We start from the raw sequence: 57,671 nt of genomic DNA on the forward strand, positions 1-57,671 counted from the left end.
CACCTATGACTCCGTGGTGTGCCTGCCATTGTTCAGTGACCAACAGTTAACAGCCATTCTTACCCTGTGTGCATTTGATTCAAACCGCTTTTTTGATCGCCAGGATCAAAGCACTCTGCAAATGCTGAGTCGACAGCTCAGCAGCCAGCTTCAGCAGCTCGCTCACAGCGAACGACTGGTTAAGATGTCGACCACGGATGTGTTGACCGGCTTGTATAACCGCCAGGCGCTGCAGGCCAGACTGGAGCAGGAGCTTGAGTCAATGCGAATGAAGCCCGATGGTCAGGTTTGCTCTGTTGCTTACATGGATTTGGATAACTTCAAAACCGTCAACGACAACCTTGGTCATGGCGTCGGTGATGAAGTGTTGAAGGCGTTTGCAGATCTTCTGCAAAGTTGTCTTCGCCATGAAGATGTTGCGGCCAGATGGGGAGGCGATGAGTTTGTGGTCTTGTTCCCTAACACTGATCGTATGCAGGCTCAGGTCGTCGCCGAAAGGTTGCTCAGCACGCTCGAAGAGCGTCAGTACTTTATACCGGAGTTGACCAAGTGGGCTGGTCTCGAGCAACTGACTATCCCAATACAATTGAATTGCTCTATCGGCATATCTGAATGCACTGCCAAGGATATAGGAGGAATAGACGAAGATTGGCTGTTGTTGCAGGCAGATAAAGCGCTGTATTGCGCTAAAGATGAGGGTAAAGGCCGGGTAAAGCTCAGTGAGCCGCCGGCCGTTTATTACTCAAACGTCTGATCCCGGCTGAGCAGATCTGCTGCTGCCAGCTTTGGAGACTTACTTTCGTAAAGCACCTGATAAATCTGCTCTACAATCGGCATTTCAACACCCAAACGTTTAGCTAACAGGAATACTTCTTTGGTATTGCGATAGCCTTCGACTACCTGACCAATGCCATCTTCCGCTTCCTGCAAGGACTTGCCTGCGCCCAGAGCCAGGCCGAAACGGCGATTTCGGGACTGGTTGTCGGTACAAGTGAGTACCAGGTCACCCAAGCCACCCATGCCATTAAACGAACTTGCCTGTGCGCCGAGTGCTTCGCCTAAACGGATCATTTCTGCCAGGCCTCGGGTGATCAACGCCGTGCGAGCATTGGCACCAAAACCCAAACCATCAGCCAGACCGGCACCAATCGCGATAACGTTTTTGACCGCACCACCCAGTTGCAAACCGATAAAATCCTGATTTCGATAGACTCGGAAGCGGGACTCATTGTGCATCAGGGAGGCTAATTCGGCTGCAAAGTCGTCATCGGTAGAGGCGACCGCAATAGCTGTCGGCAATCCTTTGGCAACTTCCATCGCAAATGTTGGGCCGGATACCACAGCGAGAGAAAAACCGTCGCCCAGAATCTCTTTGGCCACGTCCTGTAACAATCTTCCGGTGTCAGCCTCCAAGCCTTTGGTCGCCCAGGCAACACGGGCATGTGGTTGCAGATGTGGCTTCATGCGCGTCAACACATCGCCAAAAGCAAAGCTGGGAACCACGATCAGAATATTGTTTGACGCGGCGACCGCTTTGGCTAAATCCGCTTCCAGGTCAAGCGAGTCAGGAAAAGGTACGCCAGGAAGAAAGGCGTCGTTGATCCGATCTTGCTCAAGCTGAGCTACATGATCGGCTTCGTGCCCCCAGAGTAGGGTTTTGTTGCCATTTCTAGCGATAGAAATAGCAAGGGCGGAGCCATAAGACCCCGCCCCCAGCACGGTAATATCGTACGCTTTAGCGTCCATTAGTTACGCGTCTGCGCTAGCCTGTGCTTCTGCTTGCTTCTGCTGAACATAAGAAGCGAACAGAGCATCAAAGTTAACAGGAGCCAGGTTCAGTGGAGGGAAAGTACCACGGCTTACCAGGCTTGCAATTGCTTCGCGAGCATATGGGAACAGGATGTTAGGGCAGAAAGAACCCAGAGTGTGAGCCAATTGAGGCTCTGGCATATTGCCGATAGAGAAGATACCCGCCTGCTGCACTTCACACAGGAATGCAGTGTCTTCACCTACTTTGGCTGTCACAGTCAGAGACAGAACTACTTCAAACGCGCTGTCGTCCAGTTTGTTGCTCTTAGTATCTAGATCCAGCTTAACTTCGGGCTTCCACTCGGCCTTAAAGATAGTAGGAGAGTTAGGCGTCTCGAAAGAGATGTCTTTTGTGTAGATACGCTGGATGTTGAATTGAGCAGTTGGTTGTTCTGCACTGCCGTTTGTCTTTTGTTCTTCAGCCATTTTCTTAACCTTAAATGTATAAATCTGTGTTCGTTATGGTTGGTTAACCAACCTTGTTTCGTTAGCGGCCCAGTAAACTGGTTAATTCGCCATTACTGTGCAGTGCCATCAAGTCGTCACATCCGCCGATACTTTTCCCATCGATAAAAATCTGCGGGACAGTGTGACGGCCGCTTAACTCCATCATTTTGCTACGCAATGTTGCGTTACCATCGACGGCTATCTCTTCATAGCTAACGTCAAGCTGGTCCAACAGTGCTTTGGCTCTGATGCAGTAAGGACACCACTGCGTGGTGTAGATAACTACTTCTGCCATGCGCACTCTCCGCTATTTACTGACTGGCAGTTTGGCATTCTGCCACTCTAACATGCCGCCTTTAAGGCGATAGAGAGTGCTGAAACCTTGCTTTTTGAGCAGTGAGCTGGCGCGAGACGCGCTGCTTCCGGTTGCGCACACCACTATAATGGGATTCTCTTTTTGCTTTTCAAGCTCACCCACCCCTTTCTGTTGCAGATCATTGAACGAGATGTGACTTGCGCCAAGAATATGCCCCTTGTTGAACTCTTCCGCTGTTCGAATATCGAGCACTTTGGCATTGTCTTTGTTCATTAACAGCGTCGCTTCTTGCGGATTAACCGCAGGCGCGCCTTTCGGGCCCAGGAAAGAGTAAAGCAGTGCACCGAGCAAACCTATCCAGGCCAGGCTTAAGATAGGGGCGGCTGTTGTCACAAATTCAACCAATTGCTGCATGAAACGTCCTCAGTTCAAATCAACGGCGTGCGGCTGGCGCACTCAAAGCGCCTGAATTATACCTGTATCGAACAATATGCACAGCCAAGTGTACTTTGCGGGGTTAAAAAATGGTTGGAAAAGTTGTCTAATATGACGCCAGAGAAGGTACACAGAATTTTTATTTCTATTTTCAGTTAGCACACAGTAGGAACTATTCATGAGTACAGCTAAGAAACCAATGGTGCTGGTCATCATGGACGGCTGGGGTTACAGCGATAACCCTGAAAACAACGCCATTCTGAATGCAAAGACCCCAGTACTGGATAAGCTATGGGCAGAATCGCCCAGCGCACTGATTTCCGGTTCAGGTAATGACGTGGGTCTGCCTGACGGCCAGATGGGTAACTCAGAAGTGGGTCACGTAAACCTTGGCGCAGGCCGTATCGTTTACCAGGACCTGACTCGTATCGATAAAGCGATTAAAGAAGGCACATTCGGCGAAAACGAAGCGCTGGTTGCAGCCGTCGATAAAGCAGCAAGCAACGGCAAAGCCGTACACATTATGGGTCTGCTGTCTCCGGGCGGTGTTCACAGCCATGAAGACCATATGATGGCAATGGTCGAAATGGCCGCAGCCCGTGGTGCTGAGAAGATTTACCTGCACGCATTCCTGGATGGTCGTGATACGCCACCACGTAGCGCTGAAGGTTCACTGCAGGCATTCCAGGACAAGTTCGCTGAACTGGGCAAAGGCCGTGTTGCCAGCCTGGTTGGTCGTTACTATGCCATGGACCGTGATAACCGTTGGGAGCGTGTAGAAGAAGCCTACAACCTGCTGACTCAAGCCAATGGTGCATTTACTGCGACGACTGCGGTTGAAGGTCTGCAAGCGGCTTACGCGCGCGACGAAAACGACGAATTCGTTAAAGCGACTGTTATCCAGGCTGATGGCGAACCAAGTGCAGCGATGGAAGATGGCGACAGCCTGATCTTTATGAACTTCCGTGCTGACCGTGCCCGTGAAATAACCCGTGCTTTTGTAGACGCAGACTTCGCTGGTTTCGAGCGCAAGGCGACTCCAGCATTGGCAGACTTCGTCATGCTGACTGAATACGCGGCGGATATTAAAACCAGCTGTGCATTCCCACCAGAAGCCTTGGTTAACACCATGGGTGAGTGGTTGGAAAAGCACAATAAGACGCAACTGCGTATCTCTGAGACTGAGAAGTACGCACACGTGACCTTCTTCTTCAGCGGTGGTCGCGAAGCGGAATACGTGGGCGAAAAGCGTGAGTTGATCGCTTCACCTAAAGTTGCAACTTACGATCTGCAGCCAGAGATGAGCTCAGAGGAGTTGACCGATAAGTTGGTTGCGGCGATTAAGGGCGGTGAATACGACTTTATCGTTTGTAACTATCCAAACGGTGACATGGTAGGCCACACCGGCGTCTATGAAGCAGCTGTCAAAGCGTGTGAAGCGGTTGATGCCTGTATTGGTCGTGTTGTAGAAGCGCTGCGTGAAGTGGGCGGCGAGTGTTTGATCACTGCCGACCATGGTAATGCTGAAAAGATGGTTGATAACACCACAGGCCAGGCACACACAGCACACACCAGTGAGCCAGTGCCGCTGATCTATGTGGGCCGTGAAGGCAAACTCGCAGAAGGTGGTAAGCTGAGCGACTTGGCGCCTACCATGCTGAAGCTTATGGGGATGGAGATCCCGGCTGAGATGAGCGGTAAAGCGCTGATCGAGGTAGCCTAAGCCTCTATGGAGCTGAAATTTCTAAGCTCCAGGCTAAACCAGCCTGCTCGTAGTTTGAGCAGGCTGTGTTTTATCTTTTTTTCCCTCTTTGTTTTTGTATTTTCTTCTCAACTTTCTGCCAGTGGCGATGATCGCCTGCATAAACTGCAGGGCCAGATAAAACGTCAATCACAACAACTCGAAAAACAAAAAGAGAAACGAGAAGCCCTGTTTGGTGAACTTCGCTCAGCGGAGCAGGAGATCGCCAAGGTAGCAAAAGTCCTGCGCATGACTCGGCAGGAACTTAATCGCACTCGCGAAGAGCTGGCCGACGCCAAGCAGCAGCAAGCAGAGCTAACCGAGCTATACGGCCACCAACAGAGTGCACTTCAGGCGCAACTCACCAGTGCTTATATGTCCGGTAACCACGATTACATCAAACTGCTGATGAACCAGCAGGAGCCGGGCAAGATCGAACGCACATTGAGTTATTACCAATACCTTAACCAGGCTCGCATGGATAACCTGGAGGCGTTGAAGAAAACTCGCCGCCAGTTGGCCCGTGTTGAGCGCAAACTGGCGGAACAGGCCAGTCGATTGCAGTCGTTAGAGCGCCGTCAGGCCGATGAAAAATCCAAGATGGAAGAGCGTCAGCTGGCCCGTGAGCGTACATTAGGCAAGCTGAAAGGTAGTCTTTCCGGTGGTCGTCAGCAATTGATAACCTTGCAGGAAAATGAACGTACCGTTCGCAGTATGATTGAGCGTCGCCGTCAGCGAGAAGCGCTCGAGATGGATGGCTTAAAAGCGCTGAAAGGGAAATTGTCCTGGCCGGTCAACGGTCGTATCAGTAGGAACTTTGGGTCCAAACGGCAGGGCAATATCGTCTGGAAAGGCGTGATGCTGCGTGCCAAAGAGGGGCAAGACGTTCTCACCGTTCATCAAGGCGTTGTTGTTTATGCCGATTGGCTGAAGGGTTTTGGTTTGCTGATGGTGGTCGATCACGGTGACGGGTATATGAGCCTGTATGGCCATAACCAAGCGTTGCTAAAACGTGTGGGAGACAGGGTCGAAAGTGGCGAACCCATCGCGTTAGCTGGAAAAAGCGGGGGCAGAACAAGCGCTGGTCTATACTTTGAAATACGCCATCAGGGGCGCGCGCTAGATCCATCCGCTTGGTGCCGTCGTAGTTAACCTAGCGTCAAAGATACGCAGGTAAGGTGTCACGACACACCCGGATGTAAACCGGCCACTGCGGAAGCGAAGGATCCCTCCTACAGTGCCAGAGACGAAAATGGGGTAGCGTATGCAGCGCTTATTTCCTCGGTTCTGGACGTTTTTTATCGGTGTTATCGCAGGCTCTGCGTTAACCCTTACAAGCAGCGTATTGGCTTATCGTCATCAAGACAGCCCTGCGTTCCAAGATGCCGCTCGTATTTATTCAATTCTCCAACAGATACAACAATTTTATGTCGATGAAGTCGCGTACGATCAGCTTATCGACGATGTGATATCAGCAATTGTCTCTCATCTTGATCGACATTCAGATTACCTGGACGGAAATGAATTTGCTCATCTCACCGATGTCACGTCCGGTGAATATGCGGGGGTTGGCGTAGAGCTCGCCGTCAGCGAAACCCAGGTGGTTGTGGTCAACATGTTTCCCGATTCGCCAGCCTCTGAATCCGGGCTCGCCATAGGCGACCGCGTGGTCAGTGTTGATGGGTTCCACATCGCCGATGAAGATCCCGAGAAACTGCTCATGGGCATGCGCGGTCAGGCTGGCACGAGCATGCGCCTTGTCGTTGAACGAGACGGCTTTCCCGAGCCCTTGGCATTTACGCTTGAACGTCGCCGCATCGAGATGAGCAGTGTTAGCCAACGCATGCTCAATGAAACTACCGGCTATCTCAAGATAAAAAGTTTTACCCAGGACACGCCTGATGAGGTCGCTGGTGCGCTTATCAGCCTGAAACAGAATGCGGGTCTGGAAGGTGTGATATTGGATTTGAGAGATAATCCAGGCGGGCTGCTCGATAGCGCACTTGCCGTGGCTGATCTGTTTTTAGACGAAGGTGTTATCGTCAAAACTCAGGGGCGTTACTATGAGGCCAACGTGGTGTATTACGCCAACAATGGTGACCGCGTCAGTGGTACATCTCTGGTGGTGTTGATTAACGGGCGTTCAGCTTCTGCTGCTGAGATCGTCGCTGGGGCGCTTCAGGGCAACGGTAGGGCGCTGGTGTTAGGAGAGCAATCGTTTGGCAAAGGCTCTATTCAGTCGCTGTTTCCGGTTGAGCCTGGAAATGGTGTATTAAAACTCACCACTGCACATTACTTCACGCCCAGTGGTTTAGCGATTGATGGGAAGGGGATCACACCTGACAGATTTGTCCCGTCAGAGGTAGTTCTCGACAGCCAGCTAACCCCTATAATAAACCCGCTGCCACTTAAGTCGGTGGTGGCCCATCAGGGGGATCGCAAGGTGCAGATCGCCAAACAGGATTTTCAGCTCAGATCCGCGCTACAGCAGCTTAATGGTGTCGACTAAACCCGATTAGGCAAAGCCGGCTGAGTTCAGGAGACACTGACTCAGCCGATGTCGTTTATCAGCAAGTTTCATTGCAGCCTATTTGTTGCCCTGCTTAGCTGGGCGGGCCTAACTATGCCGCTTAAGGCAGAGGAAAAGCCCAAAATAGTTATCGTCATTGATGACGTGGGTAACAGCGCGGACGATCAAGTAGCTGTAGAGCTGCCGGGCGACGTGACTCTCGCTTTTCTACCTTTTACACCCCACAGTCGTCGCTTGGCTGAGCTGGCCCATCAGCAAGGTAAAGAGGTGATGCTGCATATGCCGATGGCTGCCAGGGCTGGCAACAAGCTGGGTGAGGGGGCGTTAACCAATGAGATGGGCGTGGCCGCACTGCAGCAGACCCTGGTCAAAGCGCTTGCTTCTATCCCTCATGTAGCGGGTGTGAATAATCATATGGGTAGTGAGCTTACCGAATCTCTGCCACACATGGCCTGGACCATGCGTGTCCTCCGCTACTATCCGTTATATTTCATCGACAGCCGTACCACCGTTTATACCTGTGCCCAAACCGTCGCCGAAGCTACCGGCGTACCCTCACTGCGACGCCATGTGTTCCTGGACAATGAAGAGGATGAGGTTGCTATTGAACGTCAGTTCGACAAACTGCTGGCATTGGCCAAGCGGCGGGGCGAGGCGATAGGAATAGCACATCCTTACCCGGAAACTATCGCCGTACTGCAACGGCGTCTGGCAGACCTGGATGCTCAGGGGGTCGAACTGGTTCCCGCGTCAGCTTTAGTCAGTGAAGAAGCATGGGCCAAGCGAGCCGCATCTCCTTTGGCGCCTGTCGCAGTCGAGTTACCACAGCATCTGCTGGCCCTTCTGCGACAGCCGGAACGAGCCGCAGTCCTGTCGCTTTGAGGGGGCTCTGAGTGGCCTAGTCGGTTAACTGCTCAAGCTCAGTTAAGTTGATTAGTGCTATCTCGTCATTGTCGCCACAGACATCAGGGCAGGGCATGAACTTCAGGCACACCTGAGGTCGACGGGGATCGCCAAACAGTTGGCAAAGGTTATTGTCATCCAGCTGCACGCAGCGTTCTCCTGCAGGCTTACCTTCTGGCATCCCTGGGATTGGACTCGATATTGATGGCGCAATACAGCAGCAACCGCACCCTTGCCTGCTCTTGTTAGAATTAAACCTATTCTCATGAATTTTAGGGCTTTTATGTTTTTCTAAAAAACTAATAGACTAGATGGAATACTTAAAAAAAAAGTGCTCTAAAGGCAAAAAAAATTCTAAATTCATAATGATTCCAATCGGGCATGTCAGTGAACAGCATTCTGGTGTCCGAGAGATAAGCGTTTCTAATTAGCACTTGGTACTAAAAATGTTTAAAAAAATATACTACATTGCGTTTCTTTCAGTTTCAATATTCTGTTATATGCTTTGGGGGCCGTTCCTTATCGTTCAAACTATTAATGAAAGAATAAACCAAACCATCTTAGGGTTATTTTCTTGGGCGTTTTTTATTATTCTTTGTGCGTGGATGTTTAAATGTATATTCGAACGTTTATTAAGAATAAAAAAAGATGGACAGCTTATGTGTACATTTCTTGGACATAAATATACTGAAACTGATATGACTTTTATTGGTTCAGATAGAATATCGGATGTATGCGAGCGGTGTGGGCATAAGAGAAGCAACTGGGGTTGACTGTAAATATTTGGTACTTATATGTTTAAAATTTATGGTTTGGTTGACCCAAGAAATAATAAATTGTTCTATGTGGGAAGGACTTCTAAGCCTGTAGGTGTGAGATTAATTGAACATCTTAATGAAACTTACAAACACACTTTAAAACAAAAAAGAATCTCTGATATTAAGCGAGAATCTGAAATGCCGATTCGCTATGTTATTTTAGAGAGCGACATAACGACAGAGAAACAGGCGTTCTGTAAAGAGGTTTTTTGGATGGAGGTTTTCATTAAAGCTGGTGCCGAACTAACCAATGCCTCAATCGATTTTAAGGGAGTCTACTTCTTCAGAGAAGATACACTTGAAAGAAAAATCAATAGGTTAGATGAAAATCCTTCAATGCCTATTAGCTCAAAAAGTCATGAAGGCAGGGGGAAATGCATAGAGTCTGAAGAAGAAAGGTTTCTTGATAATATGGAAGGAAAATATTTTCAAATTGAATATTATATCCACTCAATCACAATGCTAGAAAAATGCAATATGTCTCTGGAAAAAATCAAGCAAAAAAGGTTGGGAAATATATTAAATAAAAAGCTAATCAATCATGGTATGCCTATATTTGATGAAGAAATAACCGAATTGTTAAATAGATATGAAAATAATCAGAACACATCAAGTTTAGAAGTTTATTTCCAAAGAAGCAGAAAGTCTCTTGAAAGTCTAATAGAAGAACACTATCTCGATTAGAGGTGGTTAAATTTACCTTATTGACTAAAATTTTATTTTCTTACAACGAATTAACGAAAGCAGAGCATTACTTCAACTTCACTACATTCAACAGATTTTTATATTTTTGAAAATGAGTTTTTTCTATTTTTACTCTATGGTTTATTTCTCTGTCTGCTCTTTGAAAAATCTCTTTGTGTTGTTTTCAGTTTGATTGCGGACGCTTTTATTTTATTTTCCATATTTAAATCTTTTATTCGACGATTGATTTTGCTTAATGCGCATTTCGCTAAACTCTCTATCGATCTTTTGCCGGAATTCCAACATTCTTCAAGTATTTTATTTAGCTCAGAGTCTGATATTGAACTAGGTAGTGATATTATTTCCATTAATTTAGATTTGGCGCACTCAAACTTAAAAGTTGTTGGTTTTATCAATTTTTTATTGTCATGGTTGAAATGTGTATGTTCTTCTAGTTTTTTTATTGCTTCTTTAAAGTATGTAATAAGGTCTAAGTGAGTTGTATCCTCTTTTCCTTTTTTTAATGCTTTCTCTATGTGATTGTAATTATTTAGGTCTACCGGGTCTTCATTGCTTGACATAAAAATCCTTACTATAGAGCAACTAATCAACTGATTGATTTCAAACTCTATCATAATATAAGGTTTATTAATAATGTTTGGCTTCCCTTTATTATCGATATGAACTCGAAATTCTTGGTGCTGTGGTAAGGCTATATACTTAATTTTTTTGAGTATTTAGATTGAAAAAATTGAACGACGTATCCGCCCTGTCGTATCAATCCTTCACTGTAAGAGTACTAACGAATTGCAATTTTGAGCTATGGTCAATCCAGTATCTCATTAGTAGAGCTAGTGTATGTTAGTCTTTATAGTAGCGGTCAGCATCGCTTGTCTTTTGACTCTCGTGGTTTTTCTCGGAACTCATTTGGGAGCTAAATGGGGAGAAACAATGTATCAGAGAAAGGTTGATGTCAGGCAGGAGAGAATGGTGAATGCCTGGAAGAATTGCTGAGTTTCGTATAAGAAGACTACTGTTCACAGCTGTGAACACCTCCGATTTTGTACATTTTTAGCATATGCGAGGGGGATGTTAGAACTCATCCCCATGACTCTAACATTTTAGACTCCCATATTTCGCCCATGTTTTAGAGAGATCTACCACCTCATGTCAGCTCGGGGTGGTGCGACCGCCTTGTGTACCTGCAGCTTTTGTAGACAATCAAGGAAGGTCAAATCGTTTGAAATGCGTTTGCCGGAGTTTTGAATGCAAGAGTTTAGTGTTAGCGTTTCTTTGCTATGCCCGATCTGTGGTAGTGATCAGTTTAAATGCGATGAAGAGGCGGAGGGGTCTATAATCTGTGCCGATTGCGGTTACGAGAGTTTTCGAGACGAACTGGTTTCTGACAATTCTGAGCAGATTGATGCTGAAGAACTATGTGGCGAAGTTAAAGAGCAACTTGAGGAGAAGATGCTTAAGTCGCTGCAACAATTGTTTAAAGGAAGTACGAGTATCAAGGTAAAAAGGGGACACTGAGTTGGGGAATTTTGATTGGGCTGCGTTGATAGCCTTAGCGGCACTGTGCCTCGCTCTTTACAACACCTTTAGTGGACGTCTGCTGGCTAGAAAGCAAGAAGAATTAGCCGATGTTAAGAATGCTCTCCACAAGGTGCAGCTAAGACTTGAAAGCATGCGTGCACTTGAAATGCAAAAAGCAGATTTTGGCGCTCGTTTCGTTAAAGAAGGAAAATCAACAAAGCTTGTCATTACCAATCGAGGCAAGGTCGAAGCAAGAGATGTGACGATTACTTTTCTGGAGGGGCCGTACTTCGTTTTGAACCAAGAAGCAGAGGATAAATTCCCAATGACCTCCATGGACTCAATGAGCAGTGTACGTCTGTTAGCAATATCTTCTCTGAGTATGTCGAAAGTGAAAGAAAAATTTCTTATACAGTGGGTAGATGATACTGGAAGACAAAGTAAAACTTTTGACATCCCAATCAACTAGTGTTCTCCAATGAGTTAGTTTTGTTGAAACGTTGATCAATTTTCTCTTGGCGGTAACCCCAGGTTAGCTTTGCTAAATAGTCAGTGAAGAGCAAGTTCGTGGAAAATGGTTGGATTTTTATCTATGGCGAATAAGATCTTTGCAGCTATCCCTGTTGGGTTACGCCGTCTGGATTCCCAGCTTTTGACGGTGTCTAGGCTAGCTCCTAGAGCGGTGGAAAATTGCAGCTGAGAAACCCCCAATCGATTTCGAAGGGCTTTTACGTCGATTAATTCATATCGATACACTCGAGATGCTTCTCTATTTTCTTGTTGGATTTCTATAGCCTCTTCTAAAGAGGCTTTTAATTCTTTAAACAAATCCATTATTACTCCCACGGGGCGAAAGACTTTAGTTACACGTCTGCTTCAAAACACCAACGTGAAACCAGCCTTTAATTATAGATTGTAGGTGTACAGTGTACCCGCTAAGTATGATCTTTGTTAGCCCTTAGCAGCTCATCAACTACATGTGAAACGTACTCTGGGTTGTTCCTGAGTTGATATGCGCGAGCAAGAGTCAAAATGGACATTACTCCACTTTTTGTTTCGGACGCCAGCCTCTCTCTTTCGTCACTTCCCCATTCAATAAAAACTTGCTGCTCCAAGTTTTTCGTATAAATTGGCGTTACCAGCGTAGTGAATATCTCATCAGCCCTCATTTCCTTATAAGCACACCATTGTGCTCTGATATCTAGTATTCCTTGTTCCAGATACACCTTGCATGCCAAAGTGCAATCTACACTGGGGTTTAGATCGGTGCGAGAATAAATCTCAAGCTTCCCAATATCATCGTTTGGTATCTTCTCTATCAGTTCGGAGAACTCTGGACAAGATGTTGGATCCGTCAGTGCAACCTGGCCATTTTCCTTAGCCAATAACCGGTTTAATTGCTTCACGAAAAATGAAGGTGCCACTTCCTCTGATAAATCGTTAACACAGCTCAAGTTTAGACTAGCGTAGCCGTCTACAACCTGATATGAACCAAAGAAAAAATCTTGGCAACTGCTTACTTTAAGAAACTGCACTTTTCTTCATTCCTTCTGATGATTTTTCTATTAGACGAGTCAGCCTTTCATAACCACCAACAGGGTTAGATTCGGCCGCTGAAAGCAGCTGCTGGCGTTCTTCGTCTTGCCAATCGTTCAGGTACCAACGCTGGTTGTCTAACCATTGAATGACAGTATCATCTTCGGCTTTTTCAACCATCAAAGTGTAGGCGCTTCTCACGTCAGGATGAGTCGCTTTCTGAAGTGTGAATATTGACCCTAAGCAGCTAATTATGTTTGACCGAGCAGTGGTGCTAGTCGGCTGCTCTGCGACTTTATTTTTAGCTTGGTTGCTCAAGCGGTTTAATTCATTTTTTGGAAGCAACTTCGCGCATAGTGCAACAAAAGCACTGTGATCCAACATGTTGGAAAAAGAATCAGATTTACTTAACTCAGCGCTTAGCGCCTCGTAAAGTCCTTTAAAATTCTCAATGGTAGTCTCTGAATCTACCAACCAGGTTACCACCATCTTTAAGTTGAGAGCTGGTGCTGCGAGCCAGTTAAGCCAAGTTTCTTTACTGTTTTCGTTAGCGTCAATATATGAAAGTAACTTTTGCTGCCAATCTCCTTCGTTATCATGTTTTATGACATCTTCAATGAATTTAGTGGCCCAGTCGCTAGGCGAGGTTTTCAAATACTGTAACCAACCACTACAAAAATTTATTAGCACATGTAGTTCGGTCTCTTTAAACAGTTTTCTAACGGAAGAATAGTGATCACACAATATTTCTCTGATAGTTAGAGAGTGAACGCGGTTTGAAGCTATCATGGCTTTTACTGCATCACTCAGGTAGCCTGATACATGCTCAAGGCGCAGATTCGTTAAAATGCTACTGAACCTCTTTGTAAATACCAAGTAATCAGTAAGGTAGCTGACGTAGCCAGGATATTTATCTAGTTTTGGCTCAATAAATGCCCAACGAGGCTGACTAATTAAATGTCTATTAGCGTTGAGCATCTGTATGCTGCCTTCCGTAGTTGTGGCAACGAGATTGGCGAGTATGCATGCTAAGATTTTTTCGCACAGCTCTTTACTCATCTGCTCTTCATGATCTTCGAAATACTCAAACAGCTCTTTGATATAGCCTTCTGACTCATTCCAACTAGTTGTAAACGGAAGAATATCCAACCAGCTTTCAGGGTCATCATCAAAGCCTACGCTTAAATTTGCTGTAGGCGATTCATTTGAAGAAAAATCAATCAAACCTAACTTGTGGTCTTCGCGGATCCACTCATAAAGACTTGAATGCTCAAACTCATCGTCATTAGCAATTAGGTTCAGAAGCTCACTTTTACTATTTAGGGGTAAGTAAGTCTCTTCAATGTTCCAGTAGGAATAGTTGTCTTTACGAGTCCATAGCAAAGCAAATAGCTTAACTGGAGGATTTTCAATCACAAATGGCTTCTTGCCCAGTAGTTTGGAGTAGGCATAAACATGATCAACCGACTGTTCGCTACCCTCTGACGCCGGGAAATCAATTTCTCTCAGACTCTTCTGGAGTTTTTGTTGCTTAGATCTTACAAGAGAGAGGTCAACGTCGTAGCCTCTTTTAACAAGGAACTCTATAGCGTCAACGTAATCCTCGGAGTAAGAAAGTTCGGCTGAGCTTTCAGCTGACAAGCGATTGAACCTCGGGAGCCATTTATCAACCCAAGATATACCTTTATCACCATGTGCTACAGCCCTTGCAGCGAGTTCAACTAAGGCAGGTGGATTCGAGCGTTCAATCTGGCGCTCAAAGAATACGTCGTAGCCAAGAACATCAGATAGCTCTATCAACCTCTCCTCATCGGCGCTAGTTAGAGCTGCTCTAATAGGTTCGCCGAGCAACTCACTTTTAGCGATGTCTGGTAATGTCTGATAATGAATACATGCTATTTGGGTGGCCCATATATCACTTTCTCCTACGGAGCGGTTGAGTAACTTATGGGTTTGACTAATTTGGACTTTCAATCTGGCTTTGTCGTCCGCCTCGGGGATTGTTTGAGAAGGGATTTCAGCCGAAAGGAGTTGCTCAAGTGTAAGTTTGCCATGTTGATTTTTAAGGCCTAAAACGTATGTGGCACATGATGCACCATGGAGCCTTTCTGCTGGACAACTCGCTAATATACTGGCGATATCATTAATGAGCTTCTTCAATTGACGAGGAGTAACGCCTTGTCCAGGTCGTTGCCACATGTCAATCAACTCTGCAGCAATGTTAACCCCCTCTACGCTATTGCCTAGGTTTTCCTCCCACAACTTTCGAAACTGGTCTCGCCAGCCTGCTGTAACAATGGGCGGAGCCTGAAACACGATAGGAAGTCTCTTCGATATGTACTCCATGCCGCTATAAAGCTCGTTGTCATCATCATCACTCAGTGACTTGGCTACGTGCGCAGATGAAAAGGGAACCAAAACCTTCATTTTTTTACCTGCTAGGGCATTGATGATGTTGAGGTCACTCCATATCTCTCTAACCAATCGAGCTTCGACACGATCTAAGTTGTCTATAACCAAAACAATGGTTTTATCTTCAGGGATGGACTGAGTGAAAGCTGTAAGAGCGTCTTTGAGTTCTAGGCTCCCAACTTCCCTGCTTACATCAAACGTCTCTTGAATTCTGTCTATGCTGTTTCGCTTGAAAACGTCTGCTAGCCTTACGACGTCTTTTTTCTTCCCTTTTTTAAGTTGATATGAGTTGTAACGCCAATTAACCAGGAGAACGATAAGTGGGGAGAAACCTAATAGGGCTTCAACAGAAAAAGGCAGATATAGAGGATTAGTATTATTGATGAACAATGTATCAAAGAACGTTATAAGGGATTCGATTCCTTCTTTTGCATATCGAATTGAAAACGCAATTGAGACCGCATAGGCAATGACTAGCCAACTCAAGCTACTGTTGGTCCGCTTTGTATACTCCAAAACATTTCCAAGCGCTTGATTGGCCGCTTTATCTATTCTTTTCTGAGTCAGGGAATTCACTTGGTTTAGGTTCTTGATTTCCTTCTGAAGAACCTTAATCAAAGCTGTTTTTATGGATGAGTGGTGATGTGTATCTACATCAAAAATCACAAAGTGATAGCGGTCTTGGTCAAGGCGGTCTTCAAGCAGTTTGATGATGGTGCTTTTGCCAGCGCCAAGCTCACCCTCAAGCCCTAATGTGTGTGCGGAATCATCCTCCTCGATCACTCGCTTGAGCGCATTCGCAGCATGGCTATGCCCTTGACCATCAAAGAGATCTTCGGATGATGGTTCCTCTGTTTGAAACTTAGGGAAAGAGGCTTCGAGTGAAATGGAGTCTTCTTGGTCGCACATACCGTGATTTCCTTTTCGAGTAACAACGTGCTTTAGTTTGAACCAATCACCGAACTATAAAAATGATCGTCGCCGAATAAATGGATAAGAATGAGATTTTTCGTGAAATTCAATACTTGTATTCAGGGTATGAAGGTACACGCTCAAATTACTTAAAGCATTATCACTTAACATGAATCTTGCACCTGTCCTCTTCCACTGTGTAGAGATTAGAACTTGAGGCCTACTACGGATATCATTTGGACTTTTAAATAATTCTGATGTGTCTTGTTCGTTCTGGGGCTAATCTTGCGAAAAACTACTCAAAAACTCCAGTATCTCTCTCTAGCTCCGTAAGAAGCTCCAATGCAGTCTCAGGACCTTTGCCACAAATTACCTTGTCACTTGTGAAGGCATCGCATACAGCCGGTCGTTCTGGTGAATCAAACAAGCGACACAGGTTATGCTCATCAAGTTGTACGCAGCGTTCCCCTGCAGGCTTACCTGAAGGCATCCCTGGAATAGGAGAAGAAATAGAGGGTGCAATACAGCAAGCCCCGCAGCCCTTTCCTGATCTCTCGGAAATGCATGGTGACCAATCAGACACCTCAACTATGTGCTCAATCACTAATGGGCCTTGAAGCTATTCATGTTAAGAACGATTTTTGACCGCGAATTCTAATACGTTTACGTCTGCAAGGCCATGTCGTTCTAGATGCTTTAGGTATCTTTGGAGGTGGTGCAGTTGGTATGCTAGCTCGAGTTTTTCGCCTTCAGCTTGTTTTAGTTGTGCTTTGTATGAATCCCTCTGTTTTCGATACTTTCGCTTTAAGCCTATCTCCCTCTTTATTCTTTTCTGAAGTTCTGGTGACCCATTGTCATTGGTGGAAACCATGGTGGCTTTGGCCTTTTGAATCTTTTGCTTCAAGCTCACATAAAGTGGGTGATTGTAATTCAAGGCGCCATTTGCCAGGCCCGCTCGTTTCTCTATCGCATGTTGACTAATGCGTGCCCCATTAGCGATCAATTCGCACAGCGCTCTCTCTGCTGCATCTGCGCTCAATTTAACTTTACTCACAAATAACCCCATAGAACTCGAGACATTGTTGATAACTTTCCATCTCTAGACGGAAGAACTCTTGGCTGGCTTCGGGAAGTCCTTTAGTCTTGGAGTTCAGATAAAGCTGACGGTATCTCTTATACCTGTTTAGCCAAATAGGTATAGATTCCCTATCAGCGACTAAGTTTTCACAGTCTGGCCTGCAGTTTGCTGACTGCAAAGTGGCTGCAAAATCACAGTCTTGACCATTCATACAATACATGCCATTACCTAGCGACATCACTTTGGATTTCCTTCTCTTCGCCAGAGACATTGCATGAGAAAACGACTGATACACCTTTGTCTTAGCGCCTCCAAGTTTAGATTGCTCCAGCAACTTCCCACCTTTCCCGTATAGGTTATTACCCTCCTGAAATCTAATCGCTAAACTAGCAGCACGTTCTAGGTCAGCCCTTTCGAGCTCCTTTGCAAATGCAGCGGCTATTCGCCCCGGAGCTCTACTGTTCGCTAGGGCCCCTTCCGTATACCATTCTGAGATTGTTTTACCTAGGTGCTTTAAGTGGATAGCCAGGTGACTCATGGAAACAAGTTCCAGTCGCTTAACATGAACAGCGATACTTCTTCTATATTGGTGTGAGGATATAGGCCATAAAGCCCCTATCTGTACTTCTTTTTCTGCCTCCAATGGCTTGCCAAGATTTGGATTAAGCCTCCAAAATTCTGCTAAATCATCAGTAGAAACTCTAATATTATGAGCACGGCTCCAACTGAGTTGCCTTTCAGATGACCTTTGGTCACGCATTAGAGAAAAATCCCTATTTGCATGAAAACGCCTTGCATCCGTTTTAATATATAATGAGTTCAGTTCGCGACCAGATTTTTGGAACATACATTCACCCAGTAAGCGCATTTTTCGAAAAATTTCTTCTACTATAGGGGGAGCGGCCCACCAATCTTCAGTTCCACCTTCATCCGAATTCTTGTATGTATTAGCCCTAATCCCTACCCAATCTCTCTCCAGAATTAACGAACCAAACTTGATAGTCGTGGCCTCACTTTTTCTCATACCTGTAAACGCCTGAAAAGCCTCGCACGCAATTAGTGCTTGCCGATTATAGAAGGTATATATCTCTTCCATGTCTACCAAAAATTTTGGAAATCGCCTGTTATAACTAACAACATCAACTTTCTTAGCGACGCCATCAGAAATTACTATTCTAGAAAGCTTCTTATTTCTGTAAGAGTCCATTGTTTGCTCACTACGGACTATGACCAATGAGCTAATAGCACTATTTTTCTGGTTGTAAATCAACTTCAGATTAGGCTGGCAAAATTCATCCAAATAGTAGAGCCAGTTATTGTTGTGATGTTTAATTCCTTTTCTATCCAAGTACTTTCTATACTTTAATGGTAACGTAGATATATATAGCCAGCTATCCATGCATACTTTCAAATCTAAAAAATAGTCTGCATAGGATTTCCAATAGGCATTTAGTATTCGCATCGGCATGCAATAGCTTTGATTATCGTTTCTTCCAGGCGAAAGTTTTGTGAAGTTAGTATTAAGGAAAAAACCGTACTCTCCAAAAACGGTCATTTTCATATTGCACATCCTTGATAATGATTTAAAATAATTATCAATAGTGCTTTTGCCTCTTCCTTGCTGGAATGATTTTAAAAAATACTCTCTAATAGGTGCCTTGTCTAAATCAAAAATTGACTTAGCACCAATGGTTTCTAAGTGTTTTGCTATTACGATAATATTTTCAATTGTTCTAATGATAGATGCTAGTTTACATTTCCTTAGAGAAAACCATAGTAAATATATACCTACTATTTTTACTTCAAGCATCATTTTTTTGTTTAATTTTAAAAAACAGGCTTTTCTATAAGTTTCTCTTCCTTGAATTAAATGATGATTAGTCCATACATTGTCTTGAAATTTTATGGGTTTGTTTAATTCATCCCCTGGTATAACGGTGATGTTTTCTAACTGTTGGAAATTTTCTGATTTAAAGGCAGTTCTAATTATATCTTCATTAGGATAATCATCCTGAATAATATAATTTGAATCAACGTAATCCAAAGTTATTTTATTTATTCTCTCCATGCTTCATCTACTCCGTTCAAGTGTAATTTACTCTTAGCCTTAGCGAGCTTTTTACGATCAACGAACTCGAGCATGAAGTTTATTTTCTCGACGAGATCCTGGTAGTTTGAAGATGCTTTAGATGAACCTACGTAAACGGTTTTATTGTATTCAATCATCCACTTGAAGCTAAGTAACTGGTAAATAGCATTCTGGTCGTCAATAACAGCACAGTTCTCGCAATTAACACAGTTACTTAGATCTGCGCATATCTTTGGATTTCTTCCATATTTTTCCTGTTTGAAAATGTGTTTCTTAGCAATATTTGTGAGGTTATCTGGGGCAATGCAACCAAGGCCATTTATTTGTGTTTCCACTTCAACACTATTTCTCAGAGTTATACCAAAGTCTTCAGCTACTTTTTCTCTTTCTCTGAAGCTCTTTTCATTTATTGCTGAATCTATAAGAAAGCTTAGTGCGGAACTCATTGCCGCTCTGGCTTCCTCCTCATTTCCAAGTGCATAGTTTCGCCTATATGTTTCCCAACTATGTTGAGCTTTCTCTATAATAGCTATAGGCTGTTTTAGCTCATTGTCTACAATTTGCTCAGCAGTTCGCCTTATTTTTCTGGAAGAAATTTGAGGAAATATTTCACCATGTAGATCTAAAATTTTTGCTATTGGGTGTGTTCTAAATACAGATAAAGAAGGTGAAAATGTTCTTATTTCTTTTGATGGCTGCTTCACCATGAAAAATAACGAATCGTGATCTATTGTGAATCCTTCTTTCAGCAGGTGTTCAAGTAATTTTTTTCTATTTTTAAGGAACTTATCTAAAAATCCTCTGCCACTTCTGTCCGCATCAATGTGTGAGTTGCCGATTGTTAGTCGTATGAATTTATTTGCTCTGCCTTTATAGATAAAATCACTCTCGGCTCCTTCGTTGTTCATACTGAAATCGTTGCATTTTAGACTGGTTATTTGGCTTTCATTTCCCCATGTGTAAATACAAAAGAGTACGAAAGAACTGTGAAAAAACCAGTAAATAGGATTTCTGAACTGGTAATCATACTCTATATCCTTTTGTGGTAACTTAAATGTCTCTGTCGAAACTATATTTGTTATCTGAAATATTCTATGGCCATGTTCTGCTCTTCTGACATGCTCCACCAGTAATCTTCCACTAACCTCAAATATTTCTTTGGCGACATGGCTAATTAGCATTAGTTCTTTTCGAGTGTATGCTCGATTTCCTCTAATGTATTTTGTTGCTTTAAACTGGTAGTTATATTTTGATTGTAAATCCCCAGTATAATCTAAAAACTTATTTACAAACGATAGTCGGCTAATTGCATGGGCTCGACCTATTTCTCTTGAGTAAATTCGTTTTTGGAGATGATTGGCATAGTTTGGGACAGTGCTACAATCTCTTATATCTCTCTTCAATTTAAACTGAAGGTCAAAAAATTCTTTCAACGCTCCAAAAACTGTTAGTCTCCCCGATGGTGCATAAGTTAATAAGAAAGAGCTAACCAACCTCGTATTTGAATATAAATCCATGTCAAATTCATAGGAATATTTTTTAAATTTAGCAATGTTTACCCCTCTTGCTGATCCGTTAGATAGTGATTTTCCATTAAAGAAGCATTTTAAAGACAGTAGATTCAGGTCGATTACTTGGCGGTTATCGTCAGCCTTACCGACCTTTACAATAAGTTCTGGGTCATATTCTTTAACAGTCAGTTTCATTTGACAAACTCCTGACCCGCAATAGCATCTATTATTTCAGCCACTGAACTTGCAAGCGATTGTCGGTTCAAGAACCTAATATATTTTAGAGTCGTTTTTTCATCTTTATGGCCCATATAGTATTTTACAAATTCAATACATGCTTCTAGATTGTTCGGCTCCAGCTGCATTGCTATGGTAAGCAATTCGGTAGCAAACGTAGCTCTAAGGTCGTGTGGTCGATATGTGAATTCTTCACCAAATACACTCTTATATTTTACTTTCAATCTATACCAGGAACTGTAGAACGCCTGCTTAGACATTTCTGTCCCATTTTTTGTTATGAAGAGTGGAGGCACCTTGGTATTATTTTTGATTTTATATTTTGATAATCTTTCTAATAAGGTTTTACTATATTTAAGTTCAACTATCTCAGATAGGAAAGATTTGGTCATAAAGACTTCTCTTTCTTTACTGAATTTTGTTTTTACACCATAACGTGGACCTATGGTTATCCCACCAATTAGACTGGTTTCGTTCTTATCTAGTATATCTTCGTTGAATAGTGAATACGGTATGCTCAGCACCTCTGACACTCTAAGACCACACTGCATCATAAGCTTTATTATTGTGGAGGTCTGGGCGTTGTCGGCACTTATGATTTTAAGTAGGTTCTCTTGTTTTTCTTTTGGTAACGGACATAGCGAAGGGATTTGTTTGCGCGCGACTCTAATAGAAAGATCAGAGGATTTTATTTTTCTATATCCATCAACTATGCTTTTTCTATATTGGAAAAAGTCACTAGTTGATATTATCTTTTCTTCCTCCAGCATTTCGTAGAAAGATTTTATAATAAGAATATAGTTGTTAGCTGTACTACTAGATAAGCTATTCTCTTCGCTAATTCTTTCCAATAAGTATTGTCGGTAACCATAAGTAGGACTCTCGTATTTTAAAATGGTCGGTTTGAAGGGGTCTAAATTTTTCTCTTGGAGCCAACTTGTCCAAGATTTCATTGCTTTAGCTGTAGGAAGTAAATCTTTTTTTCCTTCGGAAGCTTTTTTGAGTATGAATAGATTTATCTGTCGACAAAGAGTGCGATTTGTTACGCCTGTGAGCACAGGGATCTGTACATTTTTATATTGTCCTCTCATAGTGATTTGAGTTTGATTAGAAGAACGTAAATTCTCCATGACACCAAGTCTCACTTTGACCCCATCAATTATCGTGACCACGTAACGGTTTCCATACTATGCGAATGCTATTAAAACTTGAAAGTTAGAACATATATTCGGGAAGTACAGTTTTTGGTAAATTTGGAAGGAGTTTAGTCAGAAGGTTTGTTGCATAGATACCATACATAGCCATCTCAAAGGCAAGAATCAAAATGAGCTTTAAAAAGATAATTTATAATATAATCAGCAGGATATAAGTCGAAATGTTTGTGGGAGCCACTTAATGCCGCTCCTTAGATAGTTGAATGAATATATCTTATAGCGAAGTAGTGTTTCAGCTACATATTTGTAGCGTAAGATACACTTGTTTCATTTGAAACCGCCAATGGGCTTCTATCATGAATGGGAACTGTATCGTCATTCTTGTTATGACCGTATCTAGGTAACCTAAACTAAGAAAATGCGACCTCAAAGGAATGGAGTGATGCTAGATGAAAGAGAATATCCACAATAGAATCTCGCTTGGCGTTGCCGTTATGGCAGTTGTGCTGTCGCAGTTCCCACCAATTCACAAACTATTTGATGATGCTGAGCTAAAGATCGAAGTTGCACAGAACCTCTATGCAACCGAGCAACTTGGCCACGTGGTCTTGCAACCTACCGTCACTATCCACAATCAGGGTGAAGTGTCCGGGATAATTGACCGAATAACACTCGACTTGACTCGACACAGTGATGAAGAGTCTATGAACTTCACTGTCCACTCTTTCTATCCGCCAGAAGCACCACTCGATCCGTTGGCTCCCCCTGTTGCCTTACCGTTTCACAGCATTCATGTTAAACCAAACGATTCTTGGACAGCCATGACCATTGCCTCCAAGAGATTACCAAACCAAGAGGACATGAATCTGATTTCTGAACTTGCAAACAAAATGAAATTGGAAATCGGAGCATTCAATCCTGACCAGCCAGATTTTCATGAAGTATCACAGGAACTCTTTGAAGAGGTATCCGAAATTAGTTGGAAAAACCTGGAGTTTTTTACTCCCGGCGAATACTCCGTAACACTCACTGCAAGAGACTCTGATGGTAACTCTGTCCATAAAAGCAATTACACTTTCTTGATAGATGACTGGCACATGGACCAGTTTGGTCGAAGTATTGAAAAGTACCGATATGGCGAATCAATTGTTCGGCCGCCAGCTGAGTCATATGCAATTGTGATTTCGCTGAAAACCAAAGAATAGTGGACCGTCCGCGCAGGTGGAGCAGGCCGGTAATATATATGCATGTTGAGTTAGGCCATAGGGTCACCTAGTCCTATGGCGCGAGTGGTTGATTCTCTGGCAGTGGTGTTCAGTAACCTTTTGGAGAATAGTCGTGCAAAGGGTAGTTGCTTAAGTGGAGAGATTTGCTTCTTCAGAAGTCGCCTTCGTGTAATCAAGGTAGCATGAGAGCGCCTGACCATTGGAAAGTTAGTGTGCAATACGAGCGTACTTCACTTGCTGTAGTCGCGGAAATGAGAGTGCAAGAGCTCTCGCTCGGCAAAATGCTAAAGCATTCTGGTGAGCAAGTCTTATGAAGTCATCTGCCAGGTCTGGCCCACAAGTTTACGCAATCTCTGATTATGAATGGATCGGAGAACTGAAGGAAAGACGCTTCGGTTTTGTTTGTACCTCCGCTAAGAGTTATGTCTAAAGTTGATTAGCCACAACTTCATCTAACACTCCTCGACAACTGAACGTGACTAAACTTGATAGGCAGTTTCGAGCGATTTGCGGTCATTGATTTGAAAACGGCGTGATTTAGAGAATTGCTGTAAGCAGACTTTCGAAACTCCAATTGCTTCCTGATGCGCTTGCGGTAGTTGACAGTTTTTAGCATCAATTCACGCGCTTCGTGTATCTGGATTTATTTGTTTGAAGCCTGCAACTTGTCGAATTTACATGCCTTTGATAGATTTGCTTTTTAAGTTTGGAACGAATTTGGGGTCAGCTTCTGTTGGTTAGTAAGTGTTTTGCTTCACTGCTTGCTCTTTTGGTTGTTCTGCAATCAGGGCTAGCTACAGCTTATGCTTATGAATCACATCAATCAGGCTTGGAGCATTATCAAGCTAATCATTTCCACCAACACGAAGTAGATAAAGAAGTGCCAAAAGGGCACATTGAAGGGGACTCCGTCAGCCAAAGTTCCGAGCTCCCTCCGCACGATTGTCACCAGTGTGGTCACTGCCATGGCCATAGCTCTGTCGCACTTGTCGTGTTAAATCCAACTATCCCCTCACAGCTTTTGAGTGGGGAAGAAATTGACTTTTTGCCCAGCCAAACCAAGTACATCCCCGTCTCTCTGTTCCGCCCTCCGATAGCGTAATCGACTTTTTCATTTTTCTTTAAGCTCGTGGTGGCCTAAGCCTCTGCGTATCTATCGATATCCAATGTTTGGTCGAAACAATGACAAATATTTCTTTAAAGCGCTTTGTCCGTGCGATGTGTTGTTTTCCGTTCGGCGTACTATGCGCAACCTTTCTTAATTCTCAAGCGTTAGCCAGTGATTGGAACAATTGGTTAGCCAATCAAATAAATCAGCACCCAGATGTGATGGCCGCTAAGGAACGTTGGCAGGGAGCCAAAGCTAATGCGGATTCAATTCTTCAGCCTATCTACAATCCGGAGCTCTCTGCCGGAGCAGAACGTAATGGCGATGAAAACAACTATGCAGTGGGCTTGGCGCAAACCGTAGACCTTTGGGATAGGAGCGCAGTAAACGTTAAACAGGCTGCGCACTTAAAAAATGCGGCCATGTACATGTACAAGCAACAAGTGCTCGAAAAAACTGCTGAGGTTGTTAGAGCTTTAGTGGAATGGCAAAGCGCTAATCTGGCTGCCAGCATCGCTAAAGCACAGCAAAAACAACTTTATTCGATGCTCAATCTCATCGACACGCGGCAAAAGTCAGGCGACCTGGGAACAGTGGATGCTGAACTGACATTTTTGTCGTTGTCACAGCAGATCTCGCAAGTCGCAGATGTCGAAGCTAACTTGTTGCAAACCGAAGTGAGACTTCGGGAGCTACTGCCACAGTGGACACAATCCAAGGGAGGGATCCCGAAGAAGTTTTGGCCATCAACGATTCCAGTCGCTAGCGATGAGGGGGTAAGGCAACACCCGCAGGTTGCGAGTGCAGAATCCGTCTGGCGTTCACTTAAGGAGAACAGTGAATTAGCTCGCAGAGCGGAGAAGGCTGATCCGACTTTTGGGATAAATGCCGGTCGTGACGGTGGTGATAGCCTAGTTGGATTAACCGTTTCCATTCCTCTTCATGTACGAAATGACTTTAGTGCTGAGACCCGAGCGGCTCAGAGCATGGAGCTTGAAGCAGAGGCGCAGTGGATAGCGACTTTTCGGAAGCAGCGCGTTGACTGGGATGCCGCAAGGGGAGCCTGGCAACGTTATGAATATCACCTTGAAAAATGGGAAGCGCTATTAGCTCATCGTGTTGAAAGCAGTGAAAAGCTGCTGGAGCGGCAATGGCAAAGTGGTGATCTCTCAACGCCAAACTATTTATCAGCCTTAAACCAACGCACTGAGAGCCTCCTCGCAGGTATAGAGCTAAAAAAACAAGCGCAGCTTTCACTAACAGAAGCCCTCTATCAGTCCGGTCAGTTGACCGCTCTCATCCAGCCTGCGAACTGAAATTAGGACAACTTAATGAACATGAAATTTACCACTTTTTTGATCGCTGGCTTTCTGAGCTCTGGGGTTGTATTTGCGTCAAAAACAGAGCACGGCCATACACATGTCTCTCCGCCAACCGAGAGTCGCGAAAAACTCCAAGAGCCTCACCAACCAGATGAGGAACATGGCCATGAAGAGCACGGTGAGCATTTGCTTGATGAACACGATGAGCACGATGAGCACGATGAGCACGAGCACAAAAGACAAGGGGGAGCCGACACTGTCGATGAAGCTCATGGTGTCGAAGGCGCTGCGATACTAAGTCGGGAGCAAATTGCGCTTGCTGACGTTTTCGTCGAACCACTCAAGGCCAGGCAAGTTGACTATCAACTTTATGCACCAGGAGAAGTCCTTACAAACGGCTACACAAGCTATCGGGTATCACCTCGCGTTCCCTCCTTGGTTCTCAGTCGCCATGTGGCTCTCGGCGAGCATGTCAAAAAAGGACAGGCCCTTGTCACGCTTTTTAGTGAGAATGTCGCCGTCGTTCAATCTCAATTTCGTACTGCTTGGCCCGAGTGGCAGAGAGTTGAGTCGTTGGGCAGAAAGACAGTCGGTGACAAGCGTTACTTTGAAGCAAAATCCAACCTCGAAGCTGTAGAAGCTACTTTGTTGGCATACGGACTGTCTCACAATGATCTAGAAGCTTTAAAAAGTCAGAGGCCGCCATCATTGGGCAAATATACGCTTCGGGCTGAAATCGATGGCGCAGTTCTGTCTGATGAGTTTGAGCAAGGACAGCGTCTTGAGGCTGGCGATCCACTCATTCTTATTGCCGACGAAAAGCAGCTATGGGTCGAGGCGCACTTGCCGCCCAATTTACACCTCTCTTTGGAGGCCGGAGCAAAGGCTGAAGTGGTGAGTGTAGATGTACGGTTGGACGCCGTTGTATCTCAAGAAGCCCACACCATAGACCCGGTCACACGAACGCGCCTTGTGCGATTGCTTGTAGACAATACTGCTCATCAACTTCATCCCGGCCAATTTGCTGAAGTGTTTTTCAACTTTCGCACGAAGCATTCAGTGATTGCTGTACCCGAGACAGCATTGATTCGAGATGCACATGGGGATTGGACTGTTTTTGTCGAAGACCATCCAGGCGAGTTTGTTCCTAAAGAAGTTGAGTTAGGAGATTCCTATGGGCAAGTTCGCGAAATTTTGGGCATTGAACCTGGCACGCGGGTTGTTACGAAGGGAGCGTTTTTCGTCGCTTCACAGATCGCCAAAGGCGGTTTTGACCCACACAACCACTAGGCGAACGGAGTCTCAATGTTTAATCGAATTATTGATTGGGCAGTGGCCAACAGGTTGTTGGTACTAATAGCCCTTGGCGTACTAATCGTCAGTTCAACCTTCCTGATCCCTAAGTTAAATTTGGATGCATTCCCTGACGTCACCAATGTTCAGGTTTCAGTAAACACTGAAGCGCCGGGACTCGCCGCCGAAGAGGTAGAGCAGCTCATTACCTACCCGATCGAAGCGGTTATGTATGCGTTGCCGGATGTACAAGAGGTGCGCTCTATATCCAAGACGGGGCTGTCCGGCGTTACAGTCGTCTTTAAAGAAGGTACCGACATATACTTTGCCCGACAGTTGGTGTTTGAAAGGCTCCAAGCTGCTAAAGAGCTAATTCCTGAGGGGGTAGGCACGCCCGAAATGGGGCCGAATACTTCCGGTTTAGGGCAAGTCTACCAATACTTGTTAGTGGCCGAGCCCGAATCGGGATTTGACGCAATGGCGTTGCGCAGTCTTAACGACTGGGTAGTGAAGCTGCTGCTTATCCCAGCGGAGGGAGTCACCGATGTACTCTCATTCGGTGGCAAGGTTCGCCAGTATCAAGTCAATTTGAACCCTTCATTATTGCTCGCTTACGAACTTTCACAAGATGACGTAATAGCCGCGCTCGAACGAAACAACACCAATGTTGGCGGCTGGTACATGAATCGTGGCCAGGAGCAACTCGTAATTAGAGGGACTGGTTGGGTGGCCTCGGGAGACCTTGGGCTGGAGCAACTTGGACAAGTACCGGTTAAAACCATTGAAGGCGTGACGGTCACAGTTGCCAACGTTGCTGAAGTGACATTGGGTGGAGAGATCCGTCAAGGCGCTGTGACAATGAGTCGCAAAAATGAAGATGGCACCATCGAGAATCTCGGAGAGGTTGTATCAGGGATCGTTCTCAAGCGTATGGGGGCAAACACCAAGGCGACTATCGACGGGATAAACAGCAGGGTTGAGCGTATTAATCAGGCGTTACCTGATGGGGTTCACTTCGAAGCTTTCTATGACCAGGCAGATCTGATTTCGCAAGCGGTGCAGACGGTAGTCAATGCGCTGTTATTGGCCTTTGCGCTGATCGTCGTGATATTGGCGCTGTTTCTGATGAACCTTAGAGCTACATTACTGGTGCTCATTTCTATCCCAATTTCTATCGGCATCGCGTTGATGGTAATGGCTTGGTTTGGTATCTCCGCCAACCTGATGTCATTGGGAGGGATCGCCGTCGCTATCGGAATGCTCGTTGATGGCTCTGTCGTCATGGTCGAAAACATGTTTAAGCATTTGAGTCACCCTGATGCTGAGCATGATGAAGAAAGAGCAGCCTTAGCAGGTGGCTCGACAAGCGTTCTCACTAATGGCGAAGAGAACGAAGCAGGTATTGCTTTAAGGCTTCAACAAGCTGGGCGAGAAGTGGCGCGACCTATCTTCTTTGCAACAGCAATTATCTTAGTTGTCTTCATGCCGCTATTCAGCTTTGAAGGGGTAGAGGCCAAGCTGTTTCAACCCATGGCTGTGAGCATCATGTTGGCGATGCTGGCAGCCGTTGTGGTTGCTATGGTGATTGTACCTGCGCTCGCGACATACTTGTTCAGACATGGTGTGAGAGCGCGGCAAAGCTTTGTGCTTCAACCTCTTGAACGCGCTTACCGTGCAGGCCTGCATTGGGGATTAAATCATCGTAAAGCGGTCGTCACCGTAGCGGCTGTGTTAGTCATTGCAGCAGTAGCTGTCGTTCCGCGTCTGGGAACAGAGTTTGTGCCAGAGCTTGAAGAAGGCACGATCAATCTGCGGGTAACACTGGCTCCATCTTCAAGCCTCAATACAGCACTGGAGGTTGCGCCCAAACTCGAAGCCATCTTGATGAAGTTTCCCGAAGTGACTTATGCCATGTCTCGTATTGGCCGAGCAGAAATTGGTGGTGATCCTGAGCCAGTCAACAACATAGAAATCTACATTGGTCTAAAGCCAGTTGCTCAATGGACAAGTGCAGACAACCGTTATGAGTTGCAAACACTTATGGAACATCAGCTTGAACAACACCCTGGCCTGCTATTCAACTTCTCTCAGCCAATTGCCACACGGGTGGACGAGTTGCTCTCTGGGGTCAAAGCACAACTGGCGATTAAACTCTTTGGTCCTGACCTGACCGTGTTAGCGCAGAAAGGTCAAGCCATTGAGGTCGCCGTAAAGGAAGTTGCAGGTGCTCGTGATGTCGCTATGGAGCAAATCGCCGGTGAATCTCAATTAGTTGTGAAACCTAATCGCCGTGCGCTCTCCAGATACGGATTGGATGTTGAAGATGTTATGGCGATGGTCCGTGATGGCATGGGAGGCGCGAGTGCGGGACAGATCATTAACGGTAACGAACGTTATGACATTTATGTGCGAATAGCAGAGCAGTTCCGCCAGGATAGAGAGCAAATCGCTGAACTGCGTTTACGTTCACCTTCCGGCGCATGGGTGCGCTTGGGCGATGTGGCAGAGGTGTCGGTAGAGTCTGGCCCACCACAAGTGCGCCGAGATGACGTTCAGCGCCGGGTAGTCATCCAAGCTAACGTCCATGGCAGAGATATGGGCAGCGTGGTGGCTGATATTCAGGAGACTATCGCCAGAAAGGTTGATTTACCTTCTGGTTACTCAATTGATATCGGAGGTCAGTACGAGAACCAACAGAGAGCGCAGCAGCGTTTGTTCCTTGTCGTGCCGTTGTCTCTTGGTTTAATTGCTCTGCTGTTGTACTTCACGTTCGCTTCCGTTGGCCAAGCGATGTTGATTCTCGTGAATGTGCCACTGGCCGTGATTGGAGGGGTATTCTCTCTGTGGTTATCTGGTCAGTACTTATCTGTGCCAAGCTCTGTCGGTTTCATTACGTTGTTTGGAGTAGCAGTGTTGAATGGTGTTGTCATGGTAGAAAGCATCAATCAACGCATTAAAGACGGTTCACCTGTTGAAAGCGCTGTGTTTGATGGTGCGCTCTCAAGGCTAAGGCCGGTGTTAATGACAGCGATGACCTCCGCTTTGGGGCTTATCCCTATGTTACTTTCAAATGGGGTTGGCGCTGAGATCCAAAAACCGTTGGCTACAGTTATTGTCGGGGGTCTGGTAACCGCAACCCTACTAACGCTCTTTGTATTACCAGTGCTGTTTGTATGGTTCTCAAAAGGCAAGCTACGAGAGATGTCCTAACTAAGGAGCCTGCCGTTTCGTCTCGAAGCGGTAGGCTAATCTTCGGTTAAGTCTTAGTGTTCACTCTCGCACTGTGAATGGTCAGCAAGTGCTTTAATAACAGAGCATTGATCACTCGCGCCGCTATCAGTCAGCGAAACAATTCGCTCCAGTTCATCCTCTAGCCGCTTCAAACGTGCTAATCGAGAGCGCACAGATGCCAAATGCTGCGCTGCGATTGAGTGTGCGTTTTTGCAAGAGGCGTGAGGCTGGTGATCGAGTGAAATGAGCTCTCGTACATCATCCAGCGAAAATCCTAAATCCCTTGCATGTTTTACGAATCTCAGCCGCTGCAACTCTTGTTCAGAGTACTGGCGTTGATTCCCTTCCGAGCGACATGCCGCAGTAATAAGCCGCTGTTGTTCATAGTAACGAATCGTGGGCACTTTTACGCCGGTTGCTTTGGACATCTGCCCTATGGACATGAGTGTTGTTCTTTTCAGTTCCATTTTGTCTTGATCAAAATAAGCGCTTGAACCTCTAGTTACTAGAGGTTTTAACATAGGCTCAACTAATGTTGAAAGCGAGGTATGCAGGCATGTGGTATTCATCAAAGCTGGAGTTGAAGGTTCCGCCAATCGTCGTGATGTTTTTGACCGCCTGCCTTATGTTTTTGGCATCGAAAGTAACTGCTCAGCTTTCGTATGATGTGCTGGCAATTAAAGTGACGGGATGGTTTTTTGCTTTGGTTGGATTGATTGTCATTGGTCGCGGCGTACAAGTTTTTCGAAACCACCAAACAACAGTCGATCCGCGAACCCCAAATGCTTCGAGTCACTTGGTGACGTCAGACATATATGGTCTAACACGGAATCCAATGTATCTGGGCATGGCACTGTGTCTACTGGGTTGGGCACTCTGTCTCGGCAGTGTAATTGCTCCGGCTTTTGTGTTTGGCTACGTTGCCTACATCACCCGATTTCAAATCTTGCCAGAAGAGCGTTTTCTTGTGAGCAAGTTTGGGCAAGCCTATGTTGCTTACATGAGGGTAGTTAAGCGCTGGGTTTGAAAAAGTCGTCTTTTATTAAGTGACTCCAATGGCAGCTATCAGGCAAAGAAGCTCGATGGCAGACGCATCGGGACTGGCCGCAATTGGCACATAGCCGCTGTACGATGAAGTTAAATCTTCAACCTCATCTATACCAGACCGAGTATCAACTAATAAATCTAAAGTTCCTCTTTAGAATTTCTAAGCTCTTTGAAATGGGCGTGATTTCTAACAACACGAAAACAGGGTGGCACCACACCCAAGTCGACAAGACATGACCGGGGGCTGTTCGATTTCACGCGTCAGGCTGCTAGAATCTGCCGAAAACATAATATGACTTGATACTTCTATGCGTTTAACTGCTTCAACTACGTCGCTGCTGGATGGGCAGATGACATCGGATTTGGCCAAGCTATACAGCGCGGAGTTTTTAGAACAGGCTGAACAGCAGATCGCCACAGGCGATACTCAGTGGGTGCTGGCTAAATTTAACGGGCGCTATATTGGCGCGGGATTGTTTAATATTCAAGCAAAACAGTTGTCGGCATTGACGGTGCGGGACGTGACTCGCCGCCGAGGCGTAGGTCGACTGTTAGTGGAGTATTGTCGTCAACAGATCCAACAAAACGCTAACGATGCAAAGCTGGAATTGCACTGGCCTGCTGTAGAAGCGGAAGTCACAGCATTTTCTGAAGCGGTTGGCGGAGAAGCTAAGGACGAAGGTATTTGGGTTGTGTAGCGCCATCGCCAGCTAGAAATTAAAAAACCGGCTAAATGCCGGTTTTTTACTGAGTCTTCGAAAAGAGAATTACGCCAAGCTCTGCTTAAGCTTTTTCATCGCGTTCTTTTCGAGCTGTCTAACGCGCTCTGCTGAGACAGAGTACTTATCTGCCAAATCCTGCAACGTTTGTTTCTCTTCGCTTAGCCAGCGGGCCTGAAGGATATCGCGACTGCGGTCATCGAGCGTGTCGATAGCAGCTTTCAGGCGACGTGCTGAATTAGCTTCCCAGTTATCCTGTTCCAGCGTTTCAGCGAAGTCAGAGCTTTTATCTTCCAGATAAAGCGCAGGCGAGAAGCTACCTCCGGCCTGTTCGTCATCATCTGAGCTGAGCTCGAATGCCTGGTCGTGGGAACTCATACGAGCTTCCATCTCCATCACCTCTTTGGTGCTGACACCCAGCTCCTCGGCAACGGTATTTACTTCGTCCTGGTTAAACCAACCCAGACGCTTTTTATTCTTACGCAGGTTAAAGAACAGCTTGCGTTGTGCTTTGGTGGTGGCGATCTTAACAATACGCCAGTTACGCAGTACGTATTCGTGGATCTCAGCTTTGATCCAATGTACGGCAAATGAGACCAAACGAACGCCTACTGTGGGGTCAAAGCGTTTGACAGCTTTCATCAAGCCAACGCTACCTTCCTGAATCAGATCTGCCTGTGGCAGCCCGTAGCCAGCGTACCCTTTCGCGACGTGAACAACGAAACGCAGGTGGGACATAATCAACTGGCGGGCAGCAGACAGGTCACCCTCTTGCTGCAGGCGTTCAGCCAGATCCCGCTCCTCCTCAGGGGTGAGCATGGGAATGTTGTTGACCATACGCACATAGGACTCGATATTGCCCGGCTGTACGGTTAACGCCATTGACTGTGTTGATGTTGTCATGAATACCTCTCTTTAACGCATCCTGCTGAGGTGTGTCTTACGTCACCGGTCGCAGGAGAGATCGAATTTTGATCCATTCGATGAGACCCGTCAACCGGCAAAAAAGTTTCAATATGTGATGAAACACTGCTTAATGAAAGTCGTGCCGGGCATAGCTCACACCACGACCAAAGGTTATTCAATCAGTTAAGCTGGCTCGATAAGGGCAATATGTCGTTTGACTGAGATATACGCGCCACATAACCCAAGAAATGAGGACAAAAATAGCAAGAACAAGGCTTCGGCCAGATTTATACCCATTAGTTGGAAGCTACTTTGATAGAGACCCGAAAGGTAACTGATGGCGTCAGTCAGCCACCAGATAATCAGGCTGATGGCGACCCATGAGATCATCGCACCGACGATGCCATACCAAAGACCCGCATATAAAAACGGGCGTTGAATAAATCCATCGGTTGCGCCAACCAACTTCATCACTTCGATCTCTTCCTTGCGAGAAAGGATGGCAAGGCGGATGGTATTACCCACAATCAGCACCACAGACACCAGTAACAAGGTCGCCAGGGCACCAAATGAATCCTGGATTAGCGCAATAATGGCGTCCAATCGCTCCAGCCAGTCAATATCCATCTTGCCCATATCGACTTCGCGTGCGGATTCCAACTTATCCAGTAATGCTCGAGCCTCACGCGGGCCTCGGTTCTCTTCCGTAGGTAGCACCACGACCACCGCAGGTAAGGGGTTCCGATCCAGATAGGCTAGGGCATCCCCAAAACCTGATTGCACTTTGAAATCATCCAGTCCCTGTTCGGGTGAAACCAAACGTACAGATTCGACTTCTGGGTGTAACCCAATGCGGTGACTAAAAGCACGTTGTACTTCTGGTGACAGGTCCTGACGCAGGAACAAGCTGATCTCAGCTGCGTTTTGCCATGCGCTACTGACTGCAACCGCATTCTTTTGCAATACGTAGAGGGCAGCAGGCAAAGAGAGGCTAAGCCCCAGTACCGCCATGGTCATCAGTGAAGCGATCGGCGTGCGCCAAAGGTCGCCCAGCGCTGCAACAGAGTGGCGCAGGTGATTAGTAAAGAATGCTCGGATCTTGCCACTCAGCGGAAGCTTGGGTTTAAGGCTGTTGGCGTCGGGGCGGTCTTTAAATAGCAGGCTCATAACAGCTCACCTCTGTCATGTTGCAACAGCCCGTCATTTATCATCTGGCCTTTGCGAAGCGTCAGGGTGCGGTACTTCATGCGAGCAATCAGGCCCAGGTCATGGGTGGCGATCAGTACGGCCACATCCACTCGATTAAACTCTTCAAACAGTTTTAAAATCTCAACTGAGAGCTCTGGGTCGAGATTACCTGTGGGCTCATCAGCAAGCAGAATAGGAGGCTTGTTTACAATCGCCCGGGCGATGCCAACCCGTTGTTGTTCACCGCCCGAGAGCTGCATCGGGTAGTGATTGATCTTGTTGAGCAGGCCGACCTTATCCAGTGCCGCTGAAACTCGGCGTTTTATCTCTTTGTGTGAATAACCTTCGATAACCAGAGGCAGGGCGACATTGTCCAGTACGCTGCGGTCAGTCAGCAGGCGGTGGTCCTGAAAGATAATCCCGATATCGCGACGAACCAGAGGTATTTGGCGTTTCTTAACCCGGGCCAGGCTATGGCCGTTGATAAAGATCTGGCCATTGGTAGGTTTTTCCAGCAGCGCAATCAGCTTGAGCAACGTACTTTTGCCAGCACCAGAATGACCCGTAAGGAAACCCATCTCCCCTTTTTTGAGGTGAAAGCTGACATCTTTAATGGCGTGATGCCCACCAGGGTAGAGCTTGTTTACATGGTCAAACCGGATCATGGCTGTATTGGGTCCGTGGCTACTCTTCTTCGCTAAATAGCGCGTCTACGAATTCATCAGCATTGAATGTTCGCAGATCTTCGATCCCTTCGCCGATACCAATGTAACGAATTGGGATCCCGAGCTTGTTTGCGACCGCAAAAATGACACCGCCTTTGGCTGTACCGTCGAGTTTGGTCAGAGTGATGCCTGAAAGTCCGACCGCTTCGTTAAATAGTTCCGCCTGGCTGATGGCGTTCTGGCCGGTACCTGCATCAATGGTGAGCATCACTTCGTGTGGTGCATTCGGGTCTAGCTTCTTCATCACACGGACGATTTTTTTCAGCTCTTCCATCAGGTGCGCTTTGTTTTGCAGGCGACCTGCGGTGTCGGCAATCAACACGTCAACGTTGCGTGCGCGAGCAGCTTCCAGTGCATCAAAGATTACCGAGGCTGAGTCGGCACCGGTATGTTGTGCAACCACTGGGATCTCGTTGCGTTCGCCCCATACCTGCAACTGTTCTACGGCGGCGGCACGGAAAGTATCACCCGCTGCCAGCATCACTTTTTTGCCCTGGGCCTGGAACTGTTTGGCCAGCTTACCAATGGTGGTGGTTTTACCGACGCCGTTCACGCCCACCATCAGGATCACAAATGGGCCATCACTGCTGTCTGTGCCCAGTGGTGAATCTACTTCGTTGAGCAGGGTAGCCATCTCTTGCTTCAGCAGGCTCAATAGCGCCTCGCCATCTTTCAGCTGCTTGCGATCCGCTTGCTCAGTCAATGAGTCAATGATTTTCATGGTGGTGTCGACGCCTACGTCGGCCATTAGCAACTGGGTTTCTAACTCTTCAAACAGCTCATCATCGATTTTTTTGCCCAGAAACAGATTAGCGAAGCTGCTACCAATCTGTGTGCGGGTTCGCATCAGGCCACGTTTCAGGCGGCTAAAGAAACTTTCACGCTTAGGCTTTTCCTGTACTTCAGGCTGGGGTGCAGGTTGCTCTGTGGCAGGTGTGTCTGCAGCATCATTTGCATCGTCATTGTCTGAGGCGTCTTGCACCTGTGCTTGTTCCACAGGTGTTTCTGCTATAGGCGCAGGCTGAGTATTGGCGCTACTTTCCTCGGGAATTGGCTCCGCAGTGGAAGATTCCGACGCTTCTTCTGAGGGGAGTGTCTCAACTTCGCTTTGCTCTGATTTAGATTTCTCTTTACCAAACCAGGACAAAAAGCCCTTTTTCTTTTCTGCCATGTTCTAACTCTGACTTACCGAGGTTATATGATGGGGAGTACGGGTAACCGAATTGCATTAGTTGGCGTTACGCCACCAGCACTCTAAAATGCGCCGTGATATTAACATAATAAGCGTGGTAAACGATGGCAAAACGACCAAATCGTGGTTCCAGTGGCCAGATCCGAATTATCGGCGGTCAATGGCGTGGTCGAAAGCTGCCTGTACTGGATAGTGAAGGCTTAAGGCCCACGACTGATCGGGTAAAAGAGACCCTGTTTAACTGGTTGATGCATGATGTTCGAGGCGCTCGCTGCCTGGACCTGTTTGCCGGTAGCGGCGGTCTGGGTTTTGAGTGTTTATCTCGCTTTGCCGATTCGGTGCTTTTTCTGGAAAAAGACAGTAAAGCTGCGCAACAGATTAAAACCAATCTATCCACGCTTTCAGCGGACACAGGCGAAGTTAAGTGCGCCGATGCGCTGCAGCTACTAAAACAACCACCGACACAGCCGTATGACCTTGTTTTCATCGATCCACCATTTAGAAAGGGGCTGCTTGAACAGGTCCTTCAGGGTTTGGCTGCGCCCGGCTGGCTAAAAGCTGGCAGCCAGATCTACATCGAGTCGGAGAAAGAGTTGCCGTTACCGCCGTTGCCACCAAACTGGCACCTGCACCGAGAGAAAACTGCGGGGCAGGTTGTTTATCGATTGTTTGAAATAGAGGCATAACCGTTAGGTTTGCAGTAGCAGGAGTGGTCAGGTGTTTTATAAAGTGATGTTGCCTATTGGATACTTGGTCATGCTGAGTGTTTGGGGAGTGTTAATCGGCAACTTTATTCAGCCGTTTGCGGGTGATCTTGCCTTCATCCTCTATCTGGTGGCTGGACTGGTGGTGATGATGCACCTGATCCAGTTGGCGGTATTCAAAGGCACCATGGGCGCGAGGTTGATACTGGGTTGGCCCGGTATAATAGAGATCCTGTTGTTTGGTGTGTTCGCGTTGTGGCGGCGCTGGCAAAAAGTGTTGGCCGAGCAGGCGCCACGATAACCATCTTAAGCGGAACACACCTCTGATGGTGTTGTTGCTGTTGCCGCCTCCAACTTGTTAAAGCCCGCTTTCAGCAGTGCCGCGGCCTCCTCGGCAGGCATCGGCCTCGCATACAGAAAACCTTGTAATCTCTGACATCCCGCTTGTTTTAGCAGGCGGGTCTGCTCATCCGTTTCGACACCTTCCGCCAGTACATCCAGTTTTAGCGATGTCGCCATGGCAATGATGGCATTGACGATAGCCCGGTCTTCGGCGCTTTCTTCGATATCGCGGACAAAGGAGCGATCAATTTTAACTTGGTCAATGGGTAAGCGCTTCAGATAACTGAGCGACGAATAGCCTGTACCAAAGTCATCGACGGAAATACTGGCCCCCATAGCCTTGAGCTTGTTCAGTCGTACCGTATTTTCTTCAACATCTCTCATCACCACACTTTCTGTCATCTCGAGCTCTAGTTGAGATGGCGGTAAGCCGGTCATGCTCAGAGCCTTTTGGATCTGTTCGACCAGATCGTCCTGTTTGAAGTTGAGTGCTGACACGTTGACGGCCACAGGGATCTCTATACCCAGCGTCTGTTGCCACTCGACGGCTTGGGCACATGCAGTTTTCAGCACCCAGTGGTCGATATCGATGATTAGCCCAGATTCTTCGGCCAGAGGAATAAACTCGGCGGGTGATACCATACCTCGCTCAGGATTCTCCCACCTGACCAGTGCCTCAACGCCAATAAACTCGCGTTTTTCGACATCGACTTTTGGCTGGTAAAGTACCCTTAGTTCCTGATTTTCAATCGCCTTACGTAATTCGTTCTCCATGCGCAGGCGTTGTAATGCCTTGGCATTCATCTCGTTGCTGTAGAACTGAAAACAGCCTCGCCCTGCGTCTTTTGCGCTGTACATGGCGGTATCGGCATTTTTCAGCAATGTCTCAATCTCTTCGCCGTCGTCGGGGTAAACGGCGATACCAATGCTTGGTGTCACCATCACTTCATAATTGTCTACCAACATTGGCTGAGAAACGCTTTCAATAACACGGTTAGCGACACGGGCTATGTCGGCATTGTGACTGACATCGGTAAGGCAGATGGTAAATTCATCCCCCCCCAGGCGGGCTAACTCCAGCTCTTCATTAGTAGCACTGACACCATGGTTTCTGGAGACGTAATCGTTTGGCCTCAACGTGTTCTTAAGCTGGTCTGACACCTTTGTCAGTAGTTTGTCGCCAAAGGCGTGTCCTAGGGTGTCGTTAAAGCGTTTAAATTGGTCCAGATCGATGAAAAGCAGTGCTGCTTTTTTCTTGTCTCTTTTAGCTTGGGAGATGCCTCGAGCCAGGTATTCATTAAACATCTGGCGATTAGGTAGATCGGTCAGCTCATCGTAATAAGCCAGGTACCTGAGCTTCTCTTCGTTCGACTTCAACCGCTCCTCGTTGCTCTTGAGCTCACGAAACGCCTTACTTGCTCTCAACATGTAGCGAACACGTTGGCCGAGGATCTGCCAGGTGATGGGTTTGGCCAGGAAGTCTGTGGCGCCACTTTCGTAGGCCTTGTTAATCGAACTGATATCGTCAGAGGAGGTGACCATCACTATGGGCAGGTCGCCCCCCGTTGTTTCCTGGCGGATATGTTCACACACCTCATATCCAGAAAGATAAGGCATGCTTACGTCAAGCAGTACCATGTCAGGGAAGTGCTCTTGAAACTTTTCCAGCGCTTCACGGCCGTCACCCGCTTCAATAACGTCAATACCTTCACGTGAGAGGGTTTCTCTCATCATCAAGCGAATGGTGATGTCATCATCACATACTAGTACGACGGGTTTCTCTGACATTTTTATACTCGGCGAATGCATTTACGCTGTCCTGATTACTTCGCTGATGGCCTCGACTGCCTGTCGATAACAAGGTTCTAATCCTACCAGCAACCGCTCACATGCGGCTAGGTCTCCGTGTGCTGCGGCTTGTTCCAAATCATGACTCATCCCTTTGAGGCGTTTGGCTCCGACGTTGGAACTCAGCGATTTAATGGCATGAGCAGCGGCACGCAATTCGCTTTGTGAGTTTGCTTCCAGATGCAGATTTATCTCATCTATTTTGCTTCTTACTTCGTTCTGGAACGCAGTAAATACACGGCCTAACAAGTCGTTACCGGTTTCTTGTTGGATCTGACGAATGTTGTTGATGGCGGACATATCTATAATACCGTCAATCAGGTTTCCATCTAATTCACCACCACCTGCCGAAGGATCGATGGGGGCATCTGTTCTCAGCGGATCTGGCAGGAATTCTTCCAAAGCGTCGTAAAGGTCACGCAAAGCCAGTGGCTTATTCAGGTAGCCATTCATGCCTGCATTCAAACAACGCTTCCGCTCTGCATCCATCATGCCTGCGGTAACAATGAGGATTGGAGTCTGTTTAAGGTCGTTTTCCTGCTCGAATCGTCGTATCTGTTTGCCTGCCTCATAGCCGTTAAGGTGTGGCATTTGCCAATCCATTAACACCAGGTCGACACTGTTTTCTTTGTAAGTGTCTACTGCTTGACGACCGTCGGCAGCAATGTGGACGCGACAGCCAAGCATTTGCAGCATGGCTCTAAGCACTTCTTGGTTGGCGTACGTGTCTTCTGCTACCAGTACCGTGGCGTCGAACTGGTTCATTATCTGGTCGTCATTTCGGCCTCGTACAAGGGTGTCGTCTTCTGGCAGTGCCTGGTTGGTTGCTATGCTCAACGCGATTTTCAAAGTACGACCATCGATAGGTTTGGTCAGGCGCTGGCAGTGGCGAAGTTCCTCGCCCAAAGACTCCAATGCAACCGGCGTCAGGAAGATCATCCGTTTCTGCTTATCGACTGGCATAGCCGCCAACATTTTTGCTTCTTCTGGGGTTAGCTGGTCGATATCTGCCATAACACAGGTGTCTGCGGATGGGTCCAGCAGTGCTGCCAGAATTGGAGTATCGCCAATTGGTTGCGCCTGCAATTGCAGAAGCGCCAGCTGGCTGGTAACCATCTCCTGCTCACCAGCATTTCGGCATGCGGTCCGCACTTGTGTTGGAAACGGTAGTGTTGGTGCGTTGCTTAGTGCGGTACTCGCGGGTGGAAGGCTGACAATGATCGAGAAACAGCTACCTTTGTCGACTTCCGATTCCACCTCGATCTTACCGCCCATCAGGTCGGCTAACTGACTACAGATAGAGAGGCCCAGACCTGTGCCGCCAAATTTACGTGTGGTGGAAATATCTGCCTGTGAGAAGGCATTGAAAATGTCTTTTAAAGCATCAGGCGCAATGCCAATACCCGTATCCTGTACGCTAATGCGAGTGCCTTGAAGCGCCTGAGAAAGACGAATGTTGATCTCTCCCTGCTGGGTAAACTTAATGGCATTGCCCACCAGGTTGGTCAGGATCTGGCGCAGGCGGTTGGGGTCGCCGACGACATATTCAGGTACATCCTGACTAATGATGTGATTGATCTCAACGCCTTCTCTCTGCGCTTGGTCGGCATACAGATAGCAGGTTTCCGTAATCAGTTCGTGCAGGTTGAACTGTAACTGCTCTAGTTCAACCTTACCCGCTTCGATTTTCGAATAGTCGAGCAGGTTGTTGATAAGGCCAAGCAAAACCTCCCCTGACCTTTGTGTCGTGACTGCAAAGCGACGCTGCTGTTCGCTGAGAGGAGAGCGCAATAGAAGCTCTGTCATACCCAAGACGCTGTTCATTGGGGTACGGATTTCATGACTGATATTCGCTAAGAAAGCAGACTTCGCTGAATTGGCCTCCTCAGCCCTGTCTTTGGCGACGTTCAGTTCGTCGACCGTCTCCTCAAGCTCGAGGTTTAATCGCGTCAGGTCTTCGGTTCGCAGTGCTACCTCTTTTTCTAGCGCTTCTTTTTGCTTACGCACCCTTTGCGACTTTTCGCGCTGTTGGGAGTAGATCCGGTAGATAAGCAGGGATGCTAACAGGGTGTAAATGGTGTAGGCCCACCAAGTTCGCCATGGAGGGGGGAGTATGGTGATATCCAATGCCATCGCTGGACCATTCCAGTAGTTGGTATTGCCGGTTGCTTGAACCTTTAACGTGTAGTTACCTGAGGGTATGTTGGTAAATGTCGCACGATTTTGATGGCCAATTTCTACCCATTCACTATCAAAGCCTTCCAGCATATATCGATAAAAAATGTGATGTGGTTTTGCGAATTCCAGAGCTGAAAATTCAAATGACAATAAATAGTCTGAGTGTTTGAAAGTAGCATGTGCTAACTTGTGAGGACTTACGGGGTACTCAATCTCTTTATTTAACTGAAATATCTTGCTGAGTATAACTTCGTAGTTTCTACCTTTTACGTCTATATCCGCTGGAGTAAATTGGTTGAACCCTCTGTTACCTCCAAAGAATATATCGCCATTCTTGGCCTTATATGATGATGCAAAATTGAAGTCGTCATCTTGAAGGCCATGGCTTTTATTATATGCTTTACTTGTATAGTCTCTTGTTGATACTCTAACAAGCCCCTTGTTGGTTGAAAACCAAATATAGCCATGGTCATCAAGAAGTGCAGCGTATAGTTTCTTGTTTATTACACCAATATCATTTGTAATGTTTTGAAATTCTGGAATCCCTTGCTTTCTATCCTCTGGACTCCACTTTATCACTGCATTCTCAAAGGTTATCCATAAATTAGAATTTTCATCTTCTAATATTTCAGAAACAAATCCTCTTGATTTTACTGGGTTATCATCAATCAGATATCTTGTAAAAGTTTCTGATTCTGGATTAAACCTGTTTACACCACTATCCGTACCTATCCATATTTCACCACTGCTATCTTCAAATATGGCAAATACTTTATTACTGTTTAGGCTAGTTTCGTCTTCGAAATTGTGGTTTAACCTTTTGAACTCTTTTTCACCGTTACGACGTAAACTTACCCCACCACCAAAGGTACCAACCCACAAATTCGCTGAAGAGTCTACGTATATCTTTGTAATTCCATTAGCACCAATGGTTGTAGGATCAGCGGCGTTGCTGATAAACCTCTCTTTTTTTCCGGTGCTAGTGTTTAACTCATGAAGCCCATCTGCCCGAGTTCCAATCCAAAGGGTTTCTTTATGCGCAGCCAAACTCATTACACGCTGTGTATTAGGAGTACCATGTTCTTCAAAAACAGAGATATTGCCATTGGTTTTGTCCTGAATATGTAAGCCATGGTAAGTTCCCACCCAGTAGTTTTTGCTGGTTTCTGCGAACGCAAATGTAAGCTCGTTTTCAAGTCCACTGCTTTTGTTTGTTTTTTCAAAGACGCTCTCGGTACCGAAATATACACCAGAGAATGTACCAACCCATACCAGACCTTTACTATCTTGCAGGATGTTAAGAACCATATTTCCTATAAAAATATCATTCTTTCCATGGAAAGGTTGAATCGATTCATCTTCCCAGTTATAGGTGGCGAGCCCCTTATCCGCGCCTATCCAAATTCGTTTCTTGTCGTCTTGGAAAATAACCCGAATATTTCCGTTAGGCTCCAGGGAACTAGTGTCAATTGGAATGATACTGTTGTTTTCAATCGTAAATATTTGATGACCATCTCCGCCAAGCCATATCCTACCTAAGTGGTCCTCAAGCAGGGCGGTAATAGTAGAGGGTAATTCAATGTTCTGATGTCCAGAAACTATTGAGTAATGTAAAGTCTTAGTAGTGTGCTTGGAATGTTTTATTAATCCATTTCCATCGGTTCCAATCCAAATATTTCCACTATGATCTTCTATGGCTACCATCATAGTGTTTTCTTTCATCAAGCTATGTAAAGCTTCAGTGCCACAATTTATATATTCTTTATTCTTTGTGTCAAAACACCCTAAACCACCGCCATCGAACCCAATCCATAGCTTTCCATCACTATCTAGATATATTTTCCATATATATCTAGACGGAGATTGGTCAGGCAGAGGATATCGAGTGAAAGTTAACCCATCGCTGTTGAGAACGTTAAGACCATTAGCATAAGAGGCGACCCAAACCTCCCCAGTCTCACTATTTTGTGTAATGTCCGCGATGTTGTGCCCAGATAGAGAGCCTGGCTCGTTTCTGTGGTTGAGGAAAACCTTGGGTTGAACTCCATCTAGCTTGATTAAACCGCTTTGGGTCGCTAACCAAAGGAATCCTTCTTTGTCTTCCAATAACTTTTTTACGGTTGGCTGAGATATTTGCTCGCTGAATGGAGCAGGTTTGAACCGATAGTTGACAGAAGGAGTTGAAGTAGCTGCTGCTCGCGAAGCGAGCAGCAATGAAAGCACAAGCAATATTGAAACAAGGCTAATTCTACGCCTAACCAGTAGCCCCGATTCTAGTAACATGTACTTCCTCCACCTTTACTGTTGTGGCACCCAATTGGTACCTTCGACTTGTTTTTCGGCGTCATCACTGGCGTTGGCCTGATATATGCTGCCGACCTGCCACTGATTTGTCACTTGCCACTGATTTGTCACTTGCCACTGGTTTGTCACTTGCCACTGGTTAGTCACTTGCCACTGATTTGTTACTTGCCACTGGTTTGTTACTTGCCATTGGTTTGTTACTTGCCACTGGTTAGTGACTTGCCATTGATTAGTTGCGTCCCAGACTGGGATATCGGAGTTATCAATCGCATAAACTCCCTCATCAGTCTCGACTGCTGGTCCTTGGAAATGCTTCTCATCGTTAATATCTGCTGCGATATCAAGTCCGATATTTGCGCAATTTAGTGCGGTAGAGTCGACTGCACGCTTTGCATCAAGGTATCCAGCACCCTGTTGGAACACGCTGTATACAGGCTCACCATTTTCATCTACCGCCATTGCTGCGCTATCCATCAGTCGACACTTCAGATCGTCTGGTGTCAGTTCTGGATGTTGGCTTAATACCAGCGCGGCAATACCACTGGTAACGCCAGCTGCCTGCGATGAACCTGAAACCATCAAGTGGTTACCCAGTTGATATTGCGGGAATTGTTGAGAAAGTGCAGTGATCGGTTCAACAAGTCCGAGCATATGACCACCCGGCGCAAGGGCCTCAGGTTTTACAAAGGCTTCGTATGTTGGACCGGCTGAGGAGAAGGTCGCCAGAAAATCATCGGAGAGATCATTAGGTGTGTAGTTATCGCTCACAGCACCTACGGTCATAACATAGGGCAGGTTACCTGGAACGCCGATGGTCATTGCCTCGGGGCCTGAGTTACCTGCAGCAGCCACTACGAAAATACCTGCCTGCCAAGCCTGCATCACAGCCTGGTTGATTGGATCTTCCCAATAGTAGGAAGACGGCTCTGCACTAAACGACAAGTTAAGAACGCGGATGTTGTGGGTGTCTTTATTGTCGATGACATACTGAATCGCACGCACAACATCCAGATAGGTTGCTTTGCCCTCTACATCAAAAGCTTTCACCACCACCAGATTAGCATCAGGCGCGATGCCATGATAAGCGCCGGTGAATGAGCCACTGTCGGTAGCTTCAAGGCTGCTCGCTATCATTGAACTGATGTGGCTGCCGTGGCCGTTTTCATCTAACGCAACGCCTTCCAGATCCTGCATCGCGTCGTAAGTCGCCAGTACACGGCTTTCAAGCTGAGTATTTTTAGCCAGACCGTCTGCATCTAACCAGATACCAGAATCGATAACTGCGACGGTAACGCCTGCACCTGTGCCCCCTTCCGAATGAAGATCATCGGCGCTGATGGGGTGGGTGTAGTAGCTATCTTCAACATTGCTGTCTAAGCCAGGGTAACCAGTCACCAGCCCAGTTTCACAGCCTTCGGCAAAGGTAGCTGTCAGGTCAAAATCAGCCTGACCAGCCACATTGTATAGTGGCTCAATGGCATCAAAGGTGAGCACCAGATTGGTTTGCTCATCCATTTGAATCTGGCGCTGCAAGGCCGCTGTCAGCATTTGGGCGTCATTAAGAGCAATACTGCCACTCGGCATTAGCGCAGGGTCCAGCTCTTCAAAAATCATGTCGCCAAAGCTGATACTGGTGAGTGCGCCAAACTCTTCTGGCCACTGCATGGCTACCTGAGAAAGAGTAATGGCTTCATCGCCAATATTGAAAAGCGACCAGCTGATATGATCGGCCTCAATTTTCAGGATGTGATCTCCGGTGACACCGCAGCTAGTTGCAGAGTCAAGTGTGGCAATACCGTTCGCCTGAATACGTCTCACCAGGCTGGAGTGGCTTATCTGATCAAGCTGTTGCGCGGTGACTTCCGCCCCCACTGCATTAATCACTTCCAGCTTATGGGTCACTTTACCGCCCATATCAGTGACCAATTGTGCTAGCAATTGGGTGTCTTTGCCCTGGATAAGGACCTGGCTGGTGGGTTGAACCACCTCTTCAGTAAGATTGGTGTGGTACACCGCAAACATGGCGCTGCTTGAAAACGCCAATACTGCGGAGACAAATAGTACATTTCTAAGGTTTCGCTTGTTGCGGGTGGAACTGTACTGCGTCATTTATCTACTGCCTTTACATTTAACGAATGGCTGAAATCATGTTTCAGCCCCCAAACTTCAGGGTTTATCCGCCAGGCAGTGGAACCTCAGTGACGTTATCCGACTGCCCGGCTGAATAACTGGTCACAAAATGTGCGGGGATTATTAAGCAAATGTTGTGCAAAAGTATATAAAAATGTGATTTATAAGAAAAAATTAATATAAGAAAATGTGAAAAAATTCCGCAAATTTTCCCTTCGCCAAAAAAAAAGCGGCCTCAGAATGGCCGCTTTTTAGGTTGTTTACTGTGGTTTACTGGTCCAGCTTGTGCCCTTCCAGATCCGCTTCCAATTTGTGGGCGATAGCGTCTGGTGACGTAGTGTGTTGTGCCAATAAGGCGTACATCACCGGAACGATTAACAGCGTAAATATGGTGGCAATTGAAATGCCTGCGAGTACCACCACGCCAATCACAAAGCGGGTTTCACTGCCTGCCCCTGAAGAGAGTACTAGGGGCAAGGCGCCAAAGGCGGTAGTGAAGCCGGTCATCAGGATCGGCCTGAGTCGTTGACTGGCAGACTCCAGCAAAGCGTCATCAAAACTGGCGCCTTTGTCACGCAGCTGATTCGCAAACTCAACAATCAAAATACCATTCTTGGCGGCAAGCCCCACCAGCATGATGATGCCGATCTGACTGTAGATATTTAGAGACTGGCCAAACAGGTATAGACCGATCAACGCCCCCATCATGGCCAGGGGTACTGTCAACATAATGACAATCGGATGGATATAGCTCTCAAATTGTGCAGCAAGCACCAAAAATACGACGCCGAGAGCAAGTGCAAATACAAAGTAGATAGATGCACCAGATTCGGTGTAGTCCTGAGACTGTCCTTTGTAACTAATGATCGCATCGCCAGGAAGCAAACGATAAGCAAGGTCATCCAGATACGCCAGTGCTTCACCCAGGGTATAACCGTCAGCCAGATTGGCTTCGATGGTGATAGCGCGGGTACGATTGAAACGGTTTAGGCTTTGGGCGTCAGCAAATTCCTCAATAGTAACCAGCCCTGAAAGCGGGATCAGCTCTCCGCTGTAGTCACTGCGCACATAGATGTTGGCCATATCTGTGGGGGCGCTCTGCTCGGCGCGGATTCCCTCCAGGATCACATCGTACTCTTCGCCACGACGCTGGAAGGTGGTGGCAATGCGGCTACCCAGCATGGTTTCCAGCGTGCGACCAATGGTAGCAACTGAAACGCCAAGGTCGCCGGCCCGTTCAGTGTCAATCTTCACTTGTAGCTGTGGCTTGGTTTCCTTGTAGTCGTGATCAATGCCGACCAGACCAGGGTTTTTGCGAGCCTCATTAATTATCAAATCACGCCAGTGCGCCAGTTCGTCATAGTCGGAGCCACCGATAACAAATTGCACAGGTTTGCCGATTCCGCCTCCCAGCGCTTGCCTCATGACCGGAAAGGCGCGCACACCGGAAAGGCCACTTATTTTTTGCCTCACTTCGCCCATGATCTGCCAGGCACTTTCACGTTGTGCCCAGTCTTCAAGCACGATAATGGCAAAACCGCCGGAAAAGTCCTGGGTCTGACCCCATGCTCGTGGCGTACGAATCAACAGACGTTTAACAGCGCCTCGCTCAACCAGTGGCATCAGGCGTCGCTCCACTTCATCCATATAGCTTTGGCTATAGTCGAAGGTCGCGCCCTGTGGTGCACTTACAATAACGAAAAACGCACCCCGGTCCTCTTTGGGTGTGAATTCGCCGGGCACCTCTTTAAGCAACCAAGCACAACTGGCCAGTGCCCCAGCAATCAGCAGCAGGGTCATGGCTGGTTTATGGATAGAGGTGCGCAGCCCATTGATATAGACGTTTCTGAACCGATTCAGCAGGCAATCCACTTTCTGGGTTAACCAGCCAGGTTTCTCATGAGGCACCAGCAATTTTGAGCACATCATCGGGGAGAGGGATAAAGCAACCAAGCTGGAGAAGGCTACAGCTGCGCTCATTGTCACGGCAAATTCAGTAAATAGTTTGCCAAGGTCTCCCTCGAGGAAGGTGATCGGCATAAACACCGATATCAGTACAAGGGTGGTTGCTATCACGGCAAAAGAAACCTGGCGGGCACCTAAAAACGCAGCTACCAGAGGCGATTCGCCCTGTTCTACACGACGGTGGATATTTTCCAGCATCACAATGGCATCATCCACCACCATACCGATCGCCAGGATCAGTGCCAGCAGAGTCAGCATGTTGATGGTGTAGCCAAGCAAATAAAGCACAATAAAGGTGCCCATTAATGACACGGGTACGGTCAAAGCAGGGATCAACATGGCGCGAATGCTACCCAAAAAGAGGTAGATAACCACCACGACCAGGGTAATGGCGATAAACAGGGTTTGATAAACTTCTTTAACTGACTGCTCAATAAATACAGAGCTGTCATAGCTGTTAATCAGCTCCATCCCCTCTGGCAGGGATTTGTTCACTTCGATCGCCATAGCTCTGGCCGCACGGGCAACGGACAGCGTATTAGCAGTCGATTGTTTGGTAATGCCGATGCCCACCATGGGCACTCCGTTACCACGGAAAGACAAACGTTCTTCGGCAGGCGCAAGTTCTACCTTGGCGACATCACTGAGTCTGACAAGGTAACCATCATCACCCTGGGTCAGTACTAGGTCTTTAAACTGCTCCGCATCATTAAAAGCTCTCTGTACACGTACCGTAAACTGACGGTCAACGGATTCGACTGATCCAGCTGGCAACTCAACATTCTGAGCCCGCAATGCATCTTCTACATCGTTAACGGTGAGACCTCGAGCGGCAAGCGCAGCACGGTCCAGCCAAACACGCATGGAGTACTTTAATCCGCCACCGACACGTATCCTGGCGACGCCATCAATTGTGCTAAAACGGTCAACCAGAAAGCGTTGGGCGTAATCACTCAGCTCCAGTAGGTCCATCCGGTCTGAGACCAGATTGAGCCACATGATGGTATCGTCGCCTGCGCCCGCTTTGCTAATCTCCGGTGGATCCGCTTCATCGGGCAAATTGTTCAGCACCCGACTAACGCGCTCTCGGATATCATTGGCGGCAGCGTCGATATCGCGTTCAACGTTGAACTCAATGGTAATGTCAGAGCGTCCATCCCGGCTCTCTGAAATAATGTTTCTGACCCCTTCTACCCCACTGATACGATCTTCAATCAGCTTGGTAATGCGGCGTTCGACGACTACTGCAGAGGCTCCTCGATAGCGGGTTTCAACAGACACAACCGGGGCGTCGATGTTTGGATACTCACGCAAGGGGAGCTTTTCGAAAGCGACCAAACCAAAGGCAATCAGCAATAGGCTGATTACCGAGGCGAAAACAGGGCGCTTAACCGATAGATCGGTCAGGATCATGCCTGACCTCCTTTGCGCCAAGCCTCTTCCTGCAATACGACAGTGGCACCATCGCGTACCTTCAGTGTGCCGTAAATGACCACTTGTTCGCCTTCTTCCAGACCTTCCAGAACTTCAACGATGCCAGGTTTGCGCAGGCCAATCTTAATCTGGCGTTTGCTCGCCTTGTTCTCGCTGTCGATCACAAACACGTAATGTTCTGATTTAAGTGACGTGATAGCGGCTTCAGAGATCACCAAGGCTTGGTGCTGGTCGTGCACCAGATCTAGCTTCAGTAGCATGCCTGGTTTGAGCTTACGATCTTTATTGCTCAACTCAGCACGAACCGTAATGGCGCGTGTTACCGGGTTAACCCTTGGATTGATGGTATCGACCTTGGCTTCAAAAATTTGTCCAGGATATGCATCTGACTGGGCACGTACGACAGAACCCTTGTGCAACGAGGTGAGGAAACGCTCGGGTACGGTGAAGTCCAGTTTTATAATCGACAGATCATCGAGGGTTGTGATGGCGGTGCCCGGTGTGACTAGGTCACCCTTACTTACTTGACGAAAGCCAAGCTGACCGGCAAACGGTGCGCGGATCTGGCGTTCATCAATTTTTGATTGTTCGGCGGCGATTCGGGCTTTGGCCGCATCTATCAGACTTTGGATCCTGTCTAACTCGGAACTGGCGATGGTGCGATTTTTTACCAGATCGGCAATACGGCGATACTCGCGCTCCTGTTCTGCCAGAGCGACCTGCGCTAACTGCAGGTTGGCAACCTGTTCCTTTTCTTTCAGCTGGACCAGCAATTGTCCCTTTCTAACCTGGTCGCCATCTTCGAAATAGATTTCGCGAACTTTTTCGGTTTCATTGGCGGTAACCACCACCGACTCATTCGCTTTTGCTGTCGCCAGAGCTTCCACTTTGTCTTCCAGCAGTTGGAGCTTTGCTGGCTCAACGACAACGGCAACCGCACCGCGGCTTGCTTTCTGCTGGGTTGGGGCCATGTTCAGGCTCCACCAGCGATAGCCGACTGCGCCGCCGATCACACCAACGATAGCGAGGAGAAGAAGAACCCGTTTCATGACGTCTCCATAGGTATTACAGAATGTGGGCGTAAAATAGGCCGACAGTTTTAAGTGGCTAAATTGCTAAAGGCAATTTAACGAAGGTTAATATTTGCAACTAAATGTTTCATTCCTCTATGGATAAACCCAGGTTTGAGATCAGTGGGCTGAGGAATTCTTTTCGTAACTGAGAAACTGTGTTGGGGCTTTTAGCATGATCAGCCAGCCATTCCACCAATTCTGATTGCATATCAAACTCGTACTGCATCAGAGGGTGAGTCTTAAGCTCAACATCTTCGCCTTCGGTGATCTGGATGTACTGTTTCACACAATGGCGGGAAAGCCGGCTTATTTCCAATGCGGCTGGGCCCTTGGGTTCAGCAAACAGAGAGAACAGGGTATCCAATGCTGTAGCTGCATCCATGGCAGGCCAAACGCCATACATGTCGTAATCCTCGGGATCCGGTATGTTCTCGGCCAACTTCTCCTGCCAACGTTCATGATTAAACTGACTGGGCTTGGTACGTAATGCATCCCATGCAGCATTGAGACTGTTGGTTAATGTTGCTGCGTCCCCCCAGGCAACGGCTTCGCTGAACAGTTGGTAATTAGGTAGCATGCGTTCGCACAGTGCGATAGAAAATGCGAGTTGATGCCAGTGGGAGAGTTCTCGGATCTGCTGATTGAGCGTGTTGGCACTTGCCATCATTTTACTCCGGCTTGGGCTGGCTGCATTGCCAGCATAAATCAAAACTGCCTTCGTTTGTTTCGCCACACTGGTGACAACACCATTGCGCCGATTGTTTGCGTTCGTAGCTTTCTAACAGACGACGAGCAGCTGAATACCAACCGGAATCGACCCACAGACTGACCTGCTGTACAGACATTGGGAGCTCACCTACGGCGCCGAGTAGCTGTTCACCTTTGAGCGTAACCTCAATGCCTTCGGTGGCCAGCATCCCTTTCAAAAGGTTTGCTTCAATACCGTTTGCCGCTTCGTACAACAACTTCATACTGCTCATCCGATTGCTTCCATATGGCGGAAATAGGCGAATATGCCATCCAGGAACATCTGGACAGATATCATTACCAATATCATACCCATCAGTCTTTCCATTGCTGTGAGGCCGCGCTCACCCAGCAAGCGATGGAACAAACCCGAGAACATAAGTATGACGGCACTGACCGCCCAGGCACCAATCAGTGCAAGAGACCAATCTACCATCCGGTTGGGATCCTGGTGTGCCATCAGCAGCAGTGCGGCCAGAATCGATGGGCCCGCAATCAATGGGATCGCCAGAGGTACGATAAAGGGCTCTTCGCCAACAGCCAGCCCTGTAACACCGCCGGGCTGAGGAAAGATCATCTTCAGTGCGATTAAGAACAGAATGATGCCGCCGGCAATGCTCACCGATTCTTGTGATAACTGCAGGAAATCGAGGATGCTGCTACCTGCAAATAAAAACAGCAGCATAATCACCAATGAAATAAGCAGCTCACGAATCAATACAATGCGCCTGCGCTTGGGCTCAATGTTTTTCAGTACAGAGAGAAAAATTGGCAGGTTACCCAGTGGGTCCATGATCAGAAACAGCGTGACCGCCGCAGACAAGGTATCCATCGTGAACGGGCCTCTAAAAAATGATTAAAAAGCAGGAGCTTATAGGGGATTAATTATATATCACAGGCGGGTAGGTGTTCCCGCCTGTGGTGATGGGGTGCAGTATAGCGAAAAAGGCTGATTCGCCAAGGGGATTGGCGAAATGATTCGGTCTAACTATCAGTGATTACAGATCTTTGACGGGTCTACATTTAACTTATTAGCTTCACCTGCAATTTTTCCTCGTGCGACCAGAAACTCAAGCAGCGTATCAACGTTCATGCCTTCTGCAGAACACGTGTGATATTCGGCTTCTTCACCAAAGGTGGAGGTGATCAGTTTGCGCAGTTCGGAGAGCGTTTGGTTTGCTGCACTGGAAAGAATGAGTTCCAGTACCTGGTGACCATGGATAGAAGCCATAAAACATACCCTGAAGATAGATTCGAAAGGGATATTTTGGCGATGGAGTGATGACCCAGCGTTGATTTTGCGCAAGAGAATAGAGTTCGGGTGTTATCACGGGCAACGAATGGCAGTGATAGCCCCCATACTTATTGGTAATAGACGAGGTCTCCCAGCCCGATAGTAAGCAGCCACCAGCCGTAAAGCGTGTGCTCTAGAATCACCGGCCACAGTCGGCGGCATTTCAGGTAAGTCACTCCAAATATCCAGCCAGCGACAAAGGTGAATATCAGCGTTGCTGGTTCCAGATAAAACAGATGTGCCCAGGCAAATGCCAAACTGCTGAACAGCAACAGTTGGGTTTTAGACTGAAAAATGCGGCGATAGCGAAGGAACAGGAAGCGACGGAAGATAAATTCCTGGGGCCATACCGACACCAGAGGGTAGAGCGCCAGACCAATCAGCCACCGGTAGGTATCACTTTCAGGTTGTTGTCCGAACTTTTCTGGCAGGAACATGGCAACCAACAGAGTGGCGAGTAGAGCCAATAGCAGAAAACGAACCAGAGATTCGGTGATATGCCTAGCGGGGACAGGCCTCAGGCCTTTGAGCGGTTGAAACCTGACAAAGCAGTAGACTACTGCGGCAACGATAAGTAACAGCTTGCTTTCACCCGAAGGGGCAATGGTGATCAAAAGTGGCAGGGCGAAAAACAGCAGGCTGAACTCATAGATCAGCTTACGATTGTGCAGTGCGTTGTCCTGGGTGACAGCAATTGGGTAACGAACCATAGATAGGTTATAGTCGCCAAAGCCCTATTCAGCCAGCCGTCAGGCCCCACCCTTGGCTAATCAGAACCAACCAGGTTTGGCGGCGGGTCCGATTAAAGTTTTAAGGTAGTTCCGATGTTTTTAATACGATTTAGATGGTTGATCTTAGTAATGGTGTCCTGCCTGATTGGCTGTGGCCAGCAAGCTGAGGAAAAAACAGCCACTAAACTAGACACTCTGCTTGAGGAGATCTGGCTGTACCGACTGGATCAGGATCCGCTGATGGCAACCTGGTCAGGCAGCGAGATTGGTGCGGATCGGCTACCAGATCTGTCTGAGCGCGCGCTGAAAGCGCGTAAAGACAAGTTTGCTGAATACCACGAAGCGCTGAACCTGCTCCATGAGTCATCTGATCTGTCAGAGAGGCAGAAAATCAACCTCCGTCTGATGCAATTTGAACTGAAAAACAGTTTGGACCAGATCCGGTTTGGCGCACACATGACGCCACTGACCTCCGAATATGGCTTTCATGCGTCATTGGGTCACCTACCAAATATGGTGGATACAACAGACGTAGAGGCGGTAGAGAATTATCTCAAACGGTTATCGAATCTCCCCACCTACTTCTCCCAGAATATCGCCTGGATGCGAAAAGGCATTGCGACGGGCAACACGGTACCTAAGGCTGTGCTAGAGGGCTACGAGAGCTCGATAACCGCATTTATTGTCGACGATCCGGCGGATAGCGTGTTTTATCAGCCGCTGAAGCGTTTAGACCAGAATTTAACGGTTGAGCAGATAACGACGATTAAGCTTAAAGGGCGTCAACTAATTCAAGAGCAGGTATTGCCAGCTTATCGCGATTATCTGGCATTTTTTGTTGAAGAGTATTACCCGGCAACTCGGGAAACCATTGCGATCAGTGCAACCAATAATGGCCAGCAGTTCTACGCCAACAGAATTTCACACTACACCACGACCGACCTTAGCGCCGGAGAGATCCACAAACTAGGTTTGCAGGAGATGGATCGTATTCGCAGTGAGATGCGCAAGGTGATTGCAGACGCTGAATTTGACGGCAACCTGGCTGAGTTTATTCACTTTCTACGAACGGACCCACAGTTTTACGCTGAGACACCAGAGCAACTGCTACATTACGCCGCCTGGTTATCCAAGAAGGCCGATGCCGCCTTACCCGCTTTCTTTAAAACCTTGCCAAGGCGTCCATATGGCGTCGCCCCCGTACCTGCGACTATCGCCCCCAAGTACACCACCGGGCGTTATGTTGGCCCCTCAGGTGATCATCGTCCCGGCTATTATTGGGTGAATACCCATGCGCTGAACAAGCGTCCACTGTATGTTCTGGAAGCGCTCACGCTGCACGAAGCGGTTCCGGGGCATCACCTGCAAAATGCGCTGGCTTTGGAAATGGAGGGAGTACCTGAGTTTCGTCGCCATCTATATCTGTCTGCCTTTGGTGAAGGCTGGGGCCTTTATTCTGAGTGGCTGGGGCAGGAGATGGGCTTTTATCAGGACCCTTACACCCGTTTTGGGCGTTTGAGCTACGAAGCCTGGCGCGCTTGTCGTCTCGTTGTTGATACGGGTATGCATTCGATGGGCTGGAGCAGGGAACAAGCGATCCAATATATGGAACAAAACACTGCACTCTCTACCCATAATATTCGGACCGAGGTAGACCGCTACATCTCCTGGCCTGCGCAGGCGCTCAGTTACAAGATAGGTGAACTGACCATCAAGCGGCTTCGCAAAGAGGCGGAAGCTGAAATGGGTGAGCGGTTTGATGTTCGTGAGTTCCATGACGTGGTATTAAGCAATGGTGCGATTACCCTGGACCAGTTAGAGCGCCAGGTTGGCCGCTACATCAAGGGAGCTGGTGCCTAGTGAGTGCAATACAGGGCATGATCAGCGGCCTTATCCTATGGCTGCTGTTTGCCCTGTTTGATGTCAACGTGCCGCTTAATCTGCAGGTTTGGCACAATCAGTCGGCTCCGCTGGCCGTTGCCGACTGCAGAGAACAGATCTCTCCTCCATTGCGGCCTCTGCTGAATTCCCACTCTCCCGCTCAAAAAGCTCCCGATGCGCTGCCAAAGCAGATCAACCTGTTGGTGTGGAATACCTATAAGTTTCAGAACACTGGCTGGCAACAAGAGTTAGCCGATGCTGCAAAACACGCAGACATGCTGCTGTTGCAAGAAGTCGCGGCGCATCAGCAATGGCATCAGTGGTATTCGCAGGCCCAGGCTGTCTATCCCAGTTTGACTACTCCACTGTTGGTCAGGGCGTTTGAGAAGGGCGACGCGCCAGCCGGTGTTTGGCTTAGCAGCAGCGTGCCCGCACAGCGCTTATGTGCCAGTCGATTTGAAGAGCCCTGGATCGGCGTACCAAAAAGTTTGCTTGCTGCTGAATATGCTTGGCAGGGGCAAACGCTGTTGATAGTGAACCTGCATGGCGTTAATTTTTCCTGGGCACTGGATGAGTTTCAGGCACAGATCCAAGTCGCAGCGGACTTGGCTGATGCCCATGATGGGCCCGTTGTGGTGGCGGGAGACTTTAATACCTGGCGCCAGGCGCGTGTTGATAGCGTTTCGGAAACTCTCAGAAAAGTAGGCTTACAGCAGATTCGCCCCTCTCCGGACCTGCGCACCCGTATCAATGCGCTGGCGATTGACCAGGTGTGGGTTAAAGGCCTTGATGTGGTAAACGCTCACAGTGCCGTCAGCGAAACTTCAGACCATAACCAAATCACCATCTCGATTGTTCCACTGACGAATACGCTTTAACTTACAGAGAGTTAGATCCACAGATCAAGCGATAAGTCAGGCCACAAGATTACAAACGGGGACTTGCAGGTCGCTTCACCGTTAGTTAGCTTAGGATGGTTTCCGAATCTAACAGTCAGGTACTGCAGTGGTCGAGAAGTCAGCTATGCCTATCCTATATTCCTTTGCGCGGTTCGACCGATCAGCGCGGGTGCGTTGGTTGTTGTATGAGCTGGGCGTGGCATTTAAGGAAGTCACGCTGGATCACGCGCAGGAAGAGCATCTGCAGCCGCACTACCTGGCAAGAAATCCATTTGGCTTGGTCCCAGCACTGGAGGATGGTGAGTTGGTTCTCCATGAATCTGGTGCCATCATCCTGCATCTGCTGGCAAGCCACCCCGAACATGACTTGCTCCCTGCTGACAGGGCAGGGCGCAGCCGCTGCATGAGCTATCTGATGTTTGGGTTGACCACGTTGGATGCGGCCGCCAGTCAGGTATTTCTGAGCAAGAGCCAATCAGCAACCGCATTGGAAAAACTGAAGCGATTGCTGCATACCCTTAATACTGAACTTACCGGGCGCGAATACTTGGTCAGCAGTAAGTTTACGGTGGCAGACATAGTGGTAGGCCAGCTGTTAGGACTGCTTGATCACAGAGATCAATTAGCCGGGTACAACAATCTGGAGTATTACCTGACTCGCCTGAAGCAGCGGCCTGCCGCAGCAAAAGCCGAAGTCTTTACTGCGGCGATGAAAGCCTAATCTAACGGCTTATCGCCTCAATTCAGGTGAGTTTTTTATCCCAGAACAGGGCGTGGCCAGCTTCCGGATCTAACGCGTAACCTGCAAAGCCACATTTCTGATAGAGTGCTTTTGCCACATGGTTCCCTTCCAGTACCTCCAGCGTCACCTTGCAGCAGCCGCGCTCCCGCGCGTACTGCTCAACGGCCCGCATCAGTTGTTTGCCGATACCTTTGCCTCTTGCGCTGGGAGAAACCGCAAAATCATGGATATTGATCAGCTCTTCACAGGCAAAAGTGGAAAAGCCAAGGAAGCAATTGGCTAGTCCCACATATTCGCCATCCAGCTCTGCAAGGAAGCTAACGGCAGTAGCGTTCTGCGCCAATTTACCGATGAGTTGGTTGCGGACTTTCTCTGAAATAGGCGTACCGCCACCCATGGGATCTTGAGCGTACTGGTCAAGTAATGCCAGTATCGCCTCGCCATGGGATGGGTTCTGATAGTCGGCAACTAAGATGTTTGCCTGGGAGTTACTCGTCGACATCTATCCTCACCTTTTCACACAGAGACATGGCCAGATTGTTGTCGTAGTAAGCGGCTTCATTAATAAATGCCGGATAGACCACTTTATCGCCCTGATAGGTGATCGTTTCACCCTCAAAGGTTTGGAACAGTGGGTCGCCAGGGTAGATTGGCTGGAAGTCATTGTCCTGAACATTACTATGAACCATACCCAGGCGTTCACCCGACTCATCCAAGGGCAGTGTAATGCTCTCCAGGTAACGGTAGCCTTCAACAGAAGCTGGCAGTTCAGGCAGAGCATCCTGATTGTAAAGCTCGATGAAGTCGAGAATATGATGTGTCAGCGCTTCGCTTTGCTCGAAGATATCCTGGCGTATCACTGATTGCGAAACTGGCCCTACTTCAACAATGACCCCCATGGTGCCAACTGTCGACAGCAGGTGATGTTGTGCTGCGGGCAGGTGGTCTTCGTCGCGGAAAATTACGGCCTCGGGCATTTTCATTTTCACATAGGCCGCCAGTTGGCGATAAATCTTACCTTCCTGGGTCAACAGTATGCATGGGCCCATGTTGCTGGTGGTGGTATGCAGGTCGATCAGGAAATCACACTTGGCGTCACCTTTTGGTCCCAGGGTCGCATCAATCACTTTCGCTCGAGACTGTTCGTATCCGGCCAAACTGGGATCATCAAGTTGAGCGCGGGTGAATTGTCGATTCAGATCCTGATCGCAATAGCGTTTGTTTTCGCCAAACGCACGGGGATTGGCCCAAAGCGTTGAGGTTTCGAAGCTGCTTCGCTTAATGGCTGAGG

General features: G+C 47.3%; 49 protein-coding genes and 1 pseudogene (2 of these 50 running past the window's edge). 19 read left to right on the forward strand and 31 right to left on the reverse strand.

Going from position 1 to position 57,671, the window contains the following annotated elements; all coding sequences use genetic code 11:
• Positions 1–754 carry the 3' portion of a diguanylate cyclase gene (locus ABEA14_RS13695; RefSeq protein WP_345340591.1) on the forward strand. 2,447 nt of this gene lie to the left of the window's left edge, so only the last 754 of its 3,201 coding nucleotides appear in the window; the start codon falls outside the window, past its left edge; the stop codon is at positions 752–754.
• On the opposite strand, the gene gpsA is transcribed toward ABEA14_RS13695, so the two are convergent.
• The 4 genes from gpsA to ABEA14_RS13715 form a co-directional block, all read right to left on the reverse strand.
• Entirely contained in the window at positions 739–1,746 is a 1,008-nt protein-coding gene (gene gpsA, locus ABEA14_RS13700; protein ID WP_345340592.1) for an NAD(P)H-dependent glycerol-3-phosphate dehydrogenase, read from the reverse strand. The genes ABEA14_RS13695 and gpsA overlap by 16 nt on opposite strands.
• A 3-nt stretch (positions 1,747–1,749) precedes the next feature.
• Positions 1,750–2,235, reverse strand: coding sequence for a protein-export chaperone SecB (gene secB, locus ABEA14_RS13705; protein ID WP_345340593.1), 486 nt, complete (start codon positions 2,233–2,235; stop codon positions 1,750–1,752).
• Between the two features lie 61 nt (positions 2,236–2,296).
• Complete coding sequence (grxC, locus tag ABEA14_RS13710) at positions 2,297–2,551, reverse strand: glutaredoxin 3 (RefSeq protein WP_345340594.1); 255 nt, start codon at positions 2,549–2,551, stop codon at positions 2,297–2,299.
• Positions 2,552–2,563: 12 nt separating this feature from the next.
• Positions 2,564–2,986: a rhodanese-like domain-containing protein gene (locus tag ABEA14_RS13715; protein ID WP_345340595.1), complete on the reverse strand. Its 423-nt coding sequence runs from the start codon at positions 2,984–2,986 to the stop codon at positions 2,564–2,566.
• A gap of 199 nt (positions 2,987–3,185) precedes the next feature.
• Between ABEA14_RS13715 and gpmM the strand changes: the two genes are divergently transcribed.
• The 4 genes from gpmM to ABEA14_RS13735 all read left to right on the forward strand — a co-directional run bounded on the left by gpmM (position 3,186) and on the right by ABEA14_RS13735 (position 8,160).
• Positions 3,186–4,730: a 2,3-bisphosphoglycerate-independent phosphoglycerate mutase gene (gene gpmM / locus ABEA14_RS13720; protein WP_345340596.1), complete on the forward strand. Its 1,545-nt coding sequence runs from the start codon at positions 3,186–3,188 to the stop codon at positions 4,728–4,730.
• Between the two features lie 6 nt (positions 4,731–4,736).
• The gene (locus ABEA14_RS13725) at positions 4,737–5,900 is read left to right on the forward strand and encodes a murein hydrolase activator EnvC family protein (RefSeq protein WP_345340597.1); all 1,164 of its coding nucleotides are present in this window, start codon (positions 4,737–4,739) and stop codon (positions 5,898–5,900) included.
• Positions 5,901–6,012: 112 nt separating this feature from the next.
• A complete protein-coding gene (locus ABEA14_RS13730; protein WP_345340598.1) occupies positions 6,013–7,257 on the forward strand; it encodes a S41 family peptidase in 1,245 nt (414 codons plus the stop codon).
• Positions 7,258–7,305: 48 nt separating this feature from the next.
• A complete protein-coding gene (locus tag ABEA14_RS13735) occupies positions 7,306–8,160 on the forward strand; it encodes a divergent polysaccharide deacetylase family protein (RefSeq protein WP_345340599.1) in 855 nt (284 codons plus the stop codon).
• 16 nt (positions 8,161–8,176) lie between these two features.
• Here the strand turns inward: ABEA14_RS13735 and ABEA14_RS13740 are convergent, their stop codons facing one another.
• The gene (locus ABEA14_RS13740) at positions 8,177–8,452 is read right to left on the reverse strand and encodes a YkgJ family cysteine cluster protein (protein ID WP_345340655.1); all 276 of its coding nucleotides are present in this window, start codon (positions 8,450–8,452) and stop codon (positions 8,177–8,179) included.
• Positions 8,453–8,975: 523 nt separating this feature from the next.
• Here ABEA14_RS13740 and ABEA14_RS13745 point away from each other — a divergent pair.
• Complete coding sequence (locus ABEA14_RS13745; RefSeq protein WP_345340600.1) at positions 8,976–9,683, forward strand: GIY-YIG nuclease family protein; 708 nt, start codon at positions 8,976–8,978, stop codon at positions 9,681–9,683.
• A 134-nt stretch (positions 9,684–9,817) separates the two neighbouring features.
• Here ABEA14_RS13745 and ABEA14_RS13750 read toward each other — a convergent pair whose 3' ends face one another.
• On the reverse strand, positions 9,818–10,264 hold the full coding sequence (locus ABEA14_RS13750) for a hypothetical protein (protein WP_345340601.1): 447 nt from the start codon (positions 10,262–10,264) through the stop codon (positions 9,818–9,820).
• 685 nt (positions 10,265–10,949) lie between these two features.
• On the opposite strand from ABEA14_RS13750, the gene ABEA14_RS13755 reads away from it, so the two are divergent.
• Complete coding sequence (locus tag ABEA14_RS13755; protein WP_345340602.1) at positions 10,950–11,219, forward strand: ECs_2282 family putative zinc-binding protein; 270 nt, start codon at positions 10,950–10,952, stop codon at positions 11,217–11,219.
• Between the two features lies 1 nt (position 11,220).
• On the forward strand, positions 11,221–11,691 hold the full coding sequence (locus ABEA14_RS13760) for a hypothetical protein (protein WP_345340603.1): 471 nt from the start codon (positions 11,221–11,223) through the stop codon (positions 11,689–11,691).
• 80 nt (positions 11,692–11,771) lie between these two features.
• On the opposite strand, the gene nadS is transcribed toward ABEA14_RS13760, so the two are convergent.
• From nadS to ABEA14_RS13800, 8 genes are all read right to left on the reverse strand, one after another.
• A complete protein-coding gene (nadS, locus tag ABEA14_RS13765) occupies positions 11,772–12,056 on the reverse strand; it encodes a NadS family protein (RefSeq protein WP_345340604.1) in 285 nt (94 codons plus the stop codon).
• A 101-nt stretch (positions 12,057–12,157) separates the two neighbouring features.
• Entirely contained in the window at positions 12,158–12,757 is a 600-nt protein-coding gene (locus ABEA14_RS13770) for a hypothetical protein (protein WP_345340605.1), read from the reverse strand.
• Entirely contained in the window at positions 12,744–16,079 is a 3,336-nt protein-coding gene (locus ABEA14_RS13775) for a P-loop NTPase fold protein (protein WP_345340606.1), read from the reverse strand. Before ABEA14_RS13775 ends, ABEA14_RS13770 begins: the two co-directional genes overlap by 14 nt.
• A 298-nt stretch (positions 16,080–16,377) precedes the next feature.
• The gene (locus tag ABEA14_RS13780) at positions 16,378–16,644 is read right to left on the reverse strand and encodes a YkgJ family cysteine cluster protein (protein WP_345340656.1); all 267 of its coding nucleotides are present in this window, start codon (positions 16,642–16,644) and stop codon (positions 16,378–16,380) included.
• A gap of 66 nt (positions 16,645–16,710) precedes the next feature.
• Complete coding sequence (locus ABEA14_RS13785; protein ID WP_345340607.1) at positions 16,711–17,136, reverse strand: hypothetical protein; 426 nt, start codon at positions 17,134–17,136, stop codon at positions 16,711–16,713.
• Positions 17,129–19,228, reverse strand: coding sequence for a hypothetical protein (locus ABEA14_RS13790; RefSeq protein ID WP_345340608.1), 2,100 nt, complete (start codon positions 19,226–19,228; stop codon positions 17,129–17,131). Before ABEA14_RS13790 ends, ABEA14_RS13785 begins: the two co-directional genes overlap by 8 nt.
• Positions 19,216–20,955, reverse strand: coding sequence for a hypothetical protein (locus ABEA14_RS13795; protein ID WP_345340609.1), 1,740 nt, complete (start codon positions 20,953–20,955; stop codon positions 19,216–19,218). Before ABEA14_RS13795 ends, ABEA14_RS13790 begins: the two co-directional genes overlap by 13 nt.
• The gene (locus tag ABEA14_RS13800; RefSeq protein ID WP_345340610.1) at positions 20,952–22,169 is read right to left on the reverse strand and encodes a tyrosine-type recombinase/integrase; all 1,218 of its coding nucleotides are present in this window, start codon (positions 22,167–22,169) and stop codon (positions 20,952–20,954) included. Before ABEA14_RS13800 ends, ABEA14_RS13795 begins: the two co-directional genes overlap by 4 nt.
• Positions 22,170–22,600: 431 nt before the next feature.
• Here ABEA14_RS13800 and ABEA14_RS13805 point away from each other — a divergent pair, with 431 nt between their 5' ends.
• The 4 genes from ABEA14_RS13805 to ABEA14_RS13820 all read left to right on the forward strand — a co-directional run bounded on the left by ABEA14_RS13805 (position 22,601) and on the right by ABEA14_RS13820 (position 30,310).
• On the forward strand, positions 22,601–23,356 hold the full coding sequence (locus ABEA14_RS13805; protein ID WP_345340611.1) for a hypothetical protein: 756 nt from the start codon (positions 22,601–22,603) through the stop codon (positions 23,354–23,356).
• A 1,203-nt stretch (positions 23,357–24,559) separates the two neighbouring features.
• Positions 24,560–25,801, forward strand: coding sequence for a TolC family protein (locus ABEA14_RS13810; protein WP_345340612.1), 1,242 nt, complete (start codon positions 24,560–24,562; stop codon positions 25,799–25,801).
• A 15-nt stretch (positions 25,802–25,816) separates the two neighbouring features.
• Positions 25,817–27,097, forward strand: coding sequence for an efflux RND transporter periplasmic adaptor subunit (locus ABEA14_RS13815; protein WP_345340613.1), 1,281 nt, complete (start codon positions 25,817–25,819; stop codon positions 27,095–27,097).
• 15 nt (positions 27,098–27,112) lie between these two features.
• A complete protein-coding gene (locus tag ABEA14_RS13820; protein WP_345340614.1) occupies positions 27,113–30,310 on the forward strand; it encodes an efflux RND transporter permease subunit in 3,198 nt (1,065 codons plus the stop codon).
• 53 nt (positions 30,311–30,363) lie between these two features.
• Here ABEA14_RS13820 and ABEA14_RS13825 read toward each other — a convergent pair whose 3' ends face one another.
• Positions 30,364–30,774 carry a MerR family transcriptional regulator gene (locus ABEA14_RS13825; RefSeq protein WP_345340615.1) on the reverse strand — a complete coding sequence of 137 codons (411 nt, stop codon included), beginning with the start codon at positions 30,772–30,774 and terminating at the stop codon, positions 30,364–30,366.
• Positions 30,775–30,887: 113 nt separating this feature from the next.
• On the opposite strand from ABEA14_RS13825, the gene ABEA14_RS13830 reads away from it, so the two are divergent.
• Together ABEA14_RS13830 and ABEA14_RS13835 are read left to right on the forward strand one after the other, a co-directional pair.
• Entirely contained in the window at positions 30,888–31,358 is a 471-nt protein-coding gene (locus ABEA14_RS13830) for a methyltransferase family protein (protein ID WP_345340616.1), read from the forward strand.
• A 328-nt stretch (positions 31,359–31,686) separates the two neighbouring features.
• On the forward strand, positions 31,687–32,076 hold the full coding sequence (locus ABEA14_RS13835) for an acetyl-CoA sensor PanZ family protein (RefSeq protein ID WP_345340617.1): 390 nt from the start codon (positions 31,687–31,689) through the stop codon (positions 32,074–32,076).
• A 69-nt stretch (positions 32,077–32,145) separates the two neighbouring features.
• On the opposite strand, the gene rpoH is transcribed toward ABEA14_RS13835, so the two are convergent.
• The 4 genes and pseudogenes from rpoH to ftsY all read right to left on the reverse strand — a co-directional run.
• Positions 32,146–33,000 (reverse strand): RNA polymerase sigma factor RpoH, encoded by an 855-nt coding sequence (rpoH, locus tag ABEA14_RS13840; RefSeq protein ID WP_345340618.1) that lies wholly within the window; start codon positions 32,998–33,000, stop codon positions 32,146–32,148.
• A gap of 186 nt (positions 33,001–33,186) precedes the next feature.
• On the reverse strand, positions 33,187–34,170 hold the full coding sequence (gene ftsX / locus ABEA14_RS13845) for a permease-like cell division protein FtsX (protein ID WP_345340619.1): 984 nt from the start codon (positions 34,168–34,170) through the stop codon (positions 33,187–33,189).
• Entirely contained in the window at positions 34,167–34,856 is a 690-nt protein-coding gene (ftsE, locus tag ABEA14_RS13850; protein ID WP_345340620.1) for a cell division ATP-binding protein FtsE, read from the reverse strand. Before ftsE ends, ftsX begins: the two co-directional genes overlap by 4 nt.
• 19 nt (positions 34,857–34,875) lie before the next feature.
• Positions 34,876–35,820: pseudogene (gene ftsY / locus ABEA14_RS13855) on the reverse strand (signal recognition particle-docking protein FtsY); the annotation flags it as partial.
• A gap of 392 nt (positions 35,821–36,212) precedes the next feature.
• Between ftsY and rsmD the strand changes: the two are divergent.
• Positions 36,213–36,794 carry a 16S rRNA (guanine(966)-N(2))-methyltransferase RsmD gene (gene rsmD, locus ABEA14_RS13860; protein WP_345340622.1) on the forward strand — a complete coding sequence of 194 codons (582 nt, stop codon included), beginning with the start codon at positions 36,213–36,215 and terminating at the stop codon, positions 36,792–36,794.
• A 31-nt stretch (positions 36,795–36,825) separates the two neighbouring features.
• Positions 36,826–37,113 carry a DUF1145 domain-containing protein gene (locus tag ABEA14_RS13865; protein ID WP_345340623.1) on the forward strand — a complete coding sequence of 96 codons (288 nt, stop codon included), beginning with the start codon at positions 36,826–36,828 and terminating at the stop codon, positions 37,111–37,113.
• A 5-nt stretch (positions 37,114–37,118) separates the two neighbouring features.
• Here ABEA14_RS13865 and ABEA14_RS13870 read toward each other — a convergent pair whose 3' ends face one another.
• From ABEA14_RS13870 to ABEA14_RS13915, 10 genes are all read right to left on the reverse strand, one after another.
• Positions 37,119–38,942 (reverse strand): two-component system response regulator, encoded by a 1,824-nt coding sequence (locus ABEA14_RS13870; protein WP_345340624.1) that lies wholly within the window; start codon positions 38,940–38,942, stop codon positions 37,119–37,121.
• Positions 38,943–38,963: 21 nt separating this feature from the next.
• Positions 38,964–43,463 (reverse strand): hybrid sensor histidine kinase/response regulator, encoded by a 4,500-nt coding sequence (locus ABEA14_RS13875; protein WP_345340625.1) that lies wholly within the window; start codon positions 43,461–43,463, stop codon positions 38,964–38,966.
• A 15-nt stretch (positions 43,464–43,478) separates the two neighbouring features.
• Positions 43,479–45,593 (reverse strand): S8 family peptidase, encoded by a 2,115-nt coding sequence (locus ABEA14_RS13880; protein WP_345340626.1) that lies wholly within the window; start codon positions 45,591–45,593, stop codon positions 43,479–43,481.
• A gap of 291 nt (positions 45,594–45,884) precedes the next feature.
• Positions 45,885–48,992 (reverse strand): efflux RND transporter permease subunit, encoded by a 3,108-nt coding sequence (locus tag ABEA14_RS13885; protein ID WP_345340627.1) that lies wholly within the window; start codon positions 48,990–48,992, stop codon positions 45,885–45,887.
• A complete protein-coding gene (locus ABEA14_RS13890) occupies positions 48,989–50,062 on the reverse strand; it encodes an efflux RND transporter periplasmic adaptor subunit (protein ID WP_345340628.1) in 1,074 nt (357 codons plus the stop codon). The genes ABEA14_RS13885 and ABEA14_RS13890 overlap by 4 nt, the downstream gene beginning before the upstream one ends.
• A gap of 109 nt (positions 50,063–50,171) precedes the next feature.
• Entirely contained in the window at positions 50,172–50,753 is a 582-nt protein-coding gene (locus tag ABEA14_RS13895; RefSeq protein ID WP_345340630.1) for a YjaG family protein, read from the reverse strand.
• A 1-nt stretch (position 50,754) separates the two neighbouring features.
• Entirely contained in the window at positions 50,755–51,066 is a 312-nt protein-coding gene (locus ABEA14_RS13900) for a putative signal transducing protein (RefSeq protein ID WP_345340631.1), read from the reverse strand.
• Positions 51,063–51,665 (reverse strand): YhgN family NAAT transporter, encoded by a 603-nt coding sequence (locus tag ABEA14_RS13905; protein WP_345340632.1) that lies wholly within the window; start codon positions 51,663–51,665, stop codon positions 51,063–51,065. The genes ABEA14_RS13900 and ABEA14_RS13905 overlap by 4 nt, the downstream gene beginning before the upstream one ends.
• Positions 51,666–51,824: 159 nt before the next feature.
• On the reverse strand, positions 51,825–52,064 hold the full coding sequence (locus ABEA14_RS13910; protein WP_345340633.1) for a YecH family metal-binding protein: 240 nt from the start codon (positions 52,062–52,064) through the stop codon (positions 51,825–51,827).
• A gap of 131 nt (positions 52,065–52,195) precedes the next feature.
• Positions 52,196–52,837: a CPBP family intramembrane glutamic endopeptidase gene (locus tag ABEA14_RS13915; protein ID WP_345340634.1), complete on the reverse strand. Its 642-nt coding sequence runs from the start codon at positions 52,835–52,837 to the stop codon at positions 52,196–52,198.
• Between the two features lie 114 nt (positions 52,838–52,951).
• Between ABEA14_RS13915 and ABEA14_RS13920 the strand changes: the two genes are divergently transcribed.
• The 3 genes from ABEA14_RS13920 (at position 52,952) to ABEA14_RS13930 (ending at position 56,359) form a co-directional block, all read left to right on the forward strand.
• On the forward strand, positions 52,952–54,718 hold the full coding sequence (locus ABEA14_RS13920; RefSeq protein ID WP_345340635.1) for a DUF885 domain-containing protein: 1,767 nt from the start codon (positions 52,952–52,954) through the stop codon (positions 54,716–54,718).
• On the forward strand, positions 54,718–55,617 hold the full coding sequence (locus ABEA14_RS13925) for an endonuclease/exonuclease/phosphatase family protein (RefSeq protein WP_345340636.1): 900 nt from the start codon (positions 54,718–54,720) through the stop codon (positions 55,615–55,617). Before ABEA14_RS13920 ends, ABEA14_RS13925 begins: the two co-directional genes overlap by 1 nt.
• 145 nt (positions 55,618–55,762) lie before the next feature.
• Positions 55,763–56,359 (forward strand): glutathione S-transferase family protein, encoded by a 597-nt coding sequence (locus ABEA14_RS13930; RefSeq protein ID WP_345340637.1) that lies wholly within the window; start codon positions 55,763–55,765, stop codon positions 56,357–56,359.
• Positions 56,360–56,381: 22 nt separating this feature from the next.
• On the opposite strand, the gene ABEA14_RS13935 is transcribed toward ABEA14_RS13930, so the two are convergent.
• A complete protein-coding gene (locus tag ABEA14_RS13935) occupies positions 56,382–56,882 on the reverse strand; it encodes a GNAT family N-acetyltransferase (RefSeq protein ID WP_345340638.1) in 501 nt (166 codons plus the stop codon).
• A protein-coding gene (locus tag ABEA14_RS13940; RefSeq protein WP_345340639.1) for an aspartoacylase crosses the window boundary here: on the reverse strand, positions 56,869–57,671 show its 3' portion. Its footprint extends 91 nt past the window's final position; 803 of the gene's 894 nt are visible here — the last part of the coding sequence; its start codon lies off the right edge, out of view; its stop codon occupies positions 56,869–56,871. The genes ABEA14_RS13935 and ABEA14_RS13940 overlap by 14 nt, the downstream gene beginning before the upstream one ends.

The sequence above is a fragment of the Corallincola platygyrae genome (assembly GCF_039544265.1).
In the GTDB taxonomy this organism is placed as follows: Bacteria; Pseudomonadota; Gammaproteobacteria; order Enterobacterales; family Neiellaceae; genus Corallincola; species Corallincola platygyrae.

Excerpts from the sequence above, each read along its gene's own strand:
- gpsA (WP_345340592.1), bottom strand. The coding sequence starts at position 1,746 with ATGGACGCTAAAGCGTACGATATTACCGTGCTGGGGGCGGGGTCTTAT.
- secB (WP_345340593.1), bottom strand. The coding sequence starts at position 2,235 with ATGGCTGAAGAACAAAAGACAAACGGCAGTGCAGAACAACCAACTGCT.
- grxC (WP_345340594.1), bottom strand. The coding sequence starts at position 2,551 with ATGGCAGAAGTAGTTATCTACACCACGCAGTGGTGTCCTTACTGCATC.
- ABEA14_RS13715 (WP_345340595.1), bottom strand. The coding sequence starts at position 2,986 with ATGCAGCAATTGGTTGAATTTGTGACAACAGCCGCCCCTATCTTAAGC.
- gpmM (WP_345340596.1), top strand. The coding sequence starts at position 3,186 with ATGAGTACAGCTAAGAAACCAATGGTGCTGGTCATCATGGACGGCTGG.
- ABEA14_RS13725 (WP_345340597.1), top strand. The coding sequence starts at position 4,737 with ATGGAGCTGAAATTTCTAAGCTCCAGGCTAAACCAGCCTGCTCGTAGT.
- ABEA14_RS13730 (WP_345340598.1), top strand. The coding sequence starts at position 6,013 with ATGCAGCGCTTATTTCCTCGGTTCTGGACGTTTTTTATCGGTGTTATC.
- ABEA14_RS13735 (WP_345340599.1), top strand. The coding sequence starts at position 7,306 with ATGTCGTTTATCAGCAAGTTTCATTGCAGCCTATTTGTTGCCCTGCTT.
- ABEA14_RS13745 (WP_345340600.1), top strand. The coding sequence starts at position 8,976 with ATGTTTAAAATTTATGGTTTGGTTGACCCAAGAAATAATAAATTGTTC.
- ABEA14_RS13750 (WP_345340601.1), bottom strand. The coding sequence starts at position 10,264 with ATGTCAAGCAATGAAGACCCGGTAGACCTAAATAATTACAATCACATA.
- ABEA14_RS13755 (WP_345340602.1), top strand. The coding sequence starts at position 10,950 with ATGCAAGAGTTTAGTGTTAGCGTTTCTTTGCTATGCCCGATCTGTGGT.
- nadS (WP_345340604.1), bottom strand. The coding sequence starts at position 12,056 with ATGGATTTGTTTAAAGAATTAAAAGCCTCTTTAGAAGAGGCTATAGAA.
- ABEA14_RS13775 (WP_345340606.1), bottom strand. The coding sequence starts at position 16,079 with ATGTGCGACCAAGAAGACTCCATTTCACTCGAAGCCTCTTTCCCTAAG.
- ABEA14_RS13790 (WP_345340608.1), bottom strand. The coding sequence starts at position 19,228 with ATGGAGAGAATAAATAAAATAACTTTGGATTACGTTGATTCAAATTAT.
- ABEA14_RS13795 (WP_345340609.1), bottom strand. The coding sequence starts at position 20,955 with ATGAAACTGACTGTTAAAGAATATGACCCAGAACTTATTGTAAAGGTC.
- ABEA14_RS13805 (WP_345340611.1), top strand. The coding sequence starts at position 22,601 with ATGAAAGAGAATATCCACAATAGAATCTCGCTTGGCGTTGCCGTTATG.
- ABEA14_RS13810 (WP_345340612.1), top strand. The coding sequence starts at position 24,560 with ATGACAAATATTTCTTTAAAGCGCTTTGTCCGTGCGATGTGTTGTTTT.
- ABEA14_RS13815 (WP_345340613.1), top strand. The coding sequence starts at position 25,817 with ATGAACATGAAATTTACCACTTTTTTGATCGCTGGCTTTCTGAGCTCT.
- ABEA14_RS13820 (WP_345340614.1), top strand. The coding sequence starts at position 27,113 with ATGTTTAATCGAATTATTGATTGGGCAGTGGCCAACAGGTTGTTGGTA.
- ABEA14_RS13825 (WP_345340615.1), bottom strand. The coding sequence starts at position 30,774 with ATGTCCATAGGGCAGATGTCCAAAGCAACCGGCGTAAAAGTGCCCACG.
- ABEA14_RS13830 (WP_345340616.1), top strand. The coding sequence starts at position 30,888 with ATGTGGTATTCATCAAAGCTGGAGTTGAAGGTTCCGCCAATCGTCGTG.
- ABEA14_RS13835 (WP_345340617.1), top strand. The coding sequence starts at position 31,687 with ATGCGTTTAACTGCTTCAACTACGTCGCTGCTGGATGGGCAGATGACA.
- rpoH (WP_345340618.1), bottom strand. The coding sequence starts at position 33,000 with ATGACAACATCAACACAGTCAATGGCGTTAACCGTACAGCCGGGCAAT.
- ftsX (WP_345340619.1), bottom strand. The coding sequence starts at position 34,170 with ATGAGCCTGCTATTTAAAGACCGCCCCGACGCCAACAGCCTTAAACCC.
- ftsE (WP_345340620.1), bottom strand. The coding sequence starts at position 34,856 with ATGATCCGGTTTGACCATGTAAACAAGCTCTACCCTGGTGGGCATCAC.
- rsmD (WP_345340622.1), top strand. The coding sequence starts at position 36,213 with ATGGCAAAACGACCAAATCGTGGTTCCAGTGGCCAGATCCGAATTATC.
- ABEA14_RS13870 (WP_345340624.1), bottom strand. The coding sequence starts at position 38,942 with ATGTCAGAGAAACCCGTCGTACTAGTATGTGATGATGACATCACCATT.
- ABEA14_RS13875 (WP_345340625.1), bottom strand. The coding sequence starts at position 43,463 with ATGTTACTAGAATCGGGGCTACTGGTTAGGCGTAGAATTAGCCTTGTT.
- ABEA14_RS13880 (WP_345340626.1), bottom strand. The coding sequence starts at position 45,593 with ATGACGCAGTACAGTTCCACCCGCAACAAGCGAAACCTTAGAAATGTA.
- ABEA14_RS13885 (WP_345340627.1), bottom strand. The coding sequence starts at position 48,992 with ATGATCCTGACCGATCTATCGGTTAAGCGCCCTGTTTTCGCCTCGGTA.
- ABEA14_RS13890 (WP_345340628.1), bottom strand. The coding sequence starts at position 50,062 with ATGAAACGGGTTCTTCTTCTCCTCGCTATCGTTGGTGTGATCGGCGGC.
- ABEA14_RS13895 (WP_345340630.1), bottom strand. The coding sequence starts at position 50,753 with ATGATGGCAAGTGCCAACACGCTCAATCAGCAGATCCGAGAACTCTCC.
- ABEA14_RS13900 (WP_345340631.1), bottom strand. The coding sequence starts at position 51,066 with ATGAGCAGTATGAAGTTGTTGTACGAAGCGGCAAACGGTATTGAAGCA.
- ABEA14_RS13905 (WP_345340632.1), bottom strand. The coding sequence starts at position 51,665 with ATGGATACCTTGTCTGCGGCGGTCACGCTGTTTCTGATCATGGACCCA.
- ABEA14_RS13910 (WP_345340633.1), bottom strand. The coding sequence starts at position 52,064 with ATGGCTTCTATCCATGGTCACCAGGTACTGGAACTCATTCTTTCCAGT.
- ABEA14_RS13915 (WP_345340634.1), bottom strand. The coding sequence starts at position 52,837 with ATGGTTCGTTACCCAATTGCTGTCACCCAGGACAACGCACTGCACAAT.
- ABEA14_RS13920 (WP_345340635.1), top strand. The coding sequence starts at position 52,952 with ATGTTTTTAATACGATTTAGATGGTTGATCTTAGTAATGGTGTCCTGC.
- ABEA14_RS13930 (WP_345340637.1), top strand. The coding sequence starts at position 55,763 with ATGCCTATCCTATATTCCTTTGCGCGGTTCGACCGATCAGCGCGGGTG.
- ABEA14_RS13935 (WP_345340638.1), bottom strand. The coding sequence starts at position 56,882 with ATGTCGACGAGTAACTCCCAGGCAAACATCTTAGTTGCCGACTATCAG.